46 protein-coding genes and 3 pseudogenes (2 of these 49 only partly in view) are annotated in these 57,671 nt (G+C 47.0%); 29 read left to right on the forward strand and 20 right to left on the reverse strand.

The window, feature by feature from the left end:
- The 3 genes from PLE7327_RS08770 to PLE7327_RS24310 form a co-directional block, all read right to left on the reverse strand.
- Nucleotides 1-294, reverse strand: partial view of an HMA2 domain-containing protein gene (locus PLE7327_RS08770; RefSeq protein WP_186005376.1) — the beginning only. 666 nt of this gene lie to the left of the window's left edge; only the first 294 of its 960 coding nucleotides appear in the window; it begins with the start codon at nt 292-294; the stop codon falls past the left edge of the window.
- Between the two features lie 140 nt (nt 295-434).
- Nucleotides 435-803 (reverse strand): tetratricopeptide repeat protein, encoded by a 369-nt coding sequence (locus tag PLE7327_RS24800; protein ID WP_083888291.1) that lies wholly within the window; start codon nt 801-803, stop codon nt 435-437.
- 223 nt (nt 804-1,026) lie between these two features.
- Nucleotides 1,027-1,206, reverse strand: a complete 180-nt coding sequence (locus PLE7327_RS24310; RefSeq protein WP_144266103.1) for a hypothetical protein — start codon at nt 1,204-1,206, stop codon at nt 1,027-1,029.
- A 2-nt stretch (nt 1,207-1,208) separates the two neighbouring features.
- Between PLE7327_RS24310 and PLE7327_RS08780 the strand changes: the two genes are divergently transcribed.
- The 3 genes from PLE7327_RS08780 (at nt 1,209) to PLE7327_RS08790 (ending at nt 8,651) form a co-directional block, all read left to right on the forward strand.
- Nucleotides 1,209-6,941: a translocation/assembly module TamB domain-containing protein gene (locus PLE7327_RS08780; RefSeq protein ID WP_015143489.1), complete on the forward strand. Its 5,733-nt coding sequence runs from the start codon at nt 1,209-1,211 to the stop codon at nt 6,939-6,941.
- 107 nt (nt 6,942-7,048) lie between these two features.
- Nucleotides 7,049-7,579, forward strand: coding sequence for a hypothetical protein (locus PLE7327_RS08785; protein WP_015143490.1), 531 nt, complete (start codon nt 7,049-7,051; stop codon nt 7,577-7,579).
- A gap of 82 nt (nt 7,580-7,661) precedes the next feature.
- Complete coding sequence (locus tag PLE7327_RS08790; RefSeq protein WP_015143491.1) at nt 7,662-8,651, forward strand: cysteine synthase A; 990 nt, start codon at nt 7,662-7,664, stop codon at nt 8,649-8,651.
- A 130-nt stretch (nt 8,652-8,781) separates the two neighbouring features.
- Here the strand turns inward: PLE7327_RS08790 and PLE7327_RS08795 are convergent, their stop codons facing one another.
- Together PLE7327_RS08795 and PLE7327_RS08800 are read right to left on the reverse strand one after the other, a co-directional pair.
- On the reverse strand, nt 8,782-9,231 hold the full coding sequence (locus tag PLE7327_RS08795) for a glyoxalase/bleomycin resistance/extradiol dioxygenase family protein (RefSeq protein ID WP_015143492.1): 450 nt from the start codon (nt 9,229-9,231) through the stop codon (nt 8,782-8,784).
- Between the two features lie 224 nt (nt 9,232-9,455).
- The gene (locus tag PLE7327_RS08800) at nt 9,456-10,088 is read right to left on the reverse strand and encodes an FMN-dependent NADH-azoreductase (RefSeq protein WP_015143494.1); all 633 of its coding nucleotides are present in this window, start codon (nt 10,086-10,088) and stop codon (nt 9,456-9,458) included.
- 162 nt (nt 10,089-10,250) lie between these two features.
- On the opposite strand from PLE7327_RS08800, the gene PLE7327_RS08805 reads away from it, so the two are divergent.
- A complete protein-coding gene (locus tag PLE7327_RS08805; RefSeq protein WP_015143495.1) occupies nt 10,251-11,123 on the forward strand; it encodes a helix-turn-helix domain-containing protein in 873 nt (290 codons plus the stop codon).
- Between the two features lie 87 nt (nt 11,124-11,210).
- Nucleotides 11,211-12,188, forward strand: a complete 978-nt coding sequence (locus PLE7327_RS08810) for a glycosyltransferase family 2 protein (protein ID WP_015143496.1) — start codon at nt 11,211-11,213, stop codon at nt 12,186-12,188.
- On the opposite strand, the gene PLE7327_RS08815 is transcribed toward PLE7327_RS08810, so the two are convergent.
- The 3 genes from PLE7327_RS08815 to PLE7327_RS08825 form a co-directional block, all read right to left on the reverse strand.
- The gene (locus PLE7327_RS08815) at nt 12,185-13,330 is read right to left on the reverse strand and encodes a lipopolysaccharide assembly protein LapB (RefSeq protein ID WP_015143497.1); all 1,146 of its coding nucleotides are present in this window, start codon (nt 13,328-13,330) and stop codon (nt 12,185-12,187) included. The genes PLE7327_RS08810 and PLE7327_RS08815 overlap by 4 nt on opposite strands.
- 94 nt (nt 13,331-13,424) lie before the next feature.
- Nucleotides 13,425-14,084: a phycobilisome degradation protein NblB gene (nblB, locus tag PLE7327_RS08820; protein WP_015143498.1), complete on the reverse strand. Its 660-nt coding sequence runs from the start codon at nt 14,082-14,084 to the stop codon at nt 13,425-13,427.
- A gap of 91 nt (nt 14,085-14,175) precedes the next feature.
- Nucleotides 14,176-16,266 (reverse strand): acylase, encoded by a 2,091-nt coding sequence (locus PLE7327_RS08825; RefSeq protein WP_015143499.1) that lies wholly within the window; start codon nt 16,264-16,266, stop codon nt 14,176-14,178.
- A gap of 328 nt (nt 16,267-16,594) precedes the next feature.
- On the opposite strand from PLE7327_RS08825, the gene PLE7327_RS08830 reads away from it, so the two are divergent.
- Both PLE7327_RS08830 and PLE7327_RS08835 read left to right on the forward strand, forming a co-directional pair.
- Nucleotides 16,595-17,731 (forward strand): HetZ-related protein 2, encoded by a 1,137-nt coding sequence (locus tag PLE7327_RS08830; protein ID WP_041391983.1) that lies wholly within the window; start codon nt 16,595-16,597, stop codon nt 17,729-17,731.
- 131 nt (nt 17,732-17,862) lie between these two features.
- Nucleotides 17,863-19,209, forward strand: a complete 1,347-nt coding sequence (locus PLE7327_RS08835) for a PrsW family glutamic-type intramembrane protease (RefSeq protein WP_015143501.1) — start codon at nt 17,863-17,865, stop codon at nt 19,207-19,209.
- 28 nt (nt 19,210-19,237) lie between these two features.
- Here the strand turns inward: PLE7327_RS08835 and PLE7327_RS08840 are convergent, their stop codons facing one another.
- A complete protein-coding gene (locus tag PLE7327_RS08840; RefSeq protein ID WP_041393040.1) occupies nt 19,238-21,925 on the reverse strand; it encodes a GNAT family N-acetyltransferase in 2,688 nt (895 codons plus the stop codon).
- Nucleotides 21,926-21,975: 50 nt separating this feature from the next.
- On the reverse strand, nt 21,976-23,190 hold the full coding sequence (locus tag PLE7327_RS08845; RefSeq protein WP_015143503.1) for an RNA-guided endonuclease TnpB family protein: 1,215 nt from the start codon (nt 23,188-23,190) through the stop codon (nt 21,976-21,978).
- A 227-nt stretch (nt 23,191-23,417) separates the two neighbouring features.
- Between PLE7327_RS08845 and PLE7327_RS08850 the strand changes: the two genes are divergently transcribed.
- The 9 genes from PLE7327_RS08850 (at nt 23,418) to PLE7327_RS08890 (ending at nt 33,756) form a co-directional block, all read left to right on the forward strand.
- Nucleotides 23,418-24,464 (forward strand): Fe(3+) ABC transporter substrate-binding protein, encoded by a 1,047-nt coding sequence (locus PLE7327_RS08850; protein WP_015143504.1) that lies wholly within the window; start codon nt 23,418-23,420, stop codon nt 24,462-24,464.
- 85 nt (nt 24,465-24,549) lie between these two features.
- A complete protein-coding gene (locus PLE7327_RS08855) occupies nt 24,550-25,707 on the forward strand; it encodes an imelysin family protein (RefSeq protein ID WP_144266104.1) in 1,158 nt (385 codons plus the stop codon).
- Between the two features lie 76 nt (nt 25,708-25,783).
- Nucleotides 25,784-27,181 carry a di-heme oxidoredictase family protein gene (locus PLE7327_RS08860; RefSeq protein ID WP_015143506.1) on the forward strand — a complete coding sequence of 466 codons (1,398 nt, stop codon included), beginning with the start codon at nt 25,784-25,786 and terminating at the stop codon, nt 27,179-27,181.
- Between the two features lie 102 nt (nt 27,182-27,283).
- Entirely contained in the window at nt 27,284-28,828 is a 1,545-nt protein-coding gene (locus tag PLE7327_RS08865; protein WP_371265295.1) for an iron uptake porin, read from the forward strand.
- Nucleotides 28,829-28,839: 11 nt separating this feature from the next.
- Nucleotides 28,840-29,475, forward strand: a complete 636-nt coding sequence (locus tag PLE7327_RS08870; protein WP_015143508.1) for a FeoA family protein — start codon at nt 28,840-28,842, stop codon at nt 29,473-29,475.
- A 223-nt stretch (nt 29,476-29,698) separates the two neighbouring features.
- The gene (locus tag PLE7327_RS08875; RefSeq protein ID WP_015143509.1) at nt 29,699-30,688 is read left to right on the forward strand and encodes an ABC transporter ATP-binding protein; all 990 of its coding nucleotides are present in this window, start codon (nt 29,699-29,701) and stop codon (nt 30,686-30,688) included.
- Between the two features lie 10 nt (nt 30,689-30,698).
- On the forward strand, nt 30,699-31,481 hold the full coding sequence (locus PLE7327_RS08880) for an ABC transporter permease (protein WP_015143510.1): 783 nt from the start codon (nt 30,699-30,701) through the stop codon (nt 31,479-31,481).
- A gap of 24 nt (nt 31,482-31,505) precedes the next feature.
- A complete protein-coding gene (locus PLE7327_RS08885) occupies nt 31,506-33,179 on the forward strand; it encodes a Gldg family protein (RefSeq protein WP_015143511.1) in 1,674 nt (557 codons plus the stop codon).
- A gap of 7 nt (nt 33,180-33,186) precedes the next feature.
- On the forward strand, nt 33,187-33,756 hold the full coding sequence (locus PLE7327_RS08890) for a DUF4340 domain-containing protein (RefSeq protein WP_015143512.1): 570 nt from the start codon (nt 33,187-33,189) through the stop codon (nt 33,754-33,756).
- A 171-nt stretch (nt 33,757-33,927) separates the two neighbouring features.
- On the opposite strand, the gene psbA (PLE7327_RS08895) is transcribed toward PLE7327_RS08890, so the two are convergent.
- Nucleotides 33,928-35,010 (reverse strand): photosystem II q(b) protein, encoded by a 1,083-nt coding sequence (psbA, locus tag PLE7327_RS08895; protein WP_015143513.1) that lies wholly within the window; start codon nt 35,008-35,010, stop codon nt 33,928-33,930.
- A 252-nt stretch (nt 35,011-35,262) separates the two neighbouring features.
- Here psbA (PLE7327_RS08895) and PLE7327_RS08900 point away from each other — a divergent pair, with 252 nt between their 5' ends.
- From PLE7327_RS08900 to thiS, 3 genes are all read left to right on the forward strand, one after another.
- Complete coding sequence (locus PLE7327_RS08900; protein WP_015143514.1) at nt 35,263-35,940, forward strand: uracil-DNA glycosylase family protein; 678 nt, start codon at nt 35,263-35,265, stop codon at nt 35,938-35,940.
- A 13-nt stretch (nt 35,941-35,953) separates the two neighbouring features.
- Nucleotides 35,954-36,997 (forward strand): thiamine phosphate synthase, encoded by a 1,044-nt coding sequence (locus PLE7327_RS08905; protein ID WP_015143515.1) that lies wholly within the window; start codon nt 35,954-35,956, stop codon nt 36,995-36,997.
- A gap of 132 nt (nt 36,998-37,129) precedes the next feature.
- Nucleotides 37,130-37,351, forward strand: coding sequence for a sulfur carrier protein ThiS (thiS, locus tag PLE7327_RS08910; protein WP_041391986.1), 222 nt, complete (start codon nt 37,130-37,132; stop codon nt 37,349-37,351).
- 178 nt (nt 37,352-37,529) lie between these two features.
- Here the strand turns inward: thiS and PLE7327_RS08915 are convergent, their stop codons facing one another.
- The 6 genes and pseudogenes from PLE7327_RS08915 to psaA form a co-directional block, all read right to left on the reverse strand.
- Nucleotides 37,530-37,670 (reverse strand): photosystem I reaction centre subunit IX / PsaJ, encoded by a 141-nt coding sequence (locus PLE7327_RS08915; protein WP_015143517.1) that lies wholly within the window; start codon nt 37,668-37,670, stop codon nt 37,530-37,532.
- A gap of 54 nt (nt 37,671-37,724) precedes the next feature.
- A complete protein-coding gene (locus tag PLE7327_RS08920; RefSeq protein ID WP_015143518.1) occupies nt 37,725-38,204 on the reverse strand; it encodes a photosystem I reaction centre subunit III in 480 nt (159 codons plus the stop codon).
- Between the two features lie 102 nt (nt 38,205-38,306).
- Nucleotides 38,307-38,435: pseudogene (psaI, locus tag PLE7327_RS26465) on the reverse strand (photosystem I reaction center subunit VIII); the annotation flags it as partial.
- A 65-nt stretch (nt 38,436-38,500) separates the two neighbouring features.
- Complete coding sequence (locus PLE7327_RS08930; protein ID WP_015143520.1) at nt 38,501-39,070, reverse strand: photosystem I reaction center subunit XI; 570 nt, start codon at nt 39,068-39,070, stop codon at nt 38,501-38,503.
- A 160-nt stretch (nt 39,071-39,230) separates the two neighbouring features.
- Nucleotides 39,231-41,462, reverse strand: coding sequence for a photosystem I core protein PsaB (gene psaB / locus PLE7327_RS08935; protein ID WP_015143521.1), 2,232 nt, complete (start codon nt 41,460-41,462; stop codon nt 39,231-39,233).
- An 83-nt stretch (nt 41,463-41,545) separates the two neighbouring features.
- On the reverse strand, nt 41,546-43,909 hold the full coding sequence (gene psaA, locus PLE7327_RS08940; RefSeq protein WP_015143522.1) for a photosystem I core protein PsaA: 2,364 nt from the start codon (nt 43,907-43,909) through the stop codon (nt 41,546-41,548).
- Nucleotides 43,910-44,846: 937 nt separating this feature from the next.
- On the opposite strand from psaA, the gene PLE7327_RS08945 reads away from it, so the two are divergent.
- The 3 genes from PLE7327_RS08945 (at nt 44,847) to PLE7327_RS08955 (ending at nt 49,820) form a co-directional block, all read left to right on the forward strand.
- Nucleotides 44,847-46,760, forward strand: a complete 1,914-nt coding sequence (locus PLE7327_RS08945) for a response regulator (protein WP_015143523.1) — start codon at nt 44,847-44,849, stop codon at nt 46,758-46,760.
- Between the two features lie 12 nt (nt 46,761-46,772).
- Nucleotides 46,773-49,376, forward strand: a complete 2,604-nt coding sequence (locus tag PLE7327_RS08950; protein WP_015143524.1) for an ATP-binding protein — start codon at nt 46,773-46,775, stop codon at nt 49,374-49,376.
- A 75-nt stretch (nt 49,377-49,451) separates the two neighbouring features.
- Nucleotides 49,452-49,820: a response regulator gene (locus PLE7327_RS08955; RefSeq protein ID WP_015143525.1), complete on the forward strand. Its 369-nt coding sequence runs from the start codon at nt 49,452-49,454 to the stop codon at nt 49,818-49,820.
- Between the two features lie 354 nt (nt 49,821-50,174).
- Here PLE7327_RS08955 and PLE7327_RS08960 read toward each other — a convergent pair whose 3' ends face one another.
- On the reverse strand, nt 50,175-50,765 hold the full coding sequence (locus PLE7327_RS08960; protein ID WP_015143526.1) for a protoglobin domain-containing protein: 591 nt from the start codon (nt 50,763-50,765) through the stop codon (nt 50,175-50,177).
- A 432-nt stretch (nt 50,766-51,197) separates the two neighbouring features.
- Here PLE7327_RS08960 and dps point away from each other — a divergent pair, with 432 nt between their 5' ends.
- From dps to PLE7327_RS08975, 3 genes are all read left to right on the forward strand, one after another.
- Nucleotides 51,198-51,776, forward strand: a complete 579-nt coding sequence (gene dps, locus PLE7327_RS08965; protein WP_015143527.1) for a DNA protection during starvation protein — start codon at nt 51,198-51,200, stop codon at nt 51,774-51,776.
- 73 nt (nt 51,777-51,849) lie between these two features.
- Nucleotides 51,850-52,218, forward strand: a complete 369-nt coding sequence (locus PLE7327_RS08970) for a Rieske 2Fe-2S domain-containing protein (protein WP_041391988.1) — start codon at nt 51,850-51,852, stop codon at nt 52,216-52,218.
- Nucleotides 52,215-52,763 (forward strand): pentapeptide repeat-containing protein, encoded by a 549-nt coding sequence (locus tag PLE7327_RS08975; protein WP_015143529.1) that lies wholly within the window; start codon nt 52,215-52,217, stop codon nt 52,761-52,763. Before PLE7327_RS08970 ends, PLE7327_RS08975 begins: the two co-directional genes overlap by 4 nt.
- Before the next feature lie 202 nt (nt 52,764-52,965).
- On the opposite strand, the pseudogene PLE7327_RS26470 reads toward PLE7327_RS08975, so the two are convergent.
- A pseudogene (locus PLE7327_RS26470) lies at nt 52,966-53,112 on the reverse strand (NADH-quinone oxidoreductase subunit B); the annotation flags it as partial.
- 476 nt (nt 53,113-53,588) lie between these two features.
- Between PLE7327_RS26470 and PLE7327_RS08980 the strand changes: the two are divergent.
- The gene (locus tag PLE7327_RS08980) at nt 53,589-54,539 is read left to right on the forward strand and encodes an NAD(P)/FAD-dependent oxidoreductase (protein ID WP_041391989.1); all 951 of its coding nucleotides are present in this window, start codon (nt 53,589-53,591) and stop codon (nt 54,537-54,539) included.
- A 291-nt stretch (nt 54,540-54,830) separates the two neighbouring features.
- Here the strand turns inward: PLE7327_RS08980 and PLE7327_RS26475 are convergent.
- Nucleotides 54,831-55,004 (reverse strand): annotated as a pseudogene (locus PLE7327_RS26475) (iron-sulfur cluster biosynthesis transcriptional regulator SufR); the annotation flags it as partial.
- 347 nt (nt 55,005-55,351) lie between these two features.
- On the opposite strand from PLE7327_RS26475, the gene PLE7327_RS08995 reads away from it, so the two are divergent.
- From PLE7327_RS08995 to PLE7327_RS09005, 3 genes are all read left to right on the forward strand, one after another.
- On the forward strand, nt 55,352-55,750 hold the full coding sequence (locus tag PLE7327_RS08995) for a response regulator (RefSeq protein ID WP_015143532.1): 399 nt from the start codon (nt 55,352-55,354) through the stop codon (nt 55,748-55,750).
- Nucleotides 55,751-56,292: 542 nt separating this feature from the next.
- Entirely contained in the window at nt 56,293-57,375 is a 1,083-nt protein-coding gene (psbA, locus tag PLE7327_RS09000; protein WP_041393053.1) for a photosystem II q(b) protein, read from the forward strand.
- Between the two features lie 138 nt (nt 57,376-57,513).
- On the forward strand, nt 57,514-57,671 hold the beginning of the coding sequence (locus PLE7327_RS09005) for a Photosynthetic reaction centre protein (protein ID WP_015143534.1). It continues 994 nt past the right edge of the window; 158 of the gene's 1,152 nt are visible here — the first part of the coding sequence; its start codon is at nt 57,514-57,516; the stop codon falls past the right edge of the window.

Genomic DNA, 57,671 nt, shown 5'->3' on the forward strand with positions numbered 1-57,671 from the left:
CGAGTCTAACTTGTGCAAGACCGAGTTTTCTGGGGTAGATTCAGCCTCAAGCGTTGATGGTGCGTTTGTAGGATCTAAGCAAGCGATCGCAGCTAACAGTCTGCTTTCGGCTTCGCTTGCGGCGATCCTCCGCTTTGCATAGGTAATTACTAGGGAACTAGCTACAGGATTAACCCGAACGCTAGTGATGAAATTCAATTCCTTTACCTTGTTTTCAATTTCACTAGCATAAGTCGGGTCATTTTTCAGACGTGGAATGCGCAACCGCAAACGCCCTGCGAAGGCGTTGATCACCTCAATTTCCATCGGCACTAAGACTACTAATTCCTATTTACGAGTATATCTGAAGCTAAGTTTAAGAGAGCTAAGGTTAAGTTCTATAAATTAAGATGTATTGTGCGATCGATTTACGTTGCTAATATTGCGTAAGGTGTTTAGCGATCGCGATTCTCTACTTTTGCCACTCTTGTTAACAACTCCAAGGCATTTTGATAGCCAGCGAGATCTCCTTGCCGTTCGCAGAGTTGGGCAGATGTCTGTAAATCTTGAATCGCTGCCTGCTTATCCCCTCGTCGGTAGCACAGAAGACCTCGATTTCCATAAGCCATGGCATCATTGGGATCGAGGGAAATGACCCGATCGAAATCTGCTTCAGCCAACTCCCACTGTTGTCGGTCGGCGTAAAGAAGACCCCGATTGCTGTAAGCCCCATCATAATTGGGATTGAGTTCTATGGCTTGATTGTAATCGGCTAGCGCTAAATCCCATTTTTGTAGGTTGTAGTAGACAAAACCCCGAATTATTGTAAGCTAAAGCAGAATTGGGGTTGAGGACAATGGCTTGGCTAACACGGGCTAGAGCTAATTCCCACTGTTGCTGGTTATCATCCGACATTTTGAATTTATCTCCAACCCTAACGTCAGTTTAATTTTTCTCCCTCGGCGATCGCGAGCTAGACAAATCTTTATAAACTATTGTGCGGAAAGTATTGACTCTCTACTGCGCGATCGCTAACTTTATATACTATTAAGTTAATGCGATCGCTCGCAGCCAATCTTTGGCAACGCGGCATTTAGCACTTAAGAACGTCAGCTTCTCACACCAAGTTACAGTCAAAAATCTAACTTTAGTTAGTAGTAGTTGGCTAACAGCTTTCTTTAAGGTTTTACCCGGACGAAAGCCACCCCAGCATTGGCGAGATAGCAAAGATGACTAATTCTTCCCAAAACCCGCCGCCAGAGCCAAACCAGCGCCGAAATCTTTGGGCTAGCGTGCTTCGGATAACCAGACATCCGGCTACGCTAGTAATCGGAGTCTCTGTAGTTGCGATCGCAGCCGTTGGTTATGCTGCGGCTAGATATTTTATTTATCAGCAATTATCTCCGTTACTGGAGGCAGAACTCAGTAAGTTGCTCAAACGTCCCGTCGATGTCGGCGAGGTGGAAAGCCTTGCTTGGACGCTCAATCGCGTTCGCATTGGCGCTTCTTCCCTTCCTGCCACCGCAAGCGATCGCGATCGCCTCTCGCTACAATCGATAGAAGTTGGCTTTAATCCTTTTCCCTTACTACTGGGACAGCCTCTCCCAATAGAAATCGCGATCGACGATCCGAATATCTATCTCGACCAAGATAAAACAGGAAGATGGATTGACCTTGAATTAGAGCAAAGAGAAGCCCAAGAACTGCCCATCGATCTCGATATCAACGTTCGCATTCGAGATGGCGATATTGCCCTTCGTCCCTACGGAGCGACTCGCCCGGTTCCCATTCAACTCAATGGCGGCGCAAGATATATCGACGGTGAAAAACGTGAGATTAGCTATGGTGTGGATGCTACCGTCCTCAACAGCCAAGTCAATGCAAAAGGCAAAACAGTCATTGAGACGGGAAAAACTCAAGTCGAACTTGCCGTCGAAAAATTAGCCCTGGCTGAATTAGTCTCCCTTATCCCCAACTCGCCCGTCAAACTCAACAGAGGGAATTTTGATACCAACTTAAACGTCAGTTTACCATCCTTTGATAGGGTAGAAAAGACTCGCGGGCAAGGCAATCTTAACCTCCAACAAATCGAAGCCAAGATCGAATCGATCGAAGCTCCCGTTCGAGCCGATCTCGCTCTTAGCCTGCAAGGGCAAAAAGTCTTCATCGAAGAAGCTAGAGCCAGTATCGACAAGGTCGTCGATACCCGCATCGTCGGTGAAGTCGATTGGGAAAAAGGCTTGAATCTTAATGTTAGAGTCAACCCCGTCGATCTTTCCAGTCTCTTAAGGACGATATCGGTTACTGCGCCAGTGAGAGTGGATGGAGAATTGCAAGCCAATTTACAACTGAGAGGAGCAGTCGAAAATCCCTTGGTGACAGGGACGATTAGCAATACTAAATCGCTTGAGATCGATAAAACTCGAATCAGGCAGATCGATGCGAATTTTCAAGTCGATTTAGACAAAATTGTCCTCCAGAGTTTGCAAATTCAACCCAGCGCAGGCGGACAAATTCTCGCGCATGGCACAATTGAAACCAGCATTCGCAAAGCATTAGAAGACAACCAATCCATCGATGTTGCCAAGATGCCCTTAAGCTTGAATCTCAGGGCACAATTACCAACGCGAGAAGTCTTGGCTCCTTACTATCGCTTGCCCAAAAATGCGACTATCGGCAGGCTGACTGCCCAAGCTCAAGTGCGCGGAACTTTTGAGGAGCCAGTCGCCTTTCTCAAATGGCAAGCTCCCAGGGCAACCACTCCTAACGTTGACATAGCTGGAAGGGGAGAAGTCCTTCTCATCGGAAAAAATATCTTGGTTCGCAATACCGTCCTTTGGACTGATGAAGGACAGGCTGTTGTCAAGGGCAGGGGCAATCTCGACAGCAAAAAATGGCAAGCTGTCGCTAGGGCGAACGCTATCTCGCTAGCCCCTTTCCTGTCGCCAATTTGTGCCGAAAATCCTTCTACCTACTGCTCATATGCCGTCTCGACGAACCCGAATTTAGAAACTGCCAATGTCTTGTTGTCAGGGCGCTTGGATTCTTTCGATCCCGCTACACTAGAAGGAGTTGCCGCCTTGACGGTGCGAGCCGAAAAGGGCTTAGTTGCTATCAGAAGCGAATTATCAAAGGGCGCGATCGCGGCTTCTGTCGTTGCGTCTCAAATTTCTCTCAATCCTTTTCTGTCCAACCTAGCCGCTCCCGTTAATATAAGGCAAACGAGAGTAAATCTCTCCGGTTCGCTCAAAGATTTATTGCAAGGTTCGACCATTGCGGCGAGAAATTTTCAAGCCGATGTTGATGCCCTGCTCGACGTCGCTGATGGCGAAATAGTTGCTTCGGGCAAGCTAGAAGACGGTCTCTTAGAAGCCGTCGCTACAACGGGGCAAATCTCCCTGACGAAATTACTCCCCAATTTGGGGTTTTCGACTCAAGTCAGAAGAGGTCAAATTAATTTGACGGGAAACTTAGCTGCTTTAGTAGCTTCGCTGGATTCTAACCCCGATGTTAGTAGCTTCAAGGCAACGGCAGATGCTCGCTTAGCCGTCGCCAACGGGATCGTGGCGGTTGCCGCTCGATTGAATAATAATCTGTGGCAAACTGATATTCTGGCTAATAATCTCAATACATCGCAAATTCTCGATCGCATCCAACCCAATTTCAAACAACAAAACCTTGCCAATCTCGATGGTCTAGTAAGCCTCTCTGGTAGGATTGCACCTCTGTTCCAAGATCGGGCATCTCTCCCCGTCAAAGCTGAAACCATTGCGCTGCGCCTGCGAGATCGAACCCTCAATCTCAATGCCGATGGAATGATTCTCGTCTCCAATCCCTTCTCCGCTCCCGATCTTGCCAGCAACTTAAATGTTAAAGCCAATTCCGACCTCGATCGCCTGCCGCTGACGGAATTAATCGCCCTCGTTCCAGTTAGACGGTCATTTTTACCGCAGAGATTGGATGTCACGGGAGACGGTCAATTTCAAGGTCGTCTGGCGGGCAAGAACTTACTTAGCGCACCGACGGCACCGGGCAATTTTCTCCTCGCGGGCAATTTAAGACTAGAAGACTTTACCCTCAACGACAGATCCTTCGACCCCGTTTTAAGCGGGCCCGTTACCGTTGCCCCAGGACGGGAAATCGCCCTCAATTTGCAAGGCGAAGACGATACGATCGCTGCCAACCTAGATCCTTGCACTCGTCGCAACTGTCCCGCTCCTTATTGGGTATCTTTCTGGGAAGTGCGACAAACCACGGAAGGTCTGCCTGAAATTGTCTCCCATGGGAGACAAATTGGCGATCGCTTGGTCGCCCAAGTGGAAAACTTCCCCCTCGAACTTTTAAGTATTGCACCTGCTGAGGACTACGGAATTCTGGGAACGATTGAGGGACAATTGAGCGCCAATCTCGACTTCAATCTCTTTACGCTGACTGGTAGAGGCGATATCGCGATCGACCGCCCCCGCATCGGCAACCGCCAAGGCAGAGCCTTCAATGCCAGCTTTACCTATGAAAATAACATCGCCCAACTCAATAGCGCCGTCTTGCAGCTCGACAAAAGCCGCTACGAGGGACAAGGAGCCATCAACCTCGCGTCGGGAGCCATTAGAGGAAGGCTGAAAGCCGAAGAAGGCTACATGGAAGATGTTTTGGGTGCCCTACAAATCTACGACCTTCCGACCCTAGTAAGCTTCCTGCAATTTCAGAAACCCGACTACGCGGCAGCCGAGCAAGTTCAACCCGAATCTAGGGGCAATGCCAATGCTTCGATAGCCGAGCAAGTCAATCGGCTGTGGGCGATCGATAAGAAGATTCGAAAACTCGTCGCCCAAAGAGAAGCGGGCGGAGTTCCCACCGAGTTAAATATTCGCGGAGCCTTTGACACGACGATTACTGTAGATGGAACGCTCCAGAATCCCCAAATCAACTTTCAATTCCAGGGAAATAACTGGGAATGGCATCCCCAACCGACCTTTGCCACGATAGTCGAACCCTTGGGATTAGTTACGGCAGATACGCAGATAATTCCCATCGATAACATCGTCCTTCAGGGCAGCCTGCAAAATGGCATAGTTCGGGTAGAACCAGCAAGAGTTCAAATCAGAGACTCGATCGCGTCTTTTGCAGGAGGGTTTATCCCTGCCACCCAAAGCCTACAACCGTCAGAATTGGTCGTCGAAAATTTATCGGTCGATACGGTTAATAGTTTCATTCAGCTTCCCGCAGATATCGCGGGCAACCTCAAGGCAAGAGCAGCTTTGTCGGGTAACTTGCTCGCTCCGAAGATTCAGGGAGAGTATCGCTTCACCGATGCTTCGTTTGGCGGTCGGCTTATCGAGCGCACTCTGGCAGGCAATTTTAACTATGTCAATTCCCGCCTGGAATTCCGTACCACCGATGACTCGGCAATCCAGCTCTATGCAAGCGTTCCCTATCCAACCGCGCCAGAAACCAACGATCGCGTCGCGATCGATCTCAAGCTGGGCACGGCAGCTCTTTCATTAATGGAAATCTTCACCCAGGGACAGGTATCCTGGTTGGGTGGAGAAGGAGAAGTGGCGCTACAAGCCAGCGGACGACTGGATTTGAGCGAAGGGTTCAGGATGTACGACTTGACGGCTAACGGTCGAGCGCTCCTCCAAGATGCCACACTTAGGAGTGCGGCTTTACCAGAGCCGCTGAATGTCAACGCTCAGATCGCGCTCGATAACCAACTCCTGAGAGTCGAGCAGTTAGAGGGAACCTTTGCCCAAAGCAGACTGACGGCGGCTGGAGTTCTGCCCCTCTTTACTCCCCTCAGTCGCCAAGATCCCAATGCAGCCAATCCCCTGACAATCGCGATCGAGCAAGGACAAATCGATTTAGAAAATCTCTACCGAGGGGGAATCGATGGCAGAGTAACGGTAACAGGTGCAGCGATTGTGCCCCTAATTTCAGGACGAGTGCGCTTGAGCGACGGTCAAGTCTTCGTCCCGCAACAACAGGCGGCAAACAATACTCAAGCCATTCCCATCGTCAGGCAACCCGCTTCCCCTCCTCGCAGGAACGATGTCGCGCTTTTTGTGCCGAGACTCGACAATTTGCAAGTTGCTCTAGAAAGATTGTCGGTGGATGCGCCTTTGTATCGGTTTGATTTTGGCGGTGCTTTAGCGCTGAGCGGTCCCGTTAACGATCTCAACAACTTGCAGCCCCAGGGAACTATTACCTTAAACCGAGGAAGGGTTAGTTTTTTGGAAACTCGCTTTCTCTTGGATCGCCGCTATCGCAATGTTATCGTCTTCAATAGACGACGAGGTTTGCTCGACCCAGACCTCGATCTGAGAATGAGAACCATCGTCTCCGATTTTCCCAACGCTAGGCAACAGCGCACCGATTTCAGCAACGAGATTCCCGACGATAATCTCAGCAGAGTCAGAAGAATTGATATCACTCTAAGCGTAGAAGGGCAGCTCAGTCAGTTGGTGCCCGGTTTGGGCAGAAATATCGCTGAAGTTTGCCAAATACAACCCGCTTCCCTGCCGCCGATTCCTGGGCAGAGAACCCTCTCCCAACAAGAGTTACAACGCCTACAAACCTGCCTACAAGCGATCGCTGCCAGAGGTCAGTCGAACGCGCAGTTGCTCAGCAATCCTGCCGTAGATTTGTCTAGCAATCCTAGCCGAACTGATGGGGAAATCGTCCGTCTCTTGGGCGAACAGTTCTTTTCCGTGGCAGAGGTTCTACAAAACCTAAACACCGATCAGCTTTTGGAGTACGGTTTGATTCAACTCGCATTGCCTATGGCATTACAGGGAGTTGTTTACGATGTCGAAAATACAGTAGGAAACCTAGTGGGTTCCTCAGATCTGCGCCTTTTCCCCCTCATACAAACCAGTTATCGAGTAAGCGAAGATTCATTTGTCGGCGTTTCCTACGATTATACGTTCAATGAGTTTAAAGTCGAGTATCAAACGCGATTTTAGAATTGGGCTACTAACTTTTCTCTATCTGGTAGGCTAACTATTATCATCCCAATCTTTTTTGTCATGGTTTTGGGAATCCTATCAATTTTCTAGTGTGCCTAGTAGCTATGTTAATCCATACAACTCCCCGCCTTTCTTTTCCTCGTCCCCTAGTCTATGCCACTTACCGAGACAAGTTAATCGAGCTGGTGCCTTACCTGCCCAACGTGCGTTTTCTCAAAATCAAGTCCCGCTCTGAAGCAGAAGGGCAAGTTTACAGCGTCAACGAGTGGCACGCTGGCGGACAAATTCCCCCGTTATTAAGGGCTTGGCTGGGTGAAGAGCTTCTCTCATGGACAGAATACGATATCTGGAATGAGTCTGACTTTACTGTAGAGTGGCGGATTGAAACCCATGCTTTCACTGAAGCCGTTCGCTGTTCGGGAAAAAATCTTTTTCTCGAAGAGAACGGCACGACGCTTATTGAAAGCCGGGGCGAACTGAAGATTGACCAAGAAAAACTCAAGGCAGTGCCAAAGATCTTCAGAGGTCAAGTGACGCGAGCTGTCGAAAAGTTCTTAGCCAGTAAGATCGAACCTAACTTGTTGCAGATGGCTGAGGGAGTGAGTCACTATCTGGCACAACAATCTTTGGGCTAGATGAGGTTTGAGCAATGCCCGCCTTCTAGTTTTTAAGCAGGTTTATTCGCTAATCTGGAAATTAGCAAGTCATTCGAGGAATATGGACATCAAAGACGGTTTCGTCGGCACGGTTGGCAATACGCCCCTGATTCGGTTAAACAGCTTCAGCGAAGAAACTGGGTGTGAAATCTTAGGAAAAGCAGAATTTCTCAATCCGGGTGGCTCGGTGAAGGATAGAGCTGCCTTGTACATTATCAAGGATGCGGAAGAAAAAGGGAAGCTAAAACCGGGAGGGACAGTTGTAGAAGGAACGGCTGGCAATACGGGGATTGGATTAGCTCATATTTGCAACGCCAAGGGCTATAAATGCCTCATTATTATTCCCGATACCCAGTCGCAAGAGAAAATCGACCTGTTGAGAACCCTGGGGGCAGAGGTTCGCACCGTACCGGCCGTTCCCTACCGAGATCCTAATAATTATGTCAAACTGTCGGGACGCTTGGCGCAGGAGATGGAAAATGCGATCTGGGCAAATCAATTCGACAATCTAGCCAATCGACGAGCGCACTACGAAACGACCGGACCGGAAATTTGGGCGCAAACCGATGGCAAAATCGATGCCTGGGTGGCTGCGACGGGAACTGGCGGCACTTATGCAGGGGTTTCTCTGTTTTTAAAGGAGAAGAACCCCGATATTAAATGTATCGTAGCCGATCCGATGGGCAGCGGTCTTTACAGTTACGTCAAGACTGGAGAAATTCATGTTGAAGGGAGTTCGATTACAGAAGGAATTGGCAATAGTCGCATCACTGCTAATATGGAAGGCGCTCCCATTGACGATGCAATTCAAATAGACGATAAAGAAGCGGTACGGGTAATTTACCAACTTCTGTACGAAGACGGTTTATTTATGGGCGGTTCCGTAGGGATTAACGTGGGAGCAGCGGTAGCCTTAGCCAAACAGATGGGACCCGGACATACGCTCGTTACCGTTCTGTGTGATGGTGGGGCTAGATATCAGTCTCGCTTGTTTAATCAAGAGTGGCTAGCGGCTAGAGGACTTTTGCCGGAACATTGGCAAGTTAAATAATTGCGATCGCGCCTGATATCCAATTGGGAATTAAAGAGGTCTTATGTAGTGCGATCGCAACGCTCGCCAATCATTCCCAAAAAGCGACTCCTGTTGGTCGCATATGACATACCTATTTTAGGATGCTCGCCTATACTTGTTCTTTGCTGTCAAACAATTCTTTGATTCGTTTTTCTATCTCTTCGGTTGATACATCCTCTTGGTGAGTTGCAATCCACCAATGATTTCCAGTTGGATCTTTCACCCCCGCACTGCGATCGCCCCAGAATTCATCTTTTGGTACCATCATTGAAGTCCCACCGGCTTTTAGGGCATTCTCATAAGTTGCGTCGGTATTTTCAACATACAGGTAAATAAAACTCGACATTGGCTTGCACTCCCCTCTTGCTTCGCTCACCATAATTACTGAGTCGCCAATTCTAACCTCAGCGTGCATGATGCCGCCTTCTGGGTGTAAGATACGACAAATTTCCTTTGCTTCAAACCCTTGCTCAAGAAACTCGATTAAGGTTGCAGATCCTTGCACGACAAGGTAAGGCGTAACAGTACCATAACCTTCAGGAATTGGTTTGACTGCCATTATCGTTGTCTCCTTGGAATGAGAATAAATGAATTATAGTACAAATGAACTAAAAAATCTACAATTGTTTTACGAACGTTAATGAGATTCATAGTTGACCTCCTCACAATTAATTCAAGCTGTGCTTCAACTGCATCTATATGGTCTTTAGCGATCGCTACTTCAGAAGCTAGTGGAAATAGGTAGTGCTTGTAGAGCGTCGCACGCCAATGTAGTGCTTTGTCTTACCTTTTTACCAGTTGAGCGATTTTGGCACGAGCAGACGCGATCGCATCTGCTAACTTCTGTCCGCCGTACTCGTCGTTTTCAACCTCAATCAATGTAATGTCTGTAATGCCTATGAAACCAAAAATTGTTGCCAAATAAGGAGTTTGATAATTCATGGTCTCGTATTGTCCACCTACACCAAAACCAGAACCACCTCTTGCTGCGATGATAAACATTTTCTTACCCAGTACGAGCGGTTTGTAGGGGTTTTCAGAATCCTCTGGTTCAAAGGCAAATGTCCGCCCAATCCGGACAATTTGGTCGATATAAGCCTTTAATGTACTGGGAATGCTGAAATTGTACATAGGAACGCCAATGACGTAGAGATCGGCAGCTAAGAATTCGTCCACTAGGCGATCGCTGATGCGAATTGCTTCCTGGAGTTGAGGAGTTCGTTGTTCTGGTGGTGTATAGGCTGCTGCGATCCAGGGTTCATCGACATGAGGAACGGGATTGCGAGCAATATCCCGATAGGTGACAGTATCGTTTGGATGGGCTTGCTTCCATTGCTCGACAAACTCTCTGGTCATGCGGCGAGAGTGCGAGCGATCGCCGCGCGGACTAGAATCAATGTGCAATAGATGTGCCATACTTCCTCCCAAACAATTACCCTTCCAGCTTAGGCAAACGATTCAGATCTAACTATCTGATTTTTGTGCAACTATCAAAATCTTGCGGTCAGTTTTCAGCATGCTCGGTGGGAACCATCCGAAAGCGAATACAATCGGAACTAGACGAGTTGGGTTTGCATCATGAAACCTTCAGCCAACGACCAAATTGAAACGACCTGCTTGCCCATTTTGTCGAGTCGAAACCAGGGTTGGGAGAATATTTTAGTCGAGCAATATCAACACCAATCGGGCCAGGGGAGAACTCATTACAGCGACGAACACGCGATTTGCCTGTCGCTTGCATCCCGTCCAGTTCGCTTTCTACAAATTAAGGAAGGCAAAACTCATGCGAGTTTGTACGGCAAGGGTGACATTTCCATCACTCCTGCAAAGATGGCGTTTTTTGCCCGTTGGGAGGGAGAGGATCGCTACTTGCAGATTCGCATTGCATCTGGTTTTGTTCAAAGTGTCGCTAGAGAAACCATTGACATCAATCCCGATCGCCTGGAATTAATTCCTGAATTTCGGACTCGCGATCCACACATTGAGTCGATTGGTATGTTGTTGCTCTCGGAACTCCAACAGGAAAATTTAGGCGGAAGGCTCTACATTGAATCGCTGGCAAATGTCTTAGCGGTGCATTTGCTCAGACAATACTCTGCTCCCAAACCTCTCCTTGCCATTTACGAAGGGGGTTTATCCCAGCGTCAAGTTTTACAAGTCTTGGATTACCTCAACGAACATCTCAATCAAGATATTAAGCTTGCAGATTTAGCTCAATTGCTAGGCATGAGTCAATTTCATTTCAGCCATTTGTTTAAGCAGTCGCTCGGAATAGCTCCCTATCAATACTTGCTCCAGCAACGGATCGAACGGGCAAAACAGTTGTTGAAACAAACCGAGCGCTCAATTATGGAAATTGCCCTAGAGTGTGGGTTCAACAGCCACAGTCATCTGAGTAAACAGTTTCGGCAGCTTACAGGCATGACGCCGAAAGCCTACAGAGCAAATTAAACAACCATGCTTTTATAGCCTACACAAGTATAACATATAGACTGAATGCCGCTCAGTCGGTAACGATACCGAATCACAAATCTATCTATGCCAGCACCCCTTCCCCAATACTCCCTAGTTATTCCCATTTATAACGAAGAAGAAAACATCTCCGAATTATACCGTCGAGTCAGTGCTGTCATGGATCGATTAAATAGTCCGAGCGAGTTAATTCTAATTAACGACGGCAGCCGGGACAAGTCGCTAGAAATGATGAGAGACCTGCATCAGCGAGATAAACGGGTGTGTTATCTGAGCTTGGCACGAAACTTCGGACATCAAGTGGCAGTAACTGCCGGTCTTAATTTTGCTAGAGGTCGGGTTGTTATCGTTCTCGATGCCGACCTACAAGATCCGCCAGAGTTGATTCCAGACATGATCGAAATGTGGCGGCAGGGATATCAAGTCGTTTACGCTCAACGGATAAAGCGCCATAAGGAAAGTTGGTTCAAGCGCTTTACCGCTTATGCCTTTTATCGTCTGCTGAAATCTCTCGCCGATGTTAACATTCCAACCGATACGGGAGATTTTTGTCTGATGGATCGGCAGGTGGTAGATTTGCTCAACAGAATGCCAGAACGCAATCGCTATATTCGGGGACTCCGGTCTTGGGTTGGTTTTCGACAAACGGCAGTGAAGTTTGAGCGCGATCCTCGATTTGCTGGAGAGGTCAAGTATACTTTTCGCAAATCCCTGTCATTAGCGATTAACAGTCTCGTTTCGTTTTCGAGAATTCCTTTGCGCCTAGCAAGTTATTTAGGACTAATCTCGGCTGTTTTTTCTATTTTGATGGCATGCTTGATTCTCTATTGGCGCTTGCTCGAACCGAATTCTCCCGTAACTGGATTTGCCACGATCGCGATCGCCGTCTTTTTTATCGGTTCGGTTCAGCTTATTTGTATCGGTATTTTAGGCGAATATATCGGACGCATCTATGAAGAGGTCAAAGGCAGACCGCTCTATACTTTAGCGGAAGTCGAGGGATTTGACGAGTCGTTCGAGAAAACAAGCAGGTCGAATTCCTAAAACTCCTGCAATAATTTTTCTACTTTTGCTACGCCTTCACTATTGCCCTGACTCTGGTAAATTTGTTTGGCACTATTGAGGGCTTCCTTAGCCTCTGCGTTTCGCCCTCTGGCTTTTAAGGCTACTCCGAGATTGTAATAGGCATCGGCATTTTGTGGGTCGAGTTCGATCGCATCCTTATATGTCACTACCGCACCTAGATAATCCTGTTGTGCCAGCATAACGCGACCGATTGCCATCCGCGCTTCTATCGATTTGGGTTCTAGAGAGGCAACTCGTTGATAGGCTCTTAGAGCGCCATTGAGATCTTGCTGTTTTTCTAGAATGTTGCCAATTCTCATTTGCACCGCCATATTGCTGGGATCTAGCCGTTCTGCTTCCTGCAAAAGATTTAAGCTGGTTTCCGTATCTCCCTTAGCTAAGGTTGCGGTTGCCAATTGTAGTCGCAACTCGCTGCTATTGGAAAATCGCTGTAGCGAGCTTTGTAGAAATTGAATCGCTTCTTCAGTTTTGTTCTGCCGTACTAATGCAGCGCCCATGATTTCATAAGCTTGCTGATTGTTCGGGTCGAGGGCAATTACCCGTTGATAGGCTTCAGTTGCTCGCGCGTAATCTCCCTGACGTAAAAATACTACGCCTAATCCGATAAAGTTTTTCACGTCTCTGGGACTGAGCTTTGCCGCATAGTAGTAGGCAACTGCCGCATTGGGATAATCTCCGGCATTGGCAAGGCTATAGCCTAAAGCGTAGTATAACTCTGGGTTATTCGGATCGAGGGATAGGGCTTGTTGATAGGCTTTAGCTGCGGCGGTAAAATTTCCCTGACGAGCCTGCAAATAGCCAATTCCAGAAAAAATCTTGGGATTTTGTCTGTCGAGATAGGCTGCTCGTTCGTAAATCGCGATCGCGTTAGCATAATCTCCTGCATCGACATATTCGCGTCCCAAACGCAGTAGCTCCGAAAGCTGTTCTTTTTGTTGCTGGCTCGATGGTAAAGGACGTTCGACTTGTGCCGCTAAGGGAGCGATCGCGTCCAATCCACTTGCTAAACAAGCAACTGCCAGGGACAGCATCATTTGAGAGAAAAATTGCCCGAATGCCGTTTTGATCTGGTTGCGATCGCTTTGAACGTTCCCCATCATAACGCTTTCATACCATTTTGGATTTTGGATTTTGGATTGTCAAAGACGGTTCTCATTTTTTAAATTGGTCTCAAGATCTGAGTGCTAATGACTATTAACCGAGGTTATTTGTTGCTTCTCTGGCAACCAGTTCGACGCTATCTGTTGCCAACTGTTGTAGGGTTGCACGCGCTTGGTCTCCTCCCAAGCGACCCAATGCTTGTGCCAAACGATGCCGCACTTGCCAATCTTCATCCGTAGCAAACGGAATTAAAAGCGCGACGGCACGAGAATCTCCTAATTCCCCTAAAGAACTGATGGCGGCTGTTACTAGCAGATTGTTGCCGCTTTCTAGTGCTTCTTTGAGCAAGTCGAATCCGCGCGGATCGCCCAACTCCCCCAACGCTGCGATAATACTGAATTGAAGCAACCAATCAGGAGTCTGGTGATAACTCCTGTCCAAGTCTTCATAAGCTATCGTGAGTTTCAATCCTCCAATTGCATCGGCAGCAGCAGCTTTGACATCGATTTCTGGATCGTTATACAAGCGATCGCGCAACAACTCCAAGGAAGTTTCTAAATCGTGTTTGCCCAAGGTATCTAACTGACTCACTGCTGCGTAGCGAATGCGGGCGTTGTTGTCGTTTACCAAAGGTTTGATCATCTCAAATGCTACTTGAGAATCTAGCTGACGCAATTGATTGATTCCTCTAATGCGATCGCCATAATCCTCTGAATTGAGTAGTTGTTGAACGGATTCGGGAGTAATACTCATAAAACAAAATCTTAAAGCCTTTGTTCGATCAACTTAATAAAGTGGTTTTTCAAAATAGCTTTCTAAGAATTTACCACTATTGTGCCCGCTATTAAAAAACCTGCCGCGATTCCAGATGTGCCTCGACTTCCTTGCGAGTTCGCCAGATAGGGCGCAATTCTCCGCGAGCATATAAAGGAAGCTGGTCGCCCACGTGGGAAGAATTCGGTTGCGTGGCATTGCCGTAGACAGTCAAGGCTTGAGCTTTAATCGGCTTGTCAAACTCGATCGCGGCAATATAGCTATCGCCTGCCACAACAGAGAAGCGTTCGTCTTTAGTCGTCGCGAGGTCGAGAACTCGGAAACTGCCTAACTCTCCGGGCGCGCCGCTAGCGGGTAAATCTTGTTTGCCGTATCGCAGCCTTACCACCTCGCCCCAGGATACATCCAGCGAACCGTAGAGGAGTTTGACTTGGGCGGCAACTCCTTCGAGGATCGCCAAAGCGTTATTCACGTCAGCCAATCCCGTCGGGGTGCTTAAAGCCTCGTTTTCGTTCCAGGGCTTAGAAAACAACTGGGAAGGGTTCGCCGTAAGCGCCCACAAGGTAAAGAGAACTGCCCCTTTACTATCGGCATTAGTTTGTCGATCCCAGGTTTCTAGTACCTTTGCCGCTTCCAGTCCGATTGGATTTGAGAGCAACCGCGCGGCAGGAATCAAATACTCTAAAATGCGATCGGCGAGTTCCAGGCGAGAGGAGAATTTGCGAGCGAGCATTTCCTCAAAGCCGAGCTTATCGGCTTCCTCGATCAGTTGAATGGAACGCTGGGAACGCAAAATATTACTGGCTTCCCCCAAGGAAGATGGGGCGAGATAGGATGGATAATTTTTTGGATCGAGTAGAGCAGGAAAAGTACTCGTCCAGGGCGGATCGTTGGTATTCTGCAACCAGCCGCTAGCTGGGTTGAGAAGACGGGGTAAGTCTTTGTAGTCGTGGTATTTAGACCATAATGTCTTAGACGTATCGCCTGGGATAATTCCCTGCCAGTAATTCCAATCTCCGGTAGAGCGGATGGGAACTTCGCCGTTGAAGAGATAGAGGATTTTTCCTTGGCGATCGGCGTAGAGAATATTGAATAATGGTAGCTGTAATTGCTGCAAGGCTCCCTCAAACTGTTTGAGGTTAGTTGCCTTCGCCATCTGTAGGAGCTGCTCAAGACCGTTGGGGCGATCGAGTCCCGCAACTCGCAGGACAAAGGCTTTTTTTCCTTGTCTGGCAACTACGACTCCCTGAAGCGATCGCTCGATTTTGAGTTGCTCTTCTAGAAACTTGCCATTCTTTTGCTTAATTTTAATAGTTTGGGTTTCGCTTTCAAAAGGACGTACTTTGCCATCGAAAAGATAGCCGCCATCTTTTAACGTGAGTTGATAGATATCCGCCCCATCGATGGGATTAACCGTCACCGTCCAGCCGAGATTGTCGTTAAAGGCGATCGCAAGAACGGGCATTCCTACCAAGGTCGCGCCATAGGCATTCATTCCTGGCGCAGATAATTGGGCTTCGTACCACAGATAAAAATCCGACCAAGGAAGGTGGGGATTTGCCAACAGCATTGCCTTGCCGCTAGCGGAACGTTCCGGCGCGATCGCCCAAGCATTAGAGCCTCCCCGTATGGGAACGGTTTTGAGCGAAGCGACTTGCTGCGGATTGGCGAGAAAATGAAAATGAATCACCCGTTGGACGTGGGCAAGCACATCGACTCCACTGACGGGCAAGACGACTTTTACGGTCTGGTCAATCTCTTGGGGATGTTTTTGAGCATAATCGTTGATTCCAGCGGCGAAAGCGTCCAAATAGCGGCGCATTTCTTTATCTTGGGCTTCATACCATTGCTGTGCCCTAGCTGGGATCTCCATCGTTTTAACATAGCGATCCGAAGAGAGGTACGACGCTCCCCAGTATTCGGCTGCTCGTCCCCGCGCTTGTCCGTACAATCGCAGAATCAAATTCCCGTGACTTTGGGTTTGCGCCCAACCAAATGCTTTAAAAAGACTCGCGGAATCTCTTCCATAGATGTGAGGCACTCCCCAACTATCCCAGAGAATTTCGGTTTGGCTGGTGCCGCGAACGGGTGCGTTAGCGATGATACAGACGGCTAACGTCAAGCTGATGAGTAAAAGAAAAGCCAATCGCTTTAAAAGCATTCGATTCGGTCTTGATTAATTGCTCAACCAATAATGATAGGCCCGATCGATCGCATTAGACTTTGAACCAAATCAAGCCAAAAATTGTTTTATCTATCTCGATTCAGAACTCTTGAGATGCCGCAGACAAGGGAGAGAGCTACAAAAAAAGAAAGATAAATAAAAAAGAGGGTATAATGGCTGTTTTATGCTCCTTACCTACTTGGTTTTGACGTCTATAGCAAGTCAGGAGCGAAATGGTTGCGATTATTGATATTGAGGGAACCATTGCTTATTATCATGCCCCATGCCCTATCTTAAAGAGTGTGACCCAGCAGCAGTAAATCTCATGAATAAGGTCGCAGAAGAATTAGAACGGTTTTGGCGATCTCGCTTGTTGAAAGACCAACCCGAACAAACTCAACGAGAGCGAGACAGTATTATTAACTGGTTACTGGGAGAAGATCGGGCAGGAGTTGAAGACTTTTCGCCAGAGCGATTGGCGATCGCGCGGCAAGGGATGGACTATCGCTATCGGATCTTGTGCCAGCGCTATCTAAACGTTCACCCAACAAAAGCCTATCGCAACCTCATCAATCGTTTGGGTTCGATCGTCATGCTGCGCAATAAAATTCGCACCTGGGTTGCCCTCAGTCGCGATCGCCAAAGGGCGGTTAATGATGTTCTCCAAGAAGTGATTCAGGAGATGCTCAATAGCGATCGCTACATTCAAGGACAAATTGCTTGGATTGCTCGATGTACGAAGAACGAAAGGTTACGCAACAGTTTACTCCTGACTAGCATTGAAGAATATTGCCTGCGCCCCGTTCGCAACCAGCCTTTGTTAGTCTATCGCTTTGTCAATTATCTGCGCCGCACCCAAAGGGGAGGAATGACCCAAGTCCCTCAAAAAGAGATGGTGCGCTTGATTTCTGAAGAAATTAATTCTGATGAATCGGATGCTTCCGTCAGCTTGCTAGATGCGAGAGCGATCGCCGAGTACCAAGAAACCCAAACCTGGGAAGAAAAGCAAGTTTTGCGCCACAGAGTCCAACAAGAATTTGAAGCCCATTTAGCCGAAAAAGTCGGTCAGGAGGCGGTGCAGTGGCTGAGGCTCTATCTTCAGGGACGTTCTCAAGAAGCGATCGCCCAGAGTTTAAATTTGCCCATCAAGCAAGTCTATCGCTTGCGCGAAAAAATCGGCTATCATGCCATTCGCGTCTTTGCCATGAAGGGAAATCCCGAATTGGTCGCCAATTGGCTCGAAATCTCTCCTAGAGAGCATAATCTGGGACTAACGCCCAAACAGTGGGAAATGTTTTGGCAGCAATTAACTCCTATCCAGCGCCAAATCGTCGAACAGATGAAAGTAGGACAAGGTCTGGACGCGATCGCCCAAGAATTAGGCTGGAAAAAAAGTCAATTGTTCGGCGAATGGAGCAAGCTTTATCTCATGGCTCAAGAATTACGCGGCGATTCTTCTTAACGTTTTTTCTCAAAGGGGATGGCTATTGTACAAAAGTCAAGACAAATAGGGCGATCGCTTTGTTATCTAGAGCGATCGCTAATATACAATCGATAGCATAACAATATTTTGTATTCCTCCTTATCTGTCAGATGATGGAAGAGTCCAGCCATCAGCCCTTTCTCAAACAGGTCTCTCAAATCGTTCCAGGTACTAGACCGATTTTCTATCAACTCTCTGGCAGTCAATCCATCGTTATCGGCAGAGAATCAGATTGTCAGGTGATTCTGGATTCTACTCACTATCAAGGAGTTTCTCGACGGCACGCCAAGATTAGCCCGGCAGGATTTGGCTCGTTAAGCGAACCTACTAGCTGGCAGATTTGTGACTTAGGAAGCTCTAACGGCACTTACATAAACGGTCAACGCCTCTATCAATGTCAGACTCTCAAAGCAGGCGATCTCATCAAACTCGGTCACCAAGGACCGGAATTTCTCTTCGAGTCTCAAACCCATTCGGCAAAGACGAATACTGGCATACCGATTCGAGGGCGATTAGGTACCGACCTTAGTTTAACTCAACTCATCCCGATCGTTTCCACCCAAAGCGATCTGCGCTGGCGAGAGCTAATGATTCCGGGTGCGGTCACAGTTTTTTTTGTCGTTCTGATGTTCAATTATGTCGGCACGAATCCTGCTGCGTTTATGTGGCTGTTGGGAGTGTTTTTGGCTAGTGCCTGTTACTATGTCATCGATCGGCTTTGCGGTCGTCACAAAGCTTGGTGGGCGATCGTTGCTACAGCGATCGCCACGATTATTTTCAATTTAACCCTGTTTAATTTATTTGCCCACGTCTTCCGCTATATTCTGCCTGGAAATATCGAAGAGTTATCTGCGCTGCGCCAACAAGGTGAAGCCATCAATCCGATTGATTGGTTCGTCAGAATGTTTTTTGGGGCGGGATTGCTAGAGGAATTCACCAAATCTTTGCCCGTGTTTGCCTTTTATCTCATTGGTCGTCAGTTGCGCTCTCCACTGCGAGAGCGGGTTGGCGTGTGGGAACCACTAGATGGGATTTTGTTAGGGGCTGCCTCTGGGATTGGCTTTACTCTCGATGAAACCCTCGGACAGTATGTACAAATGGCAATACAACGGGGAGGGGAACTAGCTGGACTGCAACTGCTCATTCCGCGAATCTTGGGAGCGATCGCGGTTCACGTCGCCTATAGCGGCTATTTCGGCTATTTTATCGGCTTGAGCGCCCTTAAGCCAAGCAAGCGCTGGCAACTTCTCGCAATCGGCTATCTGAGTTCATCCTTTCTCCACACGCTCTGGAACTCAGCCGATATCCTCAGTCAAAATGCCCTCATGAATAGCGTTCTACAATGTGCGGCAGGGGTTCTCGCCTATGCTTTTCTCATCTCAGCTATCCTCAAAGCCCGCCAAATTTCTGCCACTCGCGCCCAGGATTTACCCACTCGCTTGGGTTCGTCTAATTAAGCAGAGTGACAAATGACAAAGGACAAATTCATCGATCCTCTCGCAATCGCAGTCGCACTGCAACTACATCTGGATCTTCTGTGGGATGACGCTCGAAGCCCAGGCTTTTAGCCAGAGCGAGCATGGCAACATTATCAGCCAAGATTTCTCCTACCAGCTCTTTTATGCCCTTGTCTCGGCAATAACGAATCATTTTTTCGAGTAGAGCGCGTCCCATTCCCTGACGCTTCAAATCGGATCGCACGATGATGGCAAACTCGGCGGATTGGTTGTCGGGATCGGCGATCGCGCGTACTACGCCCAGCGTTTCTGGATGGTTTTGGTCGTCGGCATTTGTAGCAATAAACGCCATCTCGCGATCGTAGTCAATTTGGGTAAAACGAGCCATCTCCGAGTGAGGAAATCGCTTTACCAATCTGAAGAAACGGAAGCGGATATCTTCGGGGCTAAAGTGCTCAAAGAGTTCGTAATGAGCTGGTTCGTCTTCGGGACGGATTGGGCGAATCAGCAGCTTGCGACCCGACCGGAGAACGACGTATTCTTCTAACTCGCGCGGGTAAGGACGGATGGCGAGACGAGCCGAACCCGGCATCGTTGCAGATTTGATAGCAATGCAGGCATCTAGAGCAATAACTCCCTGCTCGTCCGCCAGGAGCGGATTGATATCTAGCTCGACAATTTCAGGAATATCGACGATGAGCTGAGAGATCTGAATCAGCGTCAGGCGAATAGCATCGAGATTGGCTGTTGCGCGATCGCGATTTTCTCGAAGCAACCGCGCGATGCGAGTCCGGGAGAGCAACTCGTCGGCTAAGGTCGCGTTCAAGGGCGGCAATCCTACCGCGCGATCGTTGAGTGCCTCTGCCGCTTTACCCCCTTGACCGAACAAGATAACTGGACCAAAGATAATATCTGTGCTAACGCCGACAGTCAGCTCGTAAGCATTGGGACGGCGAATCATCGATTGCACGGCAAAGCCAGCGATGCTAGCTCCCGGACGCAGTTCTGCCACGCGCGATCGCATAGTTTCGGCAGCTAGCCGCAGTACTTCGGGATTGTCTAAATTCAATGCCACGCCCCCTACCTCAGATTTATGGGCAATCTCAGGCGAGATAATTTTGAGCGCTACCGGATAGCCGATTGCCTCCGCCACGCGCAGTGCCTCTTCGACAGTCGCTGCTACCCGCGTCTCGACAATCGGAATCCCGTAGGCTGCCAGTACGGCTTTTGATTCGGGTTCGCTCAGCATTCTGCGCCCCTCAGCCAAGGCTTGCCGAACGATGCGCCGTGCAGTTGCCGTTATGGGGGTAAACTCAGTTGGAATCGATGGCGGCGTTTCCATAAGCATTTCTTGATTGTGGCGATGGCGAACCAGATGCAAGAAAGCTCGTACCCCTTCATCGGGGGTGTCATAGGTCGGAATGCCTGCTACGATGCAATGAACGCGAGCTATCATAGCAGATTCCGCGCCCATCCAAACGGTGAGTACCTGGGATTTTTTCGAGCGAATCGCCTCTACTATCGCTTTTGCTGTTTCTTCGCTGGGGGCGATCGCAGTCGGCACGTGTATCGCTAAGATGGTATCTATTTCGGGAGCTTGCATGAGAATGTCGAGCGCCTGAGCGTAGCGATCGCTATCCACCTGTGCACTTAGATCGACTGGATTGCCAGGAGACCACGCGACAGGTAGCTCTGCCTTGAGTTTCTCGACAGTCTCCTCAGACAGCTCGGCTAGTTGCCCGCCTCCTAAGATTAAAGAATCCGTCGCCATGACTCCCGATCCCCTACCATTACTTAAGATTGCCAAACGATCTCCCCTAAAAGATCGCAGACGGGCTAGTGTTTCTACTGCTTCAAACAGTTCTTTAATATCAAATACTCGCAGCATTCCGGCTCGGCGAATGGCTGCATCATAAACGGCATCAATGTCTGCCATCGCTCCCGCATGGGGGGTAGCGGCTCGCGCTGGTTCTGTCAACCGTCCTGCCTTGAGTACCAGCACGGGCTTGTTGCGGGCTGCACCTCTGGCTGCCGACATGAAGCGCCGTGCCGAGCGGATGGCTTCGACGTACAGGAGGATTGCTCGCGTGCCGGGGTCGCTGCCTAGATAATCCAGTACATCTGCGCAGTTAACGTCTACACTATCTCCCAGAGAGATAAAGTGAGAAAAACCAATCCGCCGAAATTTTGCCCAGTCCAGCACAGCCGTGCAAATCGCTCTCGACTGAGACACAAAGGCGATTTCTCCAGCTAGCGCGTTTAGGTGAGCCATGCTAGCATTGAGACCGATCTTAGGCACGAGAAGACCGAGGCTGTGGAAACCGAGTAAGCGCAAATTATAGGGTCGCGCCGCATCGAGCATTGCCTGCTTGAGAGAATCCCCTGCTGAGTCAGCTTGCCTGTCGCTTCCATCTGTAATGACTACTGCCGCCTTGGTTCCGCGATCGCCTAGTTCTGATATGATTTCGGGGACTGTTGCTGAGGGCGCGCAGATGAGTGCCAAGTCTGGAGTCAGGGGAAGGCTGGCAATGTTGGGATAGCAAAGCACTCCTGCTACGGCGTTGTATTCTGGATTGACTGGCAAGATTGGACCGCAGAAGCCCCCGCCTAAAAGGTTTTGCATCACCAGTGACCCAAGGCTGGGAGGGCGAGGCGAGGCTCCGATTACAGCCACCGACTCCGGTTCAAAAAGATATTCTAGGTTTTTCAGGCTCACTGCTTTAGCCTCTACCAACGAGAACCGATTGTCATCGTGAATTACCCACACTAAGCTGACGCTATAGTGTGGGCTTCTGAGTTCACAGGGGAATGCCTCAAAACAGACTTACGTCCACCCTTCGGTCTTACTTCCCCTCCCTCAGCAGCAGTCCTGATTCCCAAGACCGATAGCTGTCTGATGCCTTCTGCCCTTATGTTTTTGGCTGCGTTCTCATCTCTATCATGATGTGTGCCACAACTCGGACAAATCCATTCTCTTATCTCCAATGGCATCTCAACCATCTGATAAAGACACTCAGAGCAGGTTTTAGAACTAGGAAAAAACCTATCAATTTCTAACAACAAACCACCCTTATCTTTGAGCTTATAGTCTAGAAAATTGACAAACATTCCCCAACTGACATCGGATATGGCTTTAGCTAGACTTCTCAGACGAACCATACCCTTGATATTTAGATTTTCAACGACTACTACCTGATTATCATCGACGATTTTTCTCGATAATTTATGTAGAAAGTCTCGACGGGCATTGCTAATGCGTTCGCGAACTCTAGCAACTAATTTTTTGGCTTTATCTCTTGACTTACTTCCCTTCTTTTTACGAGCTAGTAAGAGCTGTTTTCTAGCTAAGTTTTTTTCATGTTTTTTTATATGTCTAGGGTTGTTGTATTTGGATGTTTTACTACCGTCGTGAGTAATAGCAAAATCTTTTACTCCTAAATCAATCCCAATTACCTTACCCGTTACAACAACTTTAGGGGTTTCTTGTTTGGTATCAAATAACAACGAAGCATAGTATTTCCCTGTCGGTGTTTTAGTAAGAGTAACGGTTTTCAAATCTCCCTCAAATAATCGATGAATAGAAGCTTTTACTACACCAACTTGTGGGACTTTGATCCCACTATCAATTACCTGACAGTTTTGAGGATATTGCGCTGATTGTTTATCATGATAGGATTTGAAACGTGGGTACTTTGCTCTTTTCTCAAAAAAGTTTTTGAAAGCTTTAGTTAGGTTTAAAGTAGTTGATTGCAAAACTTGAGAATAACATTCTCCTAACCATGCAGTATCCTCTGATTTTTTTAGCTCCCTTAGAACTTTATTGAGAGCTATTTGAGTCAAACCTTTTCCTGTTTCTTTATATGTCTCATTGCATAAATTTAAAGCATAATTCCACCACCAACGAGCCGCACCCATGATTTGACCTAGTTTTTGGGATTGCTCTGAAGTTGGGTAAATTCTGACTTTGATGGCTTTATACAAGGTTTTCAGGCAAATTGTGGTTTATGGTAAAAGCATAGCACAAAAAAGCGGATGCGACCGACCTGCCGTAAAACGACGGGTCGCACGTGCACCTTACAAATCTTCCTAAAATTTTTTGAAAGTTATTAGAAATTATTAGCAATAGTAGTACAATACCTGATGCGGAAGCGATCGGCTATCTGCACAAGCATCTATATCGGAGCGAATAAAGGAGAAGGCTAAAAAACGTGAACAAAATTTCCCGGCGGGTCTTTTTAGGAACTAGCACAGCCGCGATCGCAGTCGCTGCCAGCCAACTGACAATAAGTTGCACTAATAGAACCAAACAAATTAACCTCTATTCATCCCGTCATTACAATACGGATACTCAGTTGTACGACGACTTTACCAAACAAACGGGAATCGAGGTAAATGTTGTCGAAGGGGAAGCCGATCAACTGCTAGAGCGAATTAAAAGCGAGGGAGCTAGCGGTCCGGCAGATGTTTTCGTCACTGTCGATGTCGCTCGTCTGTGGCGTGCCGAGGAAGCAGGAATTTTTGCACCTATTACCTCTTCAGTTATCGAACAGAGAATTCCCAAGTACATGCGACACCCTGAAGGTTACTGGTTTGGTTTCGCCAAGCGAGCGCGGGTCATCATGTACAACAAAGAGCGAGTCAAGCCCTCAGAACTTTCTACTTATGAGGCTCTTGCCGATCCTAAATGGAAAGGTAGGATTGTCGTTCGCCCCGCCAGCAATACCTACAATCAATCTTTAGTCGCCTCAATGATTGTGGCACATGGCCAGCAGGAAACCGAAAAATGGTGTCGGGGAATTGTCGCTAACTTGGCGCAACCGCCTCAAGGAAATGACATGAACCGCATTGAAGCTGTTGCCTCTGGCATAGCTGACCTGACGCTGGCAAACACTTACTATTTCGTCCGCTTTGCCAAATCCAAAGATCCAGCCAAGCAAGAAGTCTTCAAAAAAGTTGGCGTATTTTTCCCCAACCAAAAAGATCGCGGAGCGCACGTCAACCTAAGCGGTGCGGGCTTAGTGAAAACCTCTCGCAATCGAGAAGAAGCCATTCAATTTTTAGAGTTTCTCACAAGCGATACAGCTCAAGTCTTCTTAACCAAAGATAACTATGAATATCCTGCCGTTGAAGGCTTATCCCTAGACCCAGTTCTGGCTAGCTTGGGTTCTTTCAAGCCGGATTTAACCGATATCGCCTCCTACGGTCCCAATCTTGCTAAAGCTGTAGAAGTGATGGCTCGTGCTGGCTGGAAATAAAAAAATCTCAAGGCTAAATTCTGGAAAACAGAAAGCGTTGCTCGATCCCTTTCTATTAGCCATGTATACCAACAAGAGAGAGACCATGAACCATAAAAAAAGATTAAGTCAGAAACAGCTGTCTTGCTTGACAGCTATCCTGCTTAGTTTAGCGACTCTAGGCACTGGTTGCAGCAGTAACCCATCTACTCAAGCCGATCGAACTTCCGATAGCAATCCTCCGGCGGCGACAACAGAAACGCAAGCGGGAGAGGTTCGGGAGATTGTCGTCAGCGATTTTACCAACCGTGTCGTCGTTCCAACTTATCAAAATTTAGTCGCAAAAGCTGGAGAACTCTCCAAAGCCGTGAATGCTTACGTCGCCAACCCTAGCAACGCAACGTTGAAAGCAGCCCAGGAGGCTTGGAGAGACGCTCGCGTTCCTTGGGAACAGAGCGAAGCCTTTGCCTTTGGTCCAGCAGCTTCTCTCGGCTATGATGGGGACTTAGACGACTGGCCCGTCAACGAAACCGATGTCAAAGCCGTTCTAGCGAGCAAAGCCGAATTGAATCCCGACGCGATCGCGCAATTGCAAACTACTCAGAAAGGCTTCCATACCATTGAATATTTACTCTTTGGGTCGAATAACGATAGAAAAGCCCAAGATCTCTCCAAACGGGATCTGCAATTTCTGAAGCTTCTGGCAGATGCTCTCAACCAAACCGCCCAAGACCTAACCAAGAGTTGGAAAGAAGGAGTAGGAAGCAATCCAGCTTACAGTCAAGTCTTGGCAACGGCAGGAGATAGCAGCAACACCACCTATCCTACGGTCAATGCTGCCCTAGAAGAGATCGTCCAAGGCGCGATCGGCTGTTTGGATGAGGTCGCCAACGAGAAGATTGGAGAACCGCTCAAAGAAAAAACGACTAAAAATCTGGAAAGTCGCTTTAGCCATAGTTCCCTAGACGACTTTAAAAACAATATCCGCAGCATTGAAAATGCTTACCTGGGCAAAGTGGCTGAATCGAGTGCCAGTCGCGGCAAAAGCCTCAGCAACCTAGTCGCTCAAGCCGACCCAAAACTTGACGAACAGGTGAAAAGCGAGATTCAAGCAGCCCTGGCAGCTCTCGATGCCATCCCCAATCCCGTCGAGCCAAAAATGAGCGATGCAGCAGCTTTAGCCAAGATGGAAGCGGCTCAAAAAGCCATTCTTACCCTTCATGCAACGATGGAGCAGAAAGTTTTACCGCTCGTTAGGGGATAAGGAATGAAAGGGTTAGTGGTTAGTAGTGAGTAGAGCTGTTTGATAGCTAACAACTAACTAATTATTGGTAACTGCAATGAGCATATCTTCACTTCAATGGCAACCTAGAAAATCGTTTGCCCTCCTGGCGCTATTAATCGTGGCAGCGCTCGCGGGAATCGTTCTCTCCAAGCTATTGCACCGGGAGACAATCCCGCTAGCAGCAGGGGAGGCGACGGTTTTCAATCGCAGCTCTAGTGCCTACGAACAACCAGCAGTAGGTCTGACTAAAGAGGAGATGGAACGGCATAGAAAAGGAGATCTTGCCTTTGATGCTGTCTTCGTCACCGCACCTGCGGAAGTTAATCCCGGTTTAGGACCTTTTTTCAATAACGCCTCTTGTGGGGGGTGTCACCTTCGCGACGGTCGCGGACTGGCAGAGAGGGGTCAACTTTTGGTACGAGTCAGCAGCAATAATGCACAAACGTCTAAATCTCCTGCCGATCCCTCTAAATTCCACTCTGAAGGCTTGGTGGAAATCGAGAATACGCCTCCCGTTCCCGGACTGGGAAATCAGATTCAAGACAGTAGCATCTTTGGACGAGTTCCGGAGGCAAAGGTCAGTATCCAGTGGCAAGAAACCGAAGGCAAGTATCGCGATGGGAATTCCTATAGATTGCGATCGCCCAAAACTAATATTAGTCTGCCTAACGGTCAACCCTTAAGCAAAGAGGTGCTGACCTCTTTACGCATTCCTCCTCCAGTCTTCGGTCTGGGGTTACTAGAAGCCGTTCCCGAAGAGACGATTCGCAATTTAGCCGACCCAGAAGACCAGAACCAAGATGGTATCTCCGGTCGCCCTAACCAAGTTTGGGATGTTTCTGCCAAGTCAACAGCCTTGGGTCGCTTCGGGTTGAAGGCAAATACGCCCAATCTCCTCCAGCAAACGGCGGCAGCTTATGTCAACGATATGGGCATCACCAATCCCCTCTTTCCAGAGGGCAATGGCGAAACGGATATCGATCGCGAGACTTTAGAAAATGCCGCTTTTTACGTGCAAACATTGGGCGTTCCCGCTCGTACTCTGCTCGACGATTCCCAAGTCAAGCGAGGGGAGAAACTGTTTGCTCAAGCAAATTGCAGTGCTTGCCACGTTCCCGAACTACGGACGGGAAATTACAAAGTTAAGGCACTGGCAAATCAAACCATCCATCCCTATACCGACTTGCTGCTGCACGATATGGGAGAAGGATTAGCCGATAACCGACCCGATTTCAAAGCTACCGGAACGGAATGGCGCACCCCAGCGCTGTGGGGTATCGGTCTAACTCAGACGGTGTTGCCCTATTCGGGCTATCTCCACGATGGTCGCGCCCGCACGTTAGAGGAAGCAATTCTCTGGCACGGCGGAGAAGCCCAAGCCTCCAAGGAAGCGTTCGCGAAGATGTCAAAGCGCGATCGCGCCGCTCTTGTAAGGTTCTTGAATTCATTGTAAGTATATAAATGATAATCATTTTTAAAAAAATGTGAGGAGGAAATGGCGAAATTACTTCAGAACCTGCTGACTGCAAGCATGGCTATTTGGGGAACTTCATTGATGACTGTTCCCAATGCTCGGGCTTTGCCAGAGGCTGAAAGCGAGCTTTTAGGGCAACTTAATGACTACGAGCTGGAATCGGGTGGTTCGATGGAGCAAATTACCAGCGTCCAAGAATTAAAAGACGTGGCTCCCACCGAATGGGCATATGAAGCGCTGCGGAGTTTAGTAGAACGCTATGGTTGTATCGTCGGCTATCCCGACCAGACCTATCGGGGCAATAGAGCGTTAACCCGTTGGGAATTTGCCGCAGGTTTAAACGCTTGTATGAATACCATAGAGCGCTTGATTCAAGAAAACGTTGCCGTTCTCAAAGAAGATGTCGATAAGCTTAAGCGACTGGCACAGGAATTTGAAGCCGAATTAGCTGCCCTGGGCGGACGAGTCGATAATTTAGAAGGACGAGTGGCTTTCTTAGAAGACCATCAATTCTCCACCACGACCAAGCTGACGGGAGAAGTCGTCATGGGCTTTTATAGCTTGTTTGCTGGAGAAAGAGATGGCACAGAGGAAGTGGATCGGGTGCCAGCCTTCGGGCACCGGACGCGCTTGGAATTAAATACCAGCTTCACCGGAGAAGACTTGCTCTATACCCGACTGGCAACGGGTAATATCGCCGACTTATCGGAAGAAGCGGGAACTTTTGAGGCAAGTCTTGCTTTCTCGCAACCCGACGATAACGATCTGGCAGTAGAAGTGCTCTACTATAGCTTCCCGATCGCCGAGGGGATAAATGTCTGGTTAGAGGCGGCAGGCGGTGCTTTTGATGACTTTACCAATACAAATAACTTCCTCGATGGCGATGGCGGCAGCGGCGCGCTATCGGCCTTCGGAACTCGCAACCCCATCTATTACCAAGGAGACGGATCGGGAATTGGTATCCAAGGTACTTTTGGAAGTTTTGAATTTAGCGCGGGCTATTTAACTTTTGAGGGCAGCGATCCTTCAGAAGGAGCAGGTTTGTTTAACGGATCCTATGGCATTATTGCTCAGGCTCGATACAATATCGAGGAGAATTTTGGGGTAGCCGCGACCTTCGTTTATGGTTATAACAACCTCGATACGGGAACGGGCAGTCGTCCCTCTAACTTTCAATCTTTCACTGAAGAGTTATTGGGAGAATCTGTCGAAACTGAGAATTACTCCGGCGCGCTAGGATTTAGTTGGCGGATAAGCGATCGCTTTGTTTTAGGAGGTTGGGGCGGATACACGCGATCGGAAATCCTCGATGGCGAACTCATTTCTGACGGCAGTTTAGATATTTGGAATTGGGCAGTCACGCTTGCTTTCCCCGATTTATTTAAAGAAGGCAGCACTGGTGGCATTATTGTGGGGATGCAGCCTTGGGTAGCCAATTCCGATCTAAAATCAGAGATTGAGGTTGAAGACGAAGATACTTCCCTACATATAGAAGCTTTCTATGAATACGCGCTGACAGACAACATCAAAATTACCCCTGGTGTTATCGTTATCACCGCACCAGACTACAACGACGATAACTCACCGCTAGTCATCGGCACGATCCGCACTACTTTTACATTCTAGAAAGATGAGGGATGAAGGATAGTCGAAAAGTTTTGGGGTGGAGATTTGCTTTTATTGGAGGAACTTACCACACCTGGCATCAAGGAAATCAGAAAACAGAAGTCGCCGCTAATTCTTCTGAAGGCGAGTTAGGGGCGATCCAATCTTTTCCCTTAAGCAGCGCTCATGTTGGCGATCGCGTTTGGATAGTCAGCTTGAGCAGCAATAGCGACAATCCTTATCTCGCCAGTCTCGGCTTAGTTCCAGGAACCCAACTGCAAGTTATTAGGCATACTGCTAGAGGTTCCGCGATTGTTGCCTGTGGTGACAATCGCATTGGCTTGGGAGCATGTATTACCAATACTATCTTAGTAACAAATAGATCGATTATTTTAGAAGACAAGACAACTAAAGCAGCTAATATTACCTACCTGCGAGATTTGCCCGTGGGAACCAGAGGTCGCGTTGTGGGTTACGATAAAGCTTTTCGTGGCTATATAGGCAAACTGCTATCGATGGGATTAGCGCCAGGGACAGAGTTTACCGCGATTCGTCGAGCTTTCTTGGGGTATCCGTTACAAATTGAGGTGGGAGGAAGTCTCCTCGATTTATGCAAACCAGAAGCAGATGCCCTTTGCATTGAAGCAATTGAGGATGAGACTTTTTAATAGTAACCGGTTACCGTAGGGGCGGGTTTGGCCAAGAGTTTGTTTGTAAATCTGGAAGCACGAGACTAAACCCGCCCGTACAATTTTACATTCAGCGGATTCGATTTAAGAGATAAGAACGGGAAAATGGGTTCCCGCGTTTTTTGTTTGTAGAAAGGTAGAATAACTAAGATCTAGACACATTAATAGACGCTAGCTTGCAGCGCTTTGAGTTGAGAATAATATGGGTAATGACTCTAGCATCTATGTCGAACATTTAAGTAAAATTTACGGTTCGACTGCCGCTATCCAAGATGTGGATTTCTCGGTGGCAACGGGAGAAATTCTGGGTTTTCTCGGTCCCAACGGTGCGGGAAAAACCACGACGATGCGGATTTTGTCGGGATACATCCCCGCTACCACGGGAACGGCAAAAATTGCGGGATATGATGTCCACGAACAGTCGATGGAGGTACGGCGACGCATTGGCTATTTACCGGAAAATCCGCCGCTGTATCCCGATATGACGGTAGAGGGGTTTTTAACCTTTGTCGCTCGGATTAAAGGGGTTAATGCGGGCGATCGCGCTTCAAAAGTCAATTTTGCCATAGAACGCTGTCAGTTGAAAGAAAAGCGTAAAGTTGTAATCCGCAAGCTTTCTAAAGGTTATAAGCAGCGAGTTGGCATCGCGCAAGCCATCGTTCACGATCCGCCTGTTATTATCTTGGACGAGCCAACGGTCGGTCTAGATCCCAAACAAATCATCGAGGTGCGCAATCTGATTAAAAGTTTGGCAGGTCAGCACACGATAATTCTTTCTACCCATATTCTGCCAGAAGTGAGCATGACCTGCGATCGCGTTGCGATTATCAATCGCGGCAAAGTTGTCGCCACCGATACTCCCGACAATCTCATGTCGCAGCTTAGCGAGAGTGCCGGATACGAACTGGAAGTCGAGGGAGATGCGACTGGTGCGCAACCACTACTTGAGATTCTTCCTGGCGTATCTAGAATAGCGATCGATCGCTCAGAAAATCGCGATCGCGCGATCGTCCGCATTACCTGCCAACCCAATGTAGAACCAGGTCGAGAAATTGCTAATTTAATTGTGAGTCAAGGACTGGGATTGTATGAAATGCGACGCACTCGTCCTACACTGGAAGATGTTTTCCTAAATCTAATTACAGAAGAACCCGTCGTCCCTTCTCAAGAAAAAGAATCAAATGACCAATGACCAATGACCAATGATTATTGCTAACCTAATCGCTATCTTTCGCAAAGAACTACAAGGCTATTTTGCTTCTCCTTTTGCTTATATTGTTGCTGCTGTTTTTTGGCTAATTTCTGGTATTTTTTTTGCACTCGTTTTATATAACATTACCCTGGATGTTGCAGCTCAAGAACAAAATGGAATTACGGTTACCCGCGATGTTGCCTATGAGTTTCTCGGTGGTTTTTTAGGAGTGGCAATCTCGCTATTATTAGTCTTGTTACCTGCACTTTCAATGGGACTTTATGCAGAAGAACGCAAGCGAGGAACGTTAGAATTATTGGCGACTTCGCCGATTACTAACTGGGTTGTAGCAGTCGGAAAACTCTTGGGAGTTGTCACGTTTTTTACGGTGATGATGGCACCTCTATGGATTTATCAAGCCATTCTTTTTAGTGCAGCTACTCCCCCGATGCCACCTCAAGTCGTCCTCTTAGCTAATGCAGGAATCATTATACTCGCCACGGCAATTCTTTCACTGGGAATGTTTATTTCTTCTCTAACAGAGAGTTCTATTCTTGCCTATATTCTTACTTTTATTTTGGTATTATTTCTTTGGATTTTAGATACTATCGCCCAAAGAATTGGAGGCGTTTTCGGAGAAGCTATATCGCATTTGTCTTTGTTCGATAGTTACAATAACTTTACTACAGGAATTCTCGATACCAGTAGTATAGTTCTGTTTGCTAGCTATATTTTTTTGGGAATATTTCTGACAGCGCAATCGATTGAAGCTTTGCGCTTACAACGGTCTTAGGGTTTGAATAAAAATCAAGCGATTATGATTAATTTTCGGAGGCTTTTTCGATATTTATTTATTCCAGGAATAATACTAGCGATCGCGGGGTTATTTGCAGGATTAATTACTCAAGTTTGGTCGCCTCTCTATGTCGGGTTGTTAGTTGCTGGTATTATTATTCTCGTTATTTGGTTGGGGTTTATTTTTGTCACAGCACAAGGATTTTGGAAGCGACGCTCGACGCAAATAAGTACTAATGCGATCGTAGCAACGCTATCTTTAATAGCAATTTTAGGGATGGTAAATTTTTTAGCGATTCGTTACTCAAATCGAATCGATTTTACAGAAAATCAGCTTTTGACTCTCTCTCCTCAGTCTCAAGAAATTGTCAAGAATTTAAGAGAGCCACTAAAAGTTTGGGTGTTTGATAAAGACTCCAGTCAAATCGACAGAGAATTGTTAGAAAATTATCGCCGCTATAGTTCAAACTTTGCTTTTGAATTTGTCGATCCAGATCTCAAACCAGGATTAGCAGAACAATTTAAGGTTAAATCTTTAGGAGATGTTTTTATAGAATATAAAGATAGAAAACAGTTAGTACAAAAACTAATTAACTATCAACAAAAAGAACCTCTCTCAGAAATTAAGTTAACCAATGCAATCGAAAAAATTCAGCGCGATCGCATTCAAACGATTTACTTTCTGCAAGGACATGGAGAATATTCGCTAACTGCTTCAGAAGAAGGAAGCGGACTTTCTCTAGCAGTCAGTAACTTGGAAGAGAAAGGATACAAAGTCGAACCCCTCAATCTCATAGAGCGATCGACAATTCCAGAAGATGCTAGCGCGATCGTTATTGCTGGTGCAAAACGAAAATTTTTTGAACCAGAAGTTAAAGCATTAAAAGATTATTCAGATCGAGGCGGAAGTATATTTTTAGCGATCGATCCGAATACAAATTTAGGTTTAGAATCTCTGCTAAAAGAATGGGGAATTCAACTAGACCAACGAGCAATTATCGATGCTTCCGGTACGGGAGAACGCATCGGTTATGGTCCCGCAACTCCCATAATAACCAACTACGGAAAACATCCCATTACAAGAGATTTTAACAATGAATATTCTCTCTTTCCCTTTGCTCGACCTATCGGTACGGTAAAAGTAGAAGGCGTGACAGCAGTCGCACTACTAATAACCAACGATCGAATGTGGGCAGAAAGCGATTTAAAATCAGAACAAATCAAGTTCGATGCCACTCAAGATATTCCAGGACCTTTCGATTTAGGAATCGCACTCACCCGCAAGTTGCCTGAGAGTACAAGCAAAACTTCTAATCCTTCTTCTACTAAATCATCCTCTCAAGAAACTCAAAATCCAACAGAATCTATTCCTCCTCCATCGCCAGTAGATCGAGAAGAAAACAAGATTAAACCGAAAAAAACTGAATCGAGAATGGTTATTATAGGTAATTCAGCTTTTGCAACCGACAGTTTGTTTCAAGATCCCAGGATACTCAATGGGGACATCTTCCTCAACTCAGTGCAATGGTTAGCTAGCGATGGCGAACAAACGCTTTCCATTCGTCCTAAAGAACCGAAGAATCGACGGATTAATCTTACACCTTTTCAATCTGGAACGATCGAATCGATGTCTTTAGTAATTATGCCGTTATTTGGTTTAATTCTTGCTGGCATTACTTGGTGGCGAAGACGATAAAAAGAATATGAAGTTACAGAAAACGACTTGGGTGTTAGTAACTATTGCTTTGCTTTTGGGTGGAGTTGTCTATTTTAATGAGATACAGAGACAATATCAAAGCGAAGATACTCAATCAAATAAGCTAAAGATTTTTGATTTTCAAGAAGAAGATATTCAAACATTGACGATTGAAACTAACAAAGAAACGCTCAAATTTGAACGCACTGGCATAGAAAATCGTCTTTGGCAAATGAAGCAACCAGAAGATGTTCCTGCTAACGATGCATCCATTGCTTTTTTATTAAATTTGCTGGTGAAAGGAAAAAGCGATCGCGCGATCCCCATCTCTTCCGAACAAATTAAAGAATATGGTTTAGATAACCCTTTGGCGAAGATTGATATTCAATTAAAAAATGGAAAAAAACATCAGTTAATTTTAGGGAATACTGATTTTGAAGGTCAATCTCTCTATGCTCGAGTCGATCCGTCCGATCGATCTAACCAAGAATTAAAAGTCATTTTAGTTTCCAAGGATTTTCAATTTGCCATAGACAGAGATTTAACCGAATGGAAACAACAAGAACAGAAAAAATAATGATTTCAATATTTAATCGAATTAAACGATTGAACTCATTAACCTGGTTGACTGACAAATCGAGGGGTTGGGGTGAGGGCGATTTGAGTTTTGTCACTCAACCAGCTCATTAATAAAAAAAGCGTCTCCTCCAGGAGACGCCTTTTGTGTCAATTAACTAGACTCAGAGCCTTAGCCATTGATAGCAGGAGCACTCAGAGCTACAGGAGCCATCTCGCCGCTAGCTAAGTCTAAGGGGAAGTTGTGCGCGTTGCGCTCGTGCATCACCTCAAATCCTAAGTTAGCGCGGTTGAGCACATCAGCCCAGGTGTTGATGACCCGACCTTGAGAATCTAAGATCGACTGGTTGAAGTTGAAACCGTTGAGGTTAAACGCCATGGTGGAAATCCCCATCGCGGTGAACCAGATGCCAATCACTGGCCAAGCACCTAAGAAGAAGTGTAGGGCGCGGCTGTTGTTGAATGACGCATATTGGAAGATCAAGCGTCCGAAGTAGCCGTGAGCTGCTACGATGTTGTAGGTTTCTTCTTCTTGTCCGAACTTGTAGCCGTAGTTCTGAGACTCGGTTTCGGTGGTCTCGCGGACTAAGCTAGAAGTGACCAAGCTGCCGTGCATGGCAGAGAACAGAGACCCTCCGAAGACACCAGCGACTCCCAACATGTGGAAGGGGTGCATCAGGATGTTGTGCTCGGCTTGGAAGACGAACATGAAGTTGAAGGTGCCAGAGATTCCTAAAGGCATGCCGTCGGAGAAGGAACCTTGTCCGATGGGGTAGATCAGGAAGACTGCCGTCGCTGCCGATACTGGCGCGCTGTAGGCTACGCAGATCCAAGGACGCATGCCCAAGCGGTAGCTCAACTCCCACTGACGACCCATGTAGCAGAATACTCCCAACAGGAAGTGGAAGATCGTTAGCTGGTAGGGTCCGCCGTTGTAGAGCCACTCGTCGAGAGAGGCGGCTTCCCAAATCGGATAGAAGTGCAAGCCGATGGCGTTCGAAGAAGGCACCACCGCACCGGAGATGATGTTGTTGCCATAGAGCAGAGAACCAGCTACGGGTTCGCGGATGCCATCGATGTCTACCGGGGGAGCGGCGATGAAGGCGATGATGAAGCACGCGGTTGCAGTTAGCAGGGTTGGGATCATGATGACGCCGAACCAACCGATGTAGATGCGGTTGTTGGTGCTGGTGACCCACTGGCAAAACTGCTCCCACAAAGAAGCGCTTTCGCGCTGCTGTAAGGTTGTTGTCATTTGCCTATGATTCCTATTCCTTTTTCAAGGTTTTTGATGATTTACATCATTATCTTAATAAAACTTCTCAGTTTTGTAAATCTTTTTAATAAAAACTATAGTTATGCTAATTTATAAGCTTTTCTTATATAGCATTGGCACTGCAAGGTGAAGATCGCGTTTGTGCGATTAGTTGATTTCGGTGGTATGTTGGAAGATGCTTTGCGGCGATCTATAGTTATTGAACTAGCTCAGTAGTTACAGCTAAATCCAATGTCAGATGTAGACACTTTAATCGAACAAGTTCGACAAGAAGCAGAAAGAGAACCCTTTCCCATAGATGTAGATGTCTATAAAGCCGCTGGAAAAGAACCCACTCAACCCATACTCTATGCGGGCAATCTGAAAAGTCAGATTTGTTTTTTTGGTCGCGATTTGGGTAGGGATGAAGTGATCGCGGGGCAACCTTTGATTGGAGCGGCAGGAACTCTAGTACGCGAGGGATTTTACTGGGCAATGCACCATCAAAAACCCAAGGGAAGAAAAGATTTAAATTCGGTTTGCGATCGCGTCTTGCTAACCAACACAGTTCCCTACAAACCCCCTGGCAATAAAGCTTATGAGACGAAAGTCAAAGAAAGATTCCGCCCTTTTATAGCACGCTTATTAGTCATTCATTGGCAAGGCAATCAAATCATTACGCTGGGAACTGAAGCCTTTAAATGGTTTGCACCCTACGGTGCTAAAGGAGAGGTAAATAAGTTTTTTCAAAGCAGCGATCGCTTTACATCTAAGCTGAAAGTTACCCTTACAGCCTCAGACGAGCAAGGAGTACCATACCAGCGTCAAGTGACGTTATTGCCGCTGCCCCATCCTTCCCCTCTCAATCAACAGTGGTACGAAAAATTCCCCCAACTGCTCCAGGAGAGACTGAACGAATTTGAGTTTTGAAGTTAGATAAACGATGGACGAGCAATCTAACCAAAGAAAAGGACAACAGTTTGCGATCGAGCGGATCTTGGATGCAAACTTAGATCGTGCTAGAGAAGGATTGCGAATCGTAGAAGAATGGTGCCGCTTTGGTTTGAATGACAGTCAACTGGCAGAAAAATGCAAGCAAATGCGACAAGAAATCGCCAGTTGGCATAGTTCGGAGTTGCGATTGGCACGAGATACATTAGAAGATGTGGGCACTGGGTTATCCCATCCCCAAGAAGAAACGCGCAGCAGTGTCGAACAAATTCTTCAGGCAAACCTGTGTCGCACCCAAGAAGCAATGCGAGTTTTAGAGGAGTATGGCAAGCTATACAAATCAGGGATGGGAGAGGCGTTCAAACAAATGCGCTATCAGGTTTATATTATGGAAAGCACATTATTAACATCCCGCCGTCGCCAGCAACTCAAGGACGCTCGACTCTATCTCGTTACTTCTCCCTCCGAACAATTATTCTCCATCGTAGAAGCTGCCTTGAAAGGAGGACTGACGCTAGTTCAGTATCGAGATAAAAATACTGACGACATTATCAGACTGGCGAACGCTCAAAAATTGCGCCAATTGTGTCGCGATTATGGAGCGTTGCTCATTATAAACGATCGCGTCGATTTAGCGTTGGCAGTCGATGCCGATGGCGTGCATCTAGGACAGCAAGACCTTCCCATTGCAGTGGCACGGCAAATATTAGGTTCTCAGCGGATTATCGGGCGATCGACCACCAATCCGCAAGAAATGGAGCAAGCGATCGCCCAAGGCGCAGATTACATTGGCGTGGGCCCCGTTTACGAAACGCCAACCAAAGCAGGTAAAGCAGCAGCAGGATTGGAGTACGTTCGCCATGCTGTCAAACATGCCCCAATTCCCTGGTTTGCGATCGGCGGCATCGATCTCTCTAATGTTAAAGATGTTATTGATGCAGGGGCAGAACGAGTGGCTGTTGTCCGCGCTATCATGCAAGCAGAAGACCCCGCTAGAGCGACTCAAGATTTTCTCTCTCAATTGATAAAAAAGTAGGAAAGAGGGAGAGATAAAAAGTGTGGGGAGTGTGGGGAGACAAGGGAGAAATAATCCAAAATCCGCCGTTCTCCTTGAAGAGGTTCAAGGAACGTGCGGCGGCTTCGCCAAAATCTAAAATCCTTTCATCAAATGATCGATGACACAGAACAAATCACTTTACAAGTGAATGGAAAACCGCATACTTGCCCTCCTCAGACGCGACTGCCCCAGATGCTAGAACAGCTAGGATTAAATCCGCATTTAGTGGCTGTTGAATATAATGGTGAAATTCTTCACCGACAGTATTGGGAGGAGACTCAATTGCAAGAAGGCGATCGCTTAGAAATTGTAACCATCGTCGGAGGCGGCTAATAATAACTACTTTTTTGTCACAAGTGGTTGTTATTTTAGAGGATGTCTTAAATACTGAGGCAGACACTTTTTATAAAGACTTCTAAGCTCATAAAAAGTGCCTACCTTACTAATTACTAATTAGTGATTGTTAGTACCCTATTCAATTGCGAACCGCCGCGCATGCGGAAGCCGAGCGTTAGGGTAAAGAATGAAAATAGGTGCCATACTGCAAACCTGGATAAAAGTAGTTCAATTCAATAAAAACGACGAAAAGAATCACTAGCGACAGAATTGCCATTACGGGTGCAAGCGTCAAATATTTGAAGAAAGATTGCACAATCGAACCCCCTATTTATTGGATGAACTGAATTTATTATTTAGACTCAAACAACTACCGAGGTGACACAGGAATCTCGCTATCTTTAGCAGTCAATTGACCAGTAACAAGTTCTTGGAAAGCTAACACGGGCCAAAGTAAACCTTTAGCGAAAGATTGAATAGCTAAAGGAATATCGATGAAAATTTCCATCTGTTCTGGATTTTTAGACTGATTAGAAACTTGTAAATAGGAACGACCCGACCAACCTACAAAGCCAGTAAAATAGAAAAATATTCCGAAGGCAATAGCAATGTCGCCCGCGCGATCGAAACTGAGAGCCAAATGGGGCAAACCATCTTCGCCACAGAGAAGATATTCGGCATAGGCTTTACCCGGCTTATTGAAATAATAATTATCGGGAGCCTTTTTCATGCGTTCCTGATAGGCAGGCGAGTCCTTACAAGGAACGAGATGAGAAGTTTGTGCCCAAGCAGCAGGGACAAGAGTGAACCAAATAGCTAGGATTAAAACTAATGCCAGTAATCGTTTCATGATCTTTTATCCTTGTTGTTCGGTAACGCCAAATTGTTCGATAACATTAACTCGCTCAACTGAATTTTGAAATTGTTCTCTTGGGCTTTCTTCTTGAGATCCTTCTTTTTCAATCCAGAGAAAAAGTAATGCAAATACTGGGAAAGGAAGAATGTAAAAAACAAGAGGAATCATAATCCAAGGAAGCCATGAAGCAGCATAGGAACCCGTTAATTGTGTCATGTCTACCATGAGATGAATTCTCCTTTTTATCCTTTTTAATTAGTTGTCATTTGTCACTGATAACTGGTAACTGTTTAACCCGTTACCCAAGGAAGCCATTGTTGGCTCACATTAACTGCACCTCGCAGGATGGCATCCAAGTCATCAAAATTTTCGAGAAGGAGGTAGGCAAATATTGCTCCTCCCATCGACCCTAAAAAGACTCCGCCTGCAAGCTGGAACCAGTCTTCTTTACTTCTCAAAGGTCTCAAGTCATCTTTAGAGTAAGAATTGTAAGAACCTTTAGGATTGTTTTGGAACATGGCAAGGGCAAAGATCGAAATTCCTAAAACTGCCGAGACTGCTATGTAAATAGCGCAAATTAAGCCGCTTAAATTGGCTCCGTGTGCCGTTTCCCGTAGCGGCCCTACGACAACCTGCGGACCGACCAAAAAATAGCCATGAGCCATACCAATTTCTAGCCCTCGCATAAAAGGGGTCAGTCCTGGACGGTAGGCTGGAAGATTGCGAATGTAAGCTCTGACGATAGGAGAGTCATTAAAGGGAGTTGATAAATTGCCTTTCCAAGGGTCATTCTGATAAGGCTTAATCGGATCTAGTTCGGAATAGGCTTGAGGTAGCGATTGTGTTTCAGTTGTTGTCATATCCCTATTTCCTTTGTCGCTCTAATTATGGAACAGGAAACCTGGTCAGTGCCCACATGACCAGGTGGTTTTTAGGAGAGAGGAGATCTCCCTAAACTTAAAGGATGGGGTAAGGGGTAGAGTTGAAGCGATGCATTCATCTCCCTTACCCCATGACAAACTAGCCAAACCGACTAGCGGTTGAAGCAATCAAAAAAGCTCCGTAGGTGGCGATATAGCCCACCGTAAAGTGAGTTAAGCCCACCAAACGTGCCTGAACGATAGAGAGCGCAACTGGCTTATCTTTTGGATATCCAAACGAGAGCGGTGTATTTTCGTGCGCCCACATGAGGGTTTCGATCAGCTCTTGCCAGTAACCGCGCCAAGTGATCAAGAACATGAAACTGACTGCCCAAGCAAGGTGTCCGAATAGAAACATCCACGCCCAAACAGCCAGGTTATTCGTGCCAGCAGGATTATAGCCATTGATCAACTGGGCGGAGTTAGCCCACAGGTAATCGCGGAACCAACCCATCAGGTAGGTTGAGTTTTCATTAAATATGGCGACATTCCCCGACCAGAGGGTGAGGTGTTTCCAGTGCCAGTAAAAGGTGAGCCAACCCAAGGTGTTGAGCATCCAGAACATGGCAAGGTAGAACGCATCCCAAGCCGAGATGTCGCAAGTGCCACCCCGTCCAGGACCATCGCAAGGGAAAGCATAGCCGAAATCTTTCTTATCCGGCATCAGCTTGGAACCGCGAGCATCGAGCGCTCCCTTGACTAGGATTAGAGTAGTCACGTGAAGTCCGAGTGCGATCGCGTGGTGAACTAAGAAATCCCCAGGTCCGATAGGCAAGAATAGCGAGTTAGTACCGCTATTAATTGCATCCAACCAGCCGGGTAGCCAAACGTTACCATAGTTGGGCCAAGCCGTCGAAGCAATGCTATCCGGATTAGACAGCAGCGTACTCAGACCATAGAGAGTCTTGCCGTGGGCAGCTTGTATCCACTGGGCAAACACTGGCTCGATCAAAATCTGCTTTTCTGGTGCCGCAAAAGCGACCTCGCAATCGTTGTGGACGTATATCCCTAGCGTGTGGAAGCCCAGGAAGAGGGATACCCAGCTCAAGTGAGAAATAATCGCCTCTTTGTGATTCAGCACCCGTGCCAATACGTTATCGCGATTGAGTTCGGGGTCGTAATCGCGCACCATAAAGATAGCGCCATGGGCAAATGCCCCCACCATCAAAAATCCAGCAATGTACTGGTGATGGGTATAAAGGGCTGACATTGCCGTGTAGTCTCTGGAGATGAAGGCATAGGGCGGCATTGAATACATGTGCTGGGCAACCAAAGAGGTAATGACTCCCAAGCAAGCTAGGTGCCATCCCAACTGGAAGTGGAGCGAATTGTTGTAGTCCTCAAAAATCCCCAGGTGACCTCGACCGGTTCTGGGAGCGATAAAGAAGCCCCTCCAGCCCGGACCTTGAAGTGCATCGAGCATTTCCTTGATGTTGTGACCGATGCCCCAGTTGGTTCGGTACATGTGTCCGGCGATAATGAATATCACCGCGATCGCTAAATGGTGATGCGCCATATCCGTCAGCCAGAGCGACTCAGTTTGGGGATGAAATCCGCCCAAGAAGGTTAAAATTGCTGTCCCCGCACCTTGAGAGGTATTAAATATATGCTCGGCAGTATCGGGATTTTGAGCGTAGACTCCCCAATTCCCGGTAAAGAATGGTCCTAAGCCAGCCGGATGCGGTTTAGTTGTGAGAAAGTTATCCCAGCCAACGTGCTGTCCTCTCGATTCGGGAATGGCAACGTGAATGAGATGACCCGCCCATGCCAGGGAGCTAACCCCAAACAAACCAGCCAAATGGTGGTTCAGGCGAGATTCTGCATTCTTAAACCAGCTTAGGCTAGGACGGAATCTGGGTTGCAAGTGCAGCCAGCCTGCATACAAGAAAACAGCAGCCAGCAGAATTAAGAATATTGCACCCGCGTACAAATCGTTATTCGTCCGCATCCCGATGGTATACCACCAGTGATAGACACCAGAGGTACAAATATCTACTGGGTTTGAGGCTCCAGCTTGAGTATACGCTTGGATTGCTGGCGCTCCGAATTGAGCGTCCCAAATCGCGTGAGCGATAGGACGAACTGTGAGAGGATCTTTAACCCATTGTTCAAAGTTACCTTGCCAGGCTACGTGGAAGAGAATGCCCGACGTCCACAGAAAGATGATGGCAATGTGACCGAAGTGGGAAGCAAAAATCCGTTGATAGATATTTTCCTCGGTCATGCCATCGTGACTTTCAAAGTCGTGGGCAGTCGCGATCGCATACCAGATACGCCGCGTCGTTGGGTCTTGCTGTAAATCCTGGCTAAATTTGGGAAATTTTGTAGCCATAGTTTAAATCTTCGTTTTCTTTGTCAACTGCTTTTGTTAGTAGTTAGTCGAACCATTAACTATCAACTAATAACTACTAACTCTTACCCAATTGCCGCCATACGAGCCAAGAAAAACGCCCAGGTTGTCACAATTCCCCCTAGGAGGTAATGAGCGACTCCTACGGCTCGACCGTGGATGATACTCAAAGCGCGAGGCTGAATGGCTGGCGTAATTTTGAGCTTGTTGTGCGCCCAAACGATCGACTCGATCAGTTCCTGCCAATAACCGCGGCCGCTAAAGAGGAACATAAGGCTGAAGCCGAAGATGAAATGTCCGCCCAAGAACAGCAAGCCATAGGCGGACAGTGCGCCACCATAAGAGGTGATAGCTTGAGTGGCCTGTGCCCATAAGAAATCGCGCAACCAGCCGTTATTCGTAATCGAGCTTTGCGCCCAGTTGCCCAAAGTAATGTGAGTTATCGAGCCATCGGCATCGACTGTTCCCCACACGTCCGATTGCATCTTCCAGAAGAAGTGGAAAATGACGATCGACAGGGAGTTGTACATCCAGAACAAGCCTAGGAAAACGTGATCCCAAGCCGATACTTGGCAAGTGCCGCCGCGACCGGGACCATCGCAGGGGAAGCGGAAGCCCAGTTCCGATTTGTCGGGAATCAGACGAGAGTTGCGGGCATATAGTACGCCTTTGAGCAGCACCAACACTGTTACGTGAATGGTGAAGGCATGGATGTGGTGAATGAGGAAGTCTGCCGTACCCAGAGTAATGGGCATCATGGCAATTTTGCTACCAACGGCGACTACTCCGCCACCGAAAGCATAGCTGACAGGTTCGCTCAAGCCAGGGGCTGTAGTCCCCAGTCCCGACAGTTCGATATTCCGCAGTCCGCCAAAGACATTGCCCAAGGGCTGTGCTGCTTGTCCAACCCCGACCGCTGCCGTGTGAACGTGTTGAATCCACTGGGCGAATACGGGTTGTAATTGGATGCCAGTATCTGAGAACATGTCTTGAGGGCGACCAAAAGCTCGCATCGTATCGTTGTGACAATACATGGCAAAGCTATGAAAGCCTAAAAATTGGCACACCCAAGCTAGGTGGGAAATAATGGCATCTCGGTGACGGATGACGCGATCGAGGACATTGTTGACGTTCTTGGCAGGATCGTAGTCCCGTACCATGTAGATAGCGGCGTGAGCGGCAGCACCAACGATCAGAAAGCCGCCAATCCAGACGTGATGGGTGAACAGAGATAGCACGGTGGCATAGTCTGTTGCCAAGTAAGGATAGGGCGGCATGGCATACATGTGATGAGCGACGATAATGCTCAGCGAACCTAACATCGCCAAGTTGATCGATAGCTGCGCGTGCCAAGAAGTGGTGAGGGTTTCAAAGAGACCTTTGTGACCTTCTGGCCCGATAAAGCTTAAGAATGGCAGCATGTTGGGAGTTCTGGCATCATCGAGCATTTCTTTGATGCTGTGACCGATGCCCCAGTTGGTTCGGTACATGTGTCCGGCAATGATAAACAGCACTGCGATCGCGAGGTGATGGTGCGCCGTATCCGACAGCCACAAGCCTCCCGTTGCCGGATTCAGACCGCCTTTGAAGGTAAGAAAATCGGCGTACTGACCCCAGTTGAGCGTGAAGAACGGAATCACACCGCTGGGAAAACCCCAATTTACGTGGGGATATAGCTGTTGCATCAAACTGGGGTTGAGGATGAACTCGTGGGGTAGGGGAATTTTCTCGATGGGAACTCCGCGATCGAGCATCTGGTTAATCGGCAAGGCGACGTGAATTTGGTGCCCCGCCCATCCCAGCGAGCCAAGACCGAGCAAGCCCGCTAGGTGGTGATTCAGCATTGCCTGCACGTTCTGGAACCATTCCAGTTTGGGCGCTCGCACGTGGTAGTGGAACCAGCCAGCAAATAGCATCAAGGCTGCCATGACTAGCCCGCCTATAGCAGTGCAGAAAAGCTGAAACTCATTGGTGATGCCAGAGGCACGCCAAAGTTGAAAGAGACCGGATGTGATTTGAATGCCATGGAAGCCTCCCCCTACGTCGGCGTTGAGGATGTCTTGACCGAAAATGGGCCAGACGACTTGAGCGCTGGGCTTGATGTGTAGGGGATCGGCAAGCCAAGCGGTATAGTTAGAAAACTTAGCGCCATGAAAATACATGCCGCTCAACCAGACGAAGACGACGGCAAGATGCCCAAAGTGAGCGGAGAAAATCTTGCGCGATACGTCTTCGAGATCGCTGGTATGACTGTCGAAATCGTGAGCGTTGGCGTGGAGGTTCCAAATCCAGGTGGTGGTTTTTGGACCTCTGGCTAGAGTGCGATCGAAGTGTCCCGGCTTTGCCCAGTTTTCAAAGGAAGTGGGCACCGGATTGTTATCGACGACCACTCTTACCTGTTGCTCCGGTTTCGGAGGCGTAATGGTCATTGCAACTCTCCTTATGACGATTTGATTTTTTGCCAAAAACTCTGTCACTAGGCAGAGAAGAAATTCTCTGTCTAAGATGTTAAAGTCTGTTTAGAGCCAGATCTTGCACCTTTGGCATCAACGCCTAGAATAAAGTTCTAGGCTCAAAGCTTAATTCGATTAAAATAGACTGAAATTCCTATCGGGTCTTCTTTAGAAGACTTCTTCGATCGGACAGGAAATTCATTACAAAAGCGGTTGTTGCCACTGCTGCAAGATCGCAATTTAGACAGACTTAATCTTTGAGTTCCAAGCAACATACTTGTTGTTGGCAAACTAAAACCTATTGGAGGATAATGGCACGAAAACATCCTCACCTGTAGAGATAAAATTGATGGGGATGAAGATATTCGGCGGTTTAGCTAAATATTTAAGAATAAGATTGAACCAAGGCGAGTATCTACGCTCGTTTAGCGGCATAAATTCAAGACTCCTTACTTAGGGTTAGATTGGTTCTCTTCACAGCGGTTTCCGAGGCCAGATGCGAGAGAGAAACCTTGCGCGATCGTAACTAAAATGTTTGTTATCAAACTACTCTCGATTCAATAGATAGATTTATTTGAATGAAGTAGTTTTTTAATGCTCAATGTTTTTGGTCGTTAAGAAATAAACTGCTCGATTAGAAACTTAGCAAAAACTGAGATAAGTTTGTACCAGTTCGTCTTTTTTTTAACAAAAGTTTAAATAAAGTGAGCGATCGCTCATCTAATTTTGCAAAAAATCTCAATAACCTTCTCCAAATGTAAAAAAAAATTAAACTTTAATAAATTCAATTTAATTTTTTAGCTAAAAAGAAAAATATTGACTGCTTAAAATCCGAGTCAATCCTTTGTGCGATTAAATCATAGACTTTTATCAATAAAAATCTGCAGCATTGATGCAGATAAAGTAATAAAGCATGAGAATTTTAGTAGTCGAGGACGATAAATCTATCGCCGAGACTCTCGAAAGAGTTTTAGGCGAGCAACATTACGTCGTGGATGCAGCTACAGACGGCGAAATGGGTTGGGAACTAGTAGAGGTATTTGCCTACGATTTAATCGTGCTTGACGTAATGTTACCCAAACTCAACGGAATTGAGTTTTGCCAGCGCTTGCGATCGCGAGGCGATCGCACTCCCATCTTACTGCTAACTGCTAAAAGCTCCAGTACCGATAAAACGACAGGATTAAACGCCGGAGCAGACGATTATGTCGTTAAACCCTTCGATCTTCCAGAATTACTAGCTCGCATTCGCGTCCTGCTGCGTCGGAAAAATTCATTGATCCCTCCAGTTCTGGAATGGGGAGACCTGCGTCTCGACCCCAATACCTGCGAAGCCAGTTATGGCAGTCAGCCTCTACGTTTAACTCCCAAAGAGTATCGATTGCTAGAGCTTTTCCTGCGCAACCCCCAGCAAGTGTTGACGCGCAATACAATTCTGGAAAATCTCTGGTCGGTGGAAGAAACACCAAGTGAAGATACGATTACCGCTCATATCAAAAGTTTGCGACAGAAACTCAAAAGAGCTGGAAGTCCGCCCGATTCGATCGCAACGGTTTATGGGATCGGATATCGGCTAAAATCATCGGCCCCAAGTGCGTCGGAAGCGTCTTGTGCGCCATCTGCAACGGATAAACGCGCGATTTCTTCCTCGATCGCTATCTCCTACTCAGACGCTACGCGATCGCGGATCGCCCAGCAAACTAAATCGGGATTGAAGGTCGTTTGGGAAAAGTTTCAAGGACAGACTAAAGCGAGAGTCACCATTTTAGAGCAAGCGACAGCAGCTCTGCGGGACGATGCCTTAGATGAAGAACTCCGGCAACAAGCTAAAGCAGCAGCGCATAAGTTGGCAGGAACCTTGGGCGTTTTTGGTTTTCCGGAGGGATCGCGTCTAGCAAAAGAAATAGAGCAGGTCTTCTCGAAGAAAACTATCGTTCCAACTCGAAGTTCCCATCTGTCTAAGCGAGTAGTAGCTTTGCGGCAGTTGTTAGAGGAATCATCTGCTAGTCAGATAGCCGAACCGATAGCTCGTCATCGCTCGCCCGTTCTCCTAGTTATTAGTGACGATGCCAAAGCGGCGAGGCGTTTGGTCGAATTAGCTGTGGCATCGAAAATCCGCATTCGGCTAGTGCTAAGCATAACAGCAGCCAAAGAGGCATTAGCTCATGGGTCTTTAGATGTGGTATTACTGGTTTTTTCTCTGACTAATGCTGCCAAAGACAATCTCGCTTTTCTGGCCAACCTAATTAACCAAACACCACCGACTCCCGTACTCTTCTTGACGAGTAGCGATAATTTAACCGTTCGGATCGAGGCGGCTCGATTGTGCGATCGCGCTTTTTTTCAGAAACTTCAACTACCAGAACGGGGACTGGCCACAATGAACAAAGTCCTGAAGCAGATTCGCAGGAGAGTTGCCAAAGTCATGGTAGTCGATGACGACCCGCAGATGCTATACGTGATGAAGACATTACTGGAAATTTGGGGAATTAAAGTGACAACCTTAGAAGAGCCATCGAGATTTTGGGAAACTTTAGCCAAATTTTCGCCAGATTTACTTATTCTTGACGTAGAAATGCCAATTTTTAACGGCATCGAACTGTGCCGAGTCGTGCGCAACGACCCTTATTGGTGCGGTTTGCCAATTGTGTTTGTCTCAGTTCACACTGACGAGGACACGGTAAACCAGATCTTGAGAGCGGGTGGCGACGATCGCATCAGCAAGTCTCTCATCGGACCGGAGCTGGTGAATCGCATTCTCAATCGTCTCGAACGAGTCCACACTCTACGAAGTTTAACAAACGCAAATAATCCTCAGTTGAGATAGAGACGCTCGCCGATGGTCAAACCCAAAAAATCTCCCCAAAACGCCCTCTTATCGTCTAATTCTGTCTCTGGCAGGAAGGTTGAAAAAAAACACACCGCCGCCAGCTCCAGCGGGCGACAGAACCTTGATTCCCTCGCCATTCTGTTGCACCGGATGACGAATCGCATCCGTCAATCGCTGGAATTGTCGGAGATCCTCTCTGCTACTGTCGCCGAAGTCCGCGACTTTTTGGAAACCGATCGCGTGATGGTTTATCGATTCGATGGAGATGGGAGTGGAGAAGTAGTTGCCGAGTCAGTACGAAAGATGCGCCTACCATCCCTGCTCGGACAACATTTCCCAGCCCAAGACATTCCAGAAGAGATTCGAGAACTCTATCTCAAAGCACGCTTGCGATCGATTGTCGATGTTACCTCGCAACAAATCGGTTTGAGTCCCCTAGATTGCCCGGAAACGGGAGAGCCATTAGCTGAAGAAGATATCCGATTTCGACCGGTAGATCCCTGTCATGCAGAATATTTGACGGCGATGGGAGTAAAATCGTCGCTGGTAATCCCGATTTTACACGGCGAGCGCCTGTGGGGGCTGCTGGTCTCTCATCACAGTTTACCGCGACGGATGACGGAGCGAGAATTACAGGTCGTGCAGTTAGTTGCCGACCAAGTGTCGATCGCGATCGCTCACGCGATTTTGCTCGAAGGAACGCGCCTTCAAGCTCGACAAGAAGCAACGATCAACCGAGTAGCGACGCTGCTGCACTCCATGACTGAGATGCAGGTGCAACAAGCTCTCGAACAAACCGTCTCCGCTCTGGAGGGAGTGGGAGGTAGAGTGTGCATTGCCCCACAACGGTTTGTCTGTGGGAAACAGCCATTGGCAACTCAGAAGTCGGAAGACAGAAGGATGGGGAGACGAAGCGATAAGAAGACTTGGGGACAATTAATCCAAAATCCTATTGAAGAGCATCCCGATTGGCAAGCATGGTTAGATAAAGAAGCTCAAGTTAGTCAAGAAAGCGAAGTTTGGGCGATCGCGGATTTACATCAAGCTTTATTGCCATCCGATTTGGCGACTGCATTTCTGGCGGCTGGGATTCGCGGCGTGCTGATAATTCGCCTGCAATATCGGCAGCAGTTTTTGGGGTATTTGAGTATTTTTAGAGAAGCGATCGACACCGAAATTTTCTGGGCGGGAAGACCCGATGGCGACGCTCCGCGCAATCTACGTCCCAGACAATCCTTTGAGACCTGGCGCGAGTTAAAGCAGGGGCAAGCGCGATCGTGGACTAGCTCGGAAATCGAACTCGCGCGATCGCTGGCAAACCACTTCGCCATGGCAATCCATCAATATGAATTATATCGACAAGTCCAGGCACTTAATGCCGATTTAGCTAAAGATATCGAAAGGCGCAAGCTTGCCGAGATCCAGATTTGTGCGTTGAATGCCGAACTAGAGCAACGAGTAGAAGAACGGACGACCCAATTGCAGCGTGCCAATACTGAACTAATGCGGGAAATCGGAGAGCGCCAACAAGCAAAAGCGTCTTTAGAACGACTTAGCCATCAAAACGAGTTAATCCTAAACTCGGCGGGCGAGGGAATCTTTGGATTGGATCTTCAGGGAAAAACCACCTTCGTCAATCCCGCAGCCGCCAGAATGCTGGGATATGAAGTCGAAGAACTCGTCGATCGATACATGCATGCGGTCTTAAAACACTCGAAGCCAGATGGAACTCCCTATCTGCCAAAAGAAAGCCCTATCCATGCCACTCTGTCCACCGGAGAAGTCCATCACATTGCCGAGGAGATCTTTTGGCGGCGGGATGGATCTAGTTTCGCCGTCGAGTACGTCAGCACCCCAATCCGAGAACAAGGCGCGATCGTCGGTGCAGTGGTCATCTTCAAAGACATTACAGAGCGACAGATCGTAGAGCGGATGAAGGATGAATTTGTCTCTGTAGTAAGCCATGAATTGCGAACGCCCTTGACTTCTATTCGCAGCGCCTTGGGCGTACTCATGAGCGGTCGGCTCAACGCCCAACCCATCAAAAGTCAGCGCCTGCTAGAAATTGCCTTTGAGAATTCTAATCGCTTGGTGCGCTTGCTCGACAATATCCTCGATCTAGAGCGCATCAAATCCGGTAAAGTGACGATGGAAAAACGGCTTTGCCGAGCTGCCGACCTCATGGCGCAGGCAGTGGAAGTGATGCAAGCAATGGCGGAAAAAGCCGAAATCCGTCTCTGTGTCATACCAGTATCGATTCAGATCTGGGCAGATCCCGATCGCATTATCCAAACCCTAACCAATTTGCTCAGTAACGCGATTAAATTTTCGCCGCCCAACACCACGGTTTTACTATCTGCCGAGTTGCAAGACGAGCAAACAGTCTTATTTCGCATCCAAGATCGGGGGCGAGGCATTCCTAACGATAAATTGGAAACGATCTTCGATCGCTTTGAGCAAGTCGATGCCTCTGATTCGCGCCATCAAGGAGGCACGGGTTTGGGATTAGCCATTTGCAGAAGCATCGTACAACAGCATGGCGGTCAGATCTGGGCTGAGAGTACTCTAGGAGAGGGCAGCACTTTCTACTTCACGTTGCCCATTAGTCATTAGTGACTAATGGGCAATTTGCAATAGTCGGACTCTAATTGCGAATTGTCAATTGTTAATTGCGAATTGAAGTTAATCATGCGTATCCTGATTATTGATGACGAAGACGATATCCGGGAAGCAACCCAGATCTGTCTGGAAGTAACGGGGGATTGGGAGGTGCTGACAGCTAGTTCGGGCAGGGAGGGATTAGCCAAAGCAGCAGCCGAACAACCCGATGCTATTCTTCTAGATGTGATGATGCCCGATATGGACGGCCTGGCAACTTTGGAGAAATTGCAAGCCTCTCCGGCTACCAACGGGATTCCCGTCATTTTGCTTACTGCCAAAGCCCAGCCTGCCGAACAGCGTCGATTTAGCCAGCTAGATGTGGCAGCCGTGATTCTCAAGCCCTACGATCCTTTTACGCTCTCCGACCAAGTGATCGACGCTTTAAAGACAGGATAAAATTTGACGGGAAAATTCAGGATCTAACTGTATCTAAAAACTATTTTAACCAATACTTTGCAGTCATTCTGTTTGACGACAGTTAGACAACAGCAATCCGCCCCTCGATGTTCTATCGCTGCCTCATAGAGAAAGTCGTCTTGCATAGGACTGCATAAGCGTTTGAGTTCATTAAAACTGAGATCTTGTGCTATTTTTGACAACTGCTGTTGCAATTAATTTCTTGTCCGATCGAAAAAGTCTTCTTTAGAAGACTCGATAGGAAATTCGTTGAGCTTTGAGCCTAGAACTTTAGTTCTAGGCGTTGATGCTTGAGCAATAAGCCGGAAAATTCATTTCCTGGCGACTAATACTTTAAAAATACCCTTGCTTAGCGTAAGGATAACTCCAAAGCGTCACTTGCAAAACAATTGATTTAAACCATGCCTGGTACATCTTCTCGACTTCTTCAGAACTGTTCCCCTTCTTGGCTAAAAAGGGCTTAATTGTTGCCGTAATTGGATAGATGAAGGCAATCATGTATCGAAGTCCGATGTGAGGAACGGATTGAACGTGGTCTGTCTGACCTTTTTTCTCCTGGGTGTGCCGTAGACCAATCTCTTGCTGATAGTTTAACCAATCGCGATCGTAGGGACGCTGACAAGTATCCAAAATCCACTGACCGAAGCGCTTGCGAACAGCCATAAGATATTCTTCAATTAGCTTTCCATCAGGCGTGCTAAAGTAACGAATTAAATGAGGATGAGAGCCGACAAAGGAGTACCATACATCAAGCACATCCTCAACCTGGTCTTGAAGCACTTCACCAGCTAAGTGCAAATACTTTTCATCTTCCTCTGTAAAAAGTACGGTTTTTTTGATAAGTTCAAAGTCTTCCATCGAGATTGGAGACTTGGCTACTGTCTCAGTGCCGTAGGTATAGCCAGGGATTGCCGCAGTCGTCATTTTTACCTCCTCTTAATTTGAGAGGACAATTGATTCCAGCTGAACTGGTTTTTGTGCGTCGGTGCAGACTTCTAAATTTACATAAATTTACAGAAAATTTAGATAGTCTAAAAATTTTGTTCGATAGGCTACAGATTTTTATAATACTTTTATGATAAAGAAAAGACTAAAAAAAAATTTTTAATTTTTGTATCAAAAATCACACATTATCTTGGCATTCGTACAACATTGAAGTAGGCAGATATACAAACTCATTACGAGTTTGAGTTTGTGAATCAAAGAAGCACCATCGCAACAGCGATCGCCTCAAGGGACTTGCTCGATCTTAAACTCAGCGATCGCGCGTTAACTGCCGATCCACTACCAAGTTAATTCATGACTACCTGGTTTAAAAAATTCTTTTTTACAAACTTATTTAAGAGGAGAACGACTATGGCACAAGTTGCACAGCAAGTTGTAAGAGATACTGGTGTCAATACCGAAGAACTGGTCAAGAAACTGGTTCGCGCAGCAGCAGCTGAGTTTACTACCTACTACTACTACACGATCCTCCGGGTAAACGCCATTGGTTTTGAAGGCGAAGGACTCAAAGAAATTATCGAAGATGCTCGCTTAGAAGACCGAAATCATTTTGAAGCGCTGGTGCCCCGAATTTACGAGCTAGGCGGCGAATTGCCCAGAGATATTCGGGATTTTGCCAACGATGCCGCTTGTCCCGATGCATACCTTCCTCAGAACCCGCGAGATGTCAAGGAGATGCTCAAAGTACTGGTAGAAGCCGAACGTTGCGCTATCAGAGTTTATACAGATATCTGCAATATGACTTTCGGCAAAGATCATCGCACCTACGAGCTATCCCTCGCTATCCTCAACGAGGAAATCGAACATGAAGCCTGGTTCTCCGAGTTTCTGGGCGAAGGACCCTCCGGTCATATCCGCCGGGGTTCGCCTGGGGAATCTCCCTATACTTCCCGCTTCTTGGTAGTACCCAACCACCATCAGAAAGCATAAATATCAATAAAAGCTGAAGGGAAGGGTGAAGGTCGAAGAGATTTTCAGACTTCATCCTTCGCCCTTGAATGCTATGAGCGAGTTCGTTAAAGTGGCAAAAGTCAGCGAGGTGCTTCCAAACAGCCTACTAGCTGTTGAAATTAACGGTCAGCGCCTGCTCCTAGTCAACCTAGGTCAAGAATTTTATGCGATCGATGCCCTATGTCCCCATCGAAATGGTCCTCTGGAGAAAGGGCATTTGTATGAGAACGAGGGCATTATCGAATGCCCTTGGCATTACTACCGCTATGACGTGAGGACTGGGAAAAATCTCTATCCCCGCAATGTTTATCCAGCTGACCTTACTTATTTAGAGCGAGATTTAAAACCTTTGCAACACTATCGGGTGCGGGTGGAAGGCGATGAGATCTTAGTTGAGTTTCACGGAGATCGAAAGGAATGAGCGCGAATTTTTTCTCCTTTAAAGGGAGAGCGTATCAAGACGACATGGACGTGGCAGAATTGGTAAGTCGATATGCACGAGGAGAAAGGAATTTTCACGAAATCAACCTCAATGGGGTAAGTCTGTGGAAAATCAACCTCAGCGAGGCAGACTTAAGCGGAGCAGATTTGATCGGGGCAGATTTGAGTCAAGCAAACCTGAGAGGGATAAACCTCAATAGTGCCAATTTAACAGGAGCTAACCTGCAAGGTGCTAATTTAATTGATGCCAAGTTGATTCTGACAACTCTGCGCGGCGCTAATCTGGAGCGGGCAGAATTAAGTAAAGCCAATTTCACCAAGGCAGACTTAAGCTGGGCAAATCTCAACGAAGCTAATTTAAGCGCGGCTAATTTGGGTGAAGCTAACTTAAATGGAACAAAATTGAGTTTGGTTATTCTGCGGGGAGCCAACCTGAAGCAGGCAAAAGTCGATTTAAGGAACGCAGACATAGCCGATTTAAATCTAGCTTGGACGATTATGCCCGATGGCACTATCCATAAGTAAACTACTCCTGTCCTGATAAATCGAGAGCTTCCTACCCAACAGCATTGATTTTTTACTGATTTAACTGTGATATCAAATCCGTTTAATTAGCCATAATATATAGTGCGGCAAGCGTAGCGTGCGCGTAAGCGCATACGTCCCGATCGCGAGCAGGATGCTCGCACTACTGGGTATTGCGGTTGTTTAACCGGATTTAATATGACTTGCCATCGTGAATAGGAGGGATCGCTTTCATCTTATGAGCGATGCTATGGTAACGATGGGTTTGCTGCATCGAAGCTGCTCGCTCTTGGATAGATCGATCGGCAATCTTCTTTCTTAACTTCTCGATCGCATCAATAATTGCCTCTATTGCTAGTTTAGCAACAAAAAAGTTGCTGAAGCTAATTTTTAGCGATCGCTCTCTTGGCAGAAATTTTTAAATATTAGTGTTAAAAAAATCAAGCTTACAAGAGAAAAGTGAATATAATTGCCTAATTAAAATCATTTTTTATTTATATAAGCAATAAATCGCTATCTTTGTTGTTTGACTTTAGCAAGATGAATATTGCTAAACTAGCAAGCAATGACTTAAACAACATTTTTGTTGTTTAAGTAAGGACGAGATACTAAAAAGTTAAACAACGAAACGATAAGCAAGGAAAATCTAAATACTTGGAAATAATCTAAGGACTCCTGGCTGACTTTTTTTCCTCGCCTTCTAACCGCTGCCGTCGTGAGGCGCGGTAGCGGTTTTCTTCAAATCAATATATGCATATGCAAGTTCAATATGTGCATGTGAAAGTCGGAGGGGTGAAACAACTAGAGTTTAGACTAAGTAGGGCCATGGATTACTTTGATTACGATGTTGTCATTATTGGCGGCGGACCAGCAGGTTGTACTTGTGCCCTCTATACGGCACGATCTGACCTAAAAACAATCATCCTCGACAAAAATCCGGCAGCTGGCGCACTCGCCGTTACTCATAAGATTGCTAACTATCCCGGTGTGCGGGGTGAGGTAGGCGGCGACGAATTGCTAGAGGTAATGCGCGAGCAAGCGATTGAATTTGGCGCTGACTATAAGCGGGCACAAGTTTTCGGGATCGATGTCAGCGATTCCCAGAAAAAAGTCTATACCCCAGAAGGGACTTTTAGGTGTCGCGCACTCGTACTTGCCTCTGGCGCAATGGGTCGGGTTGCCTCGATTCCTGGCGAGTCCGAGTATTTAGGTCGGGGAGTAAGCTACTGCGCTACCTGCGATGGGGCTTTTATGCGCGATCGCGAGGTGGTCGTCGTCGGCAGCAGCGAAGAAGCTATTGAAGAAGCCTACGTACTTACGAAGTTTGCTGCTAAAATCCACTGGGTCACTCCTAAAGACCCAGCAACGCTTAATGGTCATGCCGAGAACCTACTAGCTCATCAGTCGGTCAAACTCTGGAGCAAAACTCGTCTGCTGAAGATCCACGGCGAGGAAAGCGGTGTCACGGCGGTTGAAGTACTTCCCAAAGGTCGGGAGCCAATCTCAATTGCTCCGGTTGAAGGCGTTTTCATCTATCTGCAAGGTGCCAAACCAATTACAGATTTTTTAGGCGGTCAGATCGAACTGAAACCCGATGGTGGCGTTAAGGTCGATGAGATGATGCAGACTAATATACCTGGCGTTTGGGCGGTTGGCGATATCCGTAACACCCCTTTTAAACAAGCAGTCGTCGCCGCTTCAGACGGTTGTATTGCCGCGATGGCAATTGACCGCTACCTGAATCAACGCAAGAATATTAGACCTGACTGGAGTTAATGTCTTTTTTTGGATGTTTGATGAATTATGTCAAATGCCAAACAAATACAATATTTAGAGTCTGTAGTCCTCAAGGGGTTGTGTCCTAATTGTTATTCCTCGGATGTGGTCTACTTTGAATATGAGAAAAACAAAATTTTTGGGTTTAAGTGTCATAAATGCGGTTGGAAAACTACTCATACATCTGAGGAGTTTATGAAAATCTCAGCTTCTTGGAGTCGGATTAGAACAGGATTAAAGACTTAAAAAACCGAAATAGTTTTAACAAATCGAGAACACTAATTCAAGTTCTCACTTAGCTCGAATCAAATAGCCACAGCAGCGATCGCCGTCATTAATCCAATGGGTTCGCTCGATCGTACAATCTGGCAAGAGAGCAGCAAACATTTCTAATTCATGAGCGCACACCACGGGAAAAAACTTGGCAACTTTTGCGATCGCGCAGTTATGCTCGGTGAGGACAAATTAATTTTGCCTATTTCAGGAATAGGCAAGGGAAATCGGAAACCGTTCGCCAATCTTTTTCTCAATAATCTCGATCGCCGAGCCAAAAATTATTTGCTTTTAGCAACAAAATTATTGCTAATGTAGCACAAAATCAAATTCTGCAACGCCATAGTTGTCTAATAAAATACCATTCAATCCAGAAATAAACCTGGTTGGGTTCGGTTGCCCAAAAAATTGTAAAGATTGAAAATCAGTGAAAAATTTCATCGGTTTTTCAGAATTTTTCTCTACCCTACAAGATAGGACTGGCAAGATTTGAACGGCAGTCAACAACTTAGCAAAGCCATTGAGCTTCCTAGCATCAAATGCACATGACAACATTGCCAACCCGACGCATCCTGCTCATTAGTCAGGAAAAAGCGGTGCAGGAGATTACTCAGATTTGTCTAGAAACAGTTGCCAACTGCGAAGTACTGACAGCAGATTCGGGCAATGAGGGAATAGCCAAAGCCGAGACTCAACAAGTTAACGCTATTCTTCTCGATCTCGACGAGATGACGGTCGATCCGGACTGGCGCGCGATCGTGCAAACGCTCCAAAATAACCCGGCTACTCGGCGCATCCCCGTAATTTTGTTAACAACTACGGAACACTCCAAAGATTTACCTCAATTTAATCAAACGGGAGTAAGGGCAGCGATCGCTAAATCTTTCGATCTTCTAACTCTAGCAAGTCAAGTTGCGGCAGCGCTAGAGTGGAACTAATCCACTCAATTGTAACTTTTTGTTAAGACAGTAACTTCTTTCATAAGTTTTTCAGGTTTTTTTCGTACTCTCCTAAACAAGCTAGTTTTTTAATTTGACTAGCCAGCGTCAATCGTTTTCCCAATCTTGCTCGATAGGGCAAGACAGTCAATTTCACTTTTTCCCTTTTAGGAGAATCGATTTTTCGGAAGACATTTTTTAATGTTTGCTTCCTAAAATAATCCCCTCGCCTCTGGCCTCGGAAACCGCGACGAGGGGAAATTCCATACCCTTTTAGTAAGGATTGTCTATCTATGATACCGCATGAATTTACCCTTAAGCTATCTATCCACGGGAGTCTTTTGGATAAACGCTTAACCAAGCCGAGACTTCTTAGGGTAGATAGTCCCCATTCTCCAAGAATTTGTTGGCTCGTTTAGTAAAGAGCGAGTCAGAGCTATGATTTCGCCAAGATGCCCGAATCTTTGCGATCGCGCAAGGTTCTCAACTTACCTGAGTTTGTTGAGTTCAAATTTCTGCTGAAAAAAACACTGGTCAATTCTATGACGACAACTCTTCAAAAACGCGAAATTCCTAACTTATGGGAACAGTTTTGTCAATGGGTCACCAGTACCGAAAATCGCCTTTACATTGGCTGGTTTGGGGTGCTAATGATTCCACTGCTCGGAGTCTCCACCACGGTTTTTGTTCTCGCCATCATTGCTGCTCCTCCCGTGGATATGGACGGACTCCGCGAACCGATAACGGGTTCGCTCCTCTATGGCAATAACATCATTACTGCGGCCGTCGTTCCTACTTCCAACGCCATCGGCTTGCACTTTTATCCCATTTGGGAAGCAGCCTCTATGGACGAATGGCTATATAACGGCGGTCCCTATCAAATGATTGCTCTCCACTACGTCCCAGCCCTGTGTTGCTATCTAGGACGAGAGTGGGAGTTGAGCTATCGCCTCGGCATGCGTCCTTGGATTTGCGTTGCTTTCAGCGCTCCTCTTGCTGCCACGACATCCGTTTTTCTAATTTATCCTCTCGGACAAGGCAGCTTCGCCGATGGTCTTCCCATGAGTATTAGTGGCACGTTCAACTTTATGTTCGTCTTCCAAGCCGAACATAACATCCTCATGCATCCCTTCCACATGCTGGGAGTTGCTGGTGTATTTGGAGGTGCTTTTTTCTGTGCCATGCACGGTTCGCTAGTGACTTCTAGCCTGATTCGGGAGACTAGCGAGAACGAATCGCAAAACTATGGTTACAAGTTCGGACAAGAAGAAGAAACTTATAACATTGTTGCCGCTCATGGCTACTTCGGTCGCCTGATCTTCCAGTACGCCAGCTTTAACAATAGCCGCAACCTGCACTTCTTCTTAGCCGCTTGGCCAGTAATTTGCATCTGGTTTACGGCTTTGGGGATCTGCGTCATGGCGTTTAACCTCAATGGATTCAACTTTAATAATTCCATCCACGACGCTCAAGGTCGGGTGTTGCCTAGCTGGGCAGATGTGATTAACCAGGCCAATCTCGGTTTTGAAGTTATGCACGAGCGCAATGCTCACAACTTCCCACTCGATCTTGCCAGTGGCGAGGCTATCCCAGTTGCTTTACGTGCCCCTGCAATTGCTAGTTAGATTGAGTTTTCTCCAAAAAAGACGCGAGCGTCTGCTTTAGTCAAGTTACTATCTCCAAACAAGTTACCCCCGTCGTCTCTAAACTCGGAAACCGGGGCGATGGGGTTATCTCCTACCCTTTCTGTAAGGAGTTAATACATGGTACAGCAAGAGCCTACTCTCACGCCTTCGATTGAAGTGGATTCTGCTATTGAATCTCCAACAGAGTCAACGACTGCTCTCAATAGACGCGAAACTCTATTAGCCAAGTGGGAGGAATTTTGTCGATGGATTACCAGTACCGAAAACCGCATTTA

Source organism: Pleurocapsa sp. PCC 7327, from assembly GCF_000317025.1.
Classification (GTDB): Bacteria; Cyanobacteriota; Cyanobacteriia; order Cyanobacteriales; family Microcystaceae; genus Hydrococcus.

Excerpts from the sequence above, each read along its gene's own strand:
- PLE7327_RS08780 (WP_015143489.1), top strand. The coding sequence starts at position 1,209 with ATGACTAATTCTTCCCAAAACCCGCCGCCAGAGCCAAACCAGCGCCGA.
- PLE7327_RS08785 (WP_015143490.1), top strand. The coding sequence starts at position 7,049 with ATGTTAATCCATACAACTCCCCGCCTTTCTTTTCCTCGTCCCCTAGTC.
- PLE7327_RS08790 (WP_015143491.1), top strand. The coding sequence starts at position 7,662 with ATGGACATCAAAGACGGTTTCGTCGGCACGGTTGGCAATACGCCCCTG.
- PLE7327_RS08795 (WP_015143492.1), bottom strand. The coding sequence starts at position 9,231 with ATGGCAGTCAAACCAATTCCTGAAGGTTATGGTACTGTTACGCCTTAC.
- PLE7327_RS08800 (WP_015143494.1), bottom strand. The coding sequence starts at position 10,088 with ATGGCACATCTATTGCACATTGATTCTAGTCCGCGCGGCGATCGCTCG.
- PLE7327_RS08805 (WP_015143495.1), top strand. The coding sequence starts at position 10,251 with ATGAAACCTTCAGCCAACGACCAAATTGAAACGACCTGCTTGCCCATT.
- PLE7327_RS08810 (WP_015143496.1), top strand. The coding sequence starts at position 11,211 with ATGCCAGCACCCCTTCCCCAATACTCCCTAGTTATTCCCATTTATAAC.
- PLE7327_RS08815 (WP_015143497.1), bottom strand. The coding sequence starts at position 13,330 with ATGATGGGGAACGTTCAAAGCGATCGCAACCAGATCAAAACGGCATTC.
- nblB (WP_015143498.1), bottom strand. The coding sequence starts at position 14,084 with ATGAGTATTACTCCCGAATCCGTTCAACAACTACTCAATTCAGAGGAT.
- PLE7327_RS08825 (WP_015143499.1), bottom strand. The coding sequence starts at position 16,266 with ATGCTTTTAAAGCGATTGGCTTTTCTTTTACTCATCAGCTTGACGTTA.
- PLE7327_RS08830 (WP_041391983.1), top strand. The coding sequence starts at position 16,595 with ATGAATAAGGTCGCAGAAGAATTAGAACGGTTTTGGCGATCTCGCTTG.
- PLE7327_RS08835 (WP_015143501.1), top strand. The coding sequence starts at position 17,863 with ATGATGGAAGAGTCCAGCCATCAGCCCTTTCTCAAACAGGTCTCTCAA.
- PLE7327_RS08855 (WP_144266104.1), top strand. The coding sequence starts at position 24,550 with ATGAACCATAAAAAAAGATTAAGTCAGAAACAGCTGTCTTGCTTGACA.
- PLE7327_RS08860 (WP_015143506.1), top strand. The coding sequence starts at position 25,784 with ATGAGCATATCTTCACTTCAATGGCAACCTAGAAAATCGTTTGCCCTC.
- PLE7327_RS08865 (WP_371265295.1), top strand. The coding sequence starts at position 27,284 with ATGACTGTTCCCAATGCTCGGGCTTTGCCAGAGGCTGAAAGCGAGCTT.
- PLE7327_RS08870 (WP_015143508.1), top strand. The coding sequence starts at position 28,840 with ATGAAGGATAGTCGAAAAGTTTTGGGGTGGAGATTTGCTTTTATTGGA.
- PLE7327_RS08875 (WP_015143509.1), top strand. The coding sequence starts at position 29,699 with ATGGGTAATGACTCTAGCATCTATGTCGAACATTTAAGTAAAATTTAC.
- PLE7327_RS08880 (WP_015143510.1), top strand. The coding sequence starts at position 30,699 with ATGATTATTGCTAACCTAATCGCTATCTTTCGCAAAGAACTACAAGGC.
- PLE7327_RS08885 (WP_015143511.1), top strand. The coding sequence starts at position 31,506 with ATGATTAATTTTCGGAGGCTTTTTCGATATTTATTTATTCCAGGAATA.
- PLE7327_RS08890 (WP_015143512.1), top strand. The coding sequence starts at position 33,187 with ATGAAGTTACAGAAAACGACTTGGGTGTTAGTAACTATTGCTTTGCTT.
- psbA (WP_015143513.1), bottom strand. The coding sequence starts at position 35,010 with ATGACAACAACCTTACAGCAGCGCGAAAGCGCTTCTTTGTGGGAGCAG.
- PLE7327_RS08900 (WP_015143514.1), top strand. The coding sequence starts at position 35,263 with ATGTCAGATGTAGACACTTTAATCGAACAAGTTCGACAAGAAGCAGAA.
- PLE7327_RS08905 (WP_015143515.1), top strand. The coding sequence starts at position 35,954 with ATGGACGAGCAATCTAACCAAAGAAAAGGACAACAGTTTGCGATCGAG.
- thiS (WP_041391986.1), top strand. The coding sequence starts at position 37,130 with ATGATCGATGACACAGAACAAATCACTTTACAAGTGAATGGAAAACCG.
- PLE7327_RS08920 (WP_015143518.1), bottom strand. The coding sequence starts at position 38,204 with ATGAAACGATTACTGGCATTAGTTTTAATCCTAGCTATTTGGTTCACT.
- PLE7327_RS08930 (WP_015143520.1), bottom strand. The coding sequence starts at position 39,070 with ATGACAACAACTGAAACACAATCGCTACCTCAAGCCTATTCCGAACTA.
- psaB (WP_015143521.1), bottom strand. The coding sequence starts at position 41,462 with ATGGCTACAAAATTTCCCAAATTTAGCCAGGATTTACAGCAAGACCCA.
- psaA (WP_015143522.1), bottom strand. The coding sequence starts at position 43,909 with ATGACCATTACGCCTCCGAAACCGGAGCAACAGGTAAGAGTGGTCGTC.
- PLE7327_RS08945 (WP_015143523.1), top strand. The coding sequence starts at position 44,847 with ATGAGAATTTTAGTAGTCGAGGACGATAAATCTATCGCCGAGACTCTC.
- PLE7327_RS08950 (WP_015143524.1), top strand. The coding sequence starts at position 46,773 with ATGGTCAAACCCAAAAAATCTCCCCAAAACGCCCTCTTATCGTCTAAT.
- PLE7327_RS08955 (WP_015143525.1), top strand. The coding sequence starts at position 49,452 with ATGCGTATCCTGATTATTGATGACGAAGACGATATCCGGGAAGCAACC.
- PLE7327_RS08960 (WP_015143526.1), bottom strand. The coding sequence starts at position 50,765 with ATGACGACTGCGGCAATCCCTGGCTATACCTACGGCACTGAGACAGTA.
- dps (WP_015143527.1), top strand. The coding sequence starts at position 51,198 with ATGGCACAAGTTGCACAGCAAGTTGTAAGAGATACTGGTGTCAATACC.
- PLE7327_RS08970 (WP_041391988.1), top strand. The coding sequence starts at position 51,850 with ATGAGCGAGTTCGTTAAAGTGGCAAAAGTCAGCGAGGTGCTTCCAAAC.
- PLE7327_RS08975 (WP_015143529.1), top strand. The coding sequence starts at position 52,215 with ATGAGCGCGAATTTTTTCTCCTTTAAAGGGAGAGCGTATCAAGACGAC.
- PLE7327_RS08980 (WP_041391989.1), top strand. The coding sequence starts at position 53,589 with ATGGATTACTTTGATTACGATGTTGTCATTATTGGCGGCGGACCAGCA.
- PLE7327_RS08995 (WP_015143532.1), top strand. The coding sequence starts at position 55,352 with ATGCACATGACAACATTGCCAACCCGACGCATCCTGCTCATTAGTCAG.
- psbA (WP_041393053.1), top strand. The coding sequence starts at position 56,293 with ATGACGACAACTCTTCAAAAACGCGAAATTCCTAACTTATGGGAACAG.